We start from the raw sequence: 57671 nt of genomic DNA on the forward strand, positions 1-57671 counted from the left end.
TCCACCAAATGGTGCACTACGCGCTCCAGTTCTTGTTCCATGCCATCCGGCAAATCTGGTCGTGGTTGCAAAAAATCTTCAAAATCTGCGGCGGAGAACACCAGCATTTCACCCGCACCATTCGCTCTGTAGAAATCCGTCCCTTGCCCCGGTTTCAGCATATCGGTCCACTTTTCAAAGTCTTCCAACTCATGCTGTGGGCGTTGGGTAAATAAGTTATAGGCGATACGCACCGTCATCTGTTTCTGGCTATGTAGCTGGTCGATTATCTGATAATCCTCCGGGTAATTCTGGAATCCACCGCCAGCATCAATGGCGCTGGTGATACCCAAACGATTAAGCTCGCGCATAAACTGGCGCGTCGAGTTGACCTGCATTTCCAGCGGTAATTTCGGCCCTTTCGCCAGTGTCGAATACAGGATCATCGCATTCGGCTTCGCGATAAGCATGCCAGTAGGATTACCGTTCCGGTCACGAACTATTTCGCCGCCCGGTGGGTTGGGTGTCTCTTTGGTATAGCCCACCGCTTTGAGTGCGGCCTGGTTTAACAACGCCCGGTCATAAAGATGCAGTACAAAAACGGGGGTTTCCGGTGCAGCGTCATTGAGTTCTTCAAGCGTTGGCATGCGCCGTTCGGCAAACTGGAACTCTGTCCAACCTCCCACAACGCGCACCCATTGCGGTGACGGTGTGCGTATTGCCTGCTCTTTTAGCATACGTAGTGCATCCGCAAGCGATGGCACGCCTTCCCAACGCAATTCCAGGTTGTAATTCAACCCACCGCGAATCAGGTGCAAATGGGAGTCGTTAAGGCCCGGAATGACCGTATGGCCCTTGAGATCGATCCGTTGCGTTTCATCGCTCGCAAAGGTCATCACCCACGGTTCCTGGCCCACGGCAATAATCTTGCCGTCTTTGATAGCCACCGCCTCAGCGAGAGGTATTTCGCGGTCGAGAGTATGAAACTGACCGTTGGTGAGAATTAGTGAAGCAGATTGCGACATAACCCATTCTCCTCAGTGAAACGTTACTTTTTCAGCCAGCCTGCAAAGATGCGCGTCATTATTGGCATCCATAGCCAGACCACGAGTGCTACGACCAGCGCATCATTGATGAGATGTAATAAAAGCGAGCCGTGCAGCGAAGGAAAAAGCAGGCCGGTGATACGTGGAACGACGTTGGTACTCGGGAAAATCACCGCCAGCGTTATCAGGAATTGCTTCCATTGTGCAGGCCGTTTGAGCGTTGGGGTTTCAGGGGTGAACCAAAAAGCGTTTTCAGTACGAACTTCCAGATGATCATCAAGGCGAAGGGCGGGTTTTATCTCATCAACCAGTGCCTCTCGCTCAGCCGATTTCGTCCAGGCCGTAAGATTTTCCAGCGTGTTGAAACGAATAACTATGTTGTACACATCGCTTCCGGCGGTTGGGCGAATGACATGTACCCCAAGATGCCCCGGATAACGCGCCGCAGCAGGCATAATTTTCGCCAACCATTGCTCATAACGCGCAGCCTGGCCTGATTTAAGGGCGTGGGTAATCACCAGCGTGACAGTGTTGTTGTCAGCCATGAGCGAGTCCTGATTGAAAGAAAATAGAAGGCAGGAAAGATCCTGCGGCAATTCATCAGGCTTTGCGCTCTGGGGCACCATGAACCATGGTGTACGCGTAATCCACGCCCATGCCATACGCGCCGCTATGCTCTCGCACCAGATCCATCACTGCGTCGTAGGTATCTTTACGCGCCCAATCGCGTTGGTATTCAAGCAGCACTTGTTGCCAGGTCACGGGAACCGCCCCCGCCTGTACCATGCGGTCAATTGAGCGTTCATGCGCATCAACAGAAGTGCCGCCCGAGGTATCCGTCACCACATACACTTCGAACCCTTCCTCCAGCGCCATTAGCGCAGGAAATGTCAGGCATACTTCGGTCCACAATGCTGAAATAACCAGTTTCTTGCGACCTGTGGCTTTCACCGCCGCGACAAATGCCGCATCTTCCCAGGAGTTCATTGAAGTGCGCTCGATGGGGGTAATTTCAGGATGAACCGCCAGCAGTTCAGGCCAGATATAACCACTGAAGCTTTTAGTTTCTACCGAGGTAAAAATGGTGGGGACGTTAAAAATTTTGCCCGCTTTAGCTAACGCTACCGTGTTGTTTTTCAACGTTTGCCGGTCAATATTAGCGACCCCGAAAGACATCTGCGGTTGGTGGTCGATGAAAATCAGCGTGGAATTAGTCGGGTCGATCAGTTCACGTATAGACATAGTGTTTCCTCAGATTCAGTTGGCCCAAAGGGCATGAGCGCTGGAAATATCTAGCCTGATAGGTATTTGTGAATGGGGGGAGAGATAAGAATAGCACCAGTTTCCCCCCTCGCCTGGCGAAAAGGGAAACCGGTTACAGAGTCAGAGGTTATACCAGAGGGAAACCGAAACACCAGGTAGTGACAGCTGGTGATTATCCAGATGGGCTTCACCTTCGAGTCGTGTCCAGGTTCTGCCGCTTAACAACGGATTCCACGGCAGCGTCACATCGCGTTGCTCACCCCGGTTAATCGCCACCAGCACGCGTTCATTTTGATAAACGCGAGCAAACACCACCACATCTCCATTGGCGTAAATCACCTGACAACCACCGTGGCGCAAGGCTCGGCTTTTGTGGCGTAACTTGCCAAGGCGTTGATACAGCGCCAACAACTGGTGATCTTGTTGATCCGGATCCCATGGGAAAGGTTTGCGGCAGAATGGATCGTTATTGCCATCCAGTCCCACTTCATCACCGTAGTAAACGCACGGCACACCAGGCCAGCAATACAGCCACACGACAGCCAAAGGTAAGCGGTCCACATCTTTACCAAGAATTGACTTGAACCGCGCGGTGTCATGGCTGTCGAGCTGGTTAAACATGCGCAGTTGTTGCTGATGAGAAAGCCCCGCACGATATTCATCCATCCACGTCATACAGGTTTGTGCATCGATATGCTGTGGATCGTAGGAAATATCCGTGTTGGCAAGGAATCCCCACAGCGGGAAGGTGAACCCCCGATAGTTCATCGCCGCATCTTCTGCATCCGTCTGCAGCCATTGGCGGGCATCGCCAAAATGTTCCCCCAATATATACGCATCAGGCTTGGTTTCTTTCGCCGCTCTGGTGATGCCGGAGACATGCCGTAGATTGTTTTTCGCTCCGCCCGCTTCACCCAGCATATGCACGACATCCAGCCGCCAGCCGTCTATCCCCCAAGGCTCACGTAGCCAGTAACGCACCACACTTTCTTCACCCTGGTAAATCTCGTCCACCAACGCAGAAGAATGGTAATCCAGTTTTGGTAGGCTGGAGTAACCGAGCCAATCGAGGGCATGCCCGTCCTGGTTATAGCTGTAAAAATCGCGCCACGGGGATTGCGGATTGTGGCTTGCACCGCTGCCGTGAGTTTGTTGACGGTCAAACCATTGGTGAGTATCACCGCTGTGGTTGAACACACCATCAAGCATCAGGCGCATACCCAGCCGCTGGGTATTTTTGCGCAAACGCAAAAAGGCGTGATCGCCACCAAACTGCACGTCTACGCGGCGATAATCCTGGGTATCGTATTTATGAACACTCGGAGCGGTAAAAATAGGATTGAGGTACAGCGCGGTCACGCCCAACATCTTCAGATACGGGAGATTTTCGCTGATACCGTCAAGATCGCCGCCATAGAAGGTTGATCCTCCCGCATCTGCGATGAGAGGCTCATTCCAGTCACGCAGTATGATGTCGCGTTTTGCAGCGTGGTGATAATAGATCTGATCCTGTTCTGGCGTGCGTTGTTCGCTGCGGGCAAAACGATCGGGGAAAATCTGATAGAAGATCTGATCCTGCACCCATTGTGGACCGTCATCAGGCAGATCGACCGCAAACTGCTCAAGGCGTGCAGGAGGAATCGAACTCAATCCTTGCGGCGTTAACCAACGCTGTTTATCCAGCCATAGCAATTTAAAACTATAGCGGCGACGCGGCTGCCCTTCAGATAAATCAATCACTCCGCGCCAGGCGACGATGCCATCACAAAGTGCTGCCTTCTGCCGAGTCATCTGCACCGAGGTTTCCTCGTTATCTTTTTCATAACGCAGAACCACACGATGCGGTAAATCATCGCCAGAAACCCATAAAGTGATGTACAGCTTGTCTTTACGTGTCTGAATAAAAGGGGGCACCGGAAGGTGCCAGGCATTCAACATAATCGCATCCCCAGATAATAAATTGACGCCACCTTGCCACAGCGCAAGCGTGTATCACTCATCATTACTATTTTAATTGGGGGAGGAAAGCGGGGGTGGAGAAACAGCGCCAGTTGCTTAATAAGTTAGCGAAACCTATAGTGAAAACACTCCCGCCGATGCGCCCTGATAAAAGGAGATCGTCATGACTCTCGCCCGAACCCTTTCCCTGCTTTTGCTCGTACTATGCTCCACTAACGCTTTGGCCAGTTCAGCTTATGAATCTCTACAATTTGGAAAGTATAAACAACAGATTACCGCAGACTTAAAAAAGACCTGCCATCCGCAAAAGAAAATGAGTGATGATGACTGGGCAAATAAAATCCTCTCCAATGAGGAGAACAAACGTTACATCCGCGATGCGAGGATTGCGCTTGAACGTAATAATGAGAAAAACTACTGGGATGCAATTAGTAAAGTAGAGTGCCCGGAGATGTAAACAGTAGGGTGGATCTCGCTGACGCTAATCCACCCTACTACTACCTTTAATCGACAACGTTAAAGACGTTATCTACGAGTTTGTGGCGAGTATTTGACGACGTTTAAACATCCAGCCTACCAGCAGCAATACTATCCACACGCAGCCAACATAAAGCGAGATGCGGGTGTCTGGATGCCAGCCGATTAGCCCAATGATAAATACCAGGAATACCAGGCCCACAATTGTGGTTGCCACGCCGCCCGGCACCGGGAATTTCAGCGCCTTAGTTTCATCAGGAGAAAGCTTGCGGCGGAACGCAATCTGCGACAGCAGGATCATTATCCAAACCCACACAGTGGCAAACGTAGCCAGCGAAGCAATCACCAGGAAGACGTTTTCTGGAATCAGGTAGTTGAGCACAACCGCCAGTAACAGTGCGCAGCACATGACCAGCACGGTGACCCAGGGAATGCCATTGCGTGAAGTTTTGGCGAACACTTTCGGGGCGCTGCCCTGCTCTGCCATGCCGTGCAACATTCGGCCTACACCGAATACGTCACTGTTAATTGCGGAAAGCGAAGCGGTGATCACCACAAAGTTAAGAATACCTGCCGCAGCCGTAATCCCCATATGCTGGAAAGTCAGCACGAACGGGCTACCTTCCGTCCCCACCTGGTTCCACGGGTAAATAGACATGATGACAAACAGCGTACCGACATAGAACACCAGGATACGCAACGGAACAGAGTTGATAGCGCGTGGGATCGACTTCTGTGGGTCTTTCGCTTCACCCGCAGTAATACCAATGATTTCAATGCCGCCATAGGCAAACATGACCATCTGCAACGACATAATCATGCCTATCCAGCCATTGCTGAAGAAGCCGCCATTGCTCCACAAGTTATGGATGCCCGTCGGCTGACCACCGTTTCCAATGCCCCAAACGATGATGCCGATACCGGCTGCAATCATGATGATGATGGTAGCGACTTTGAAGAAGGAGAACCAAAACTCCAGCTCACCAAACACTTTTACGCTCATCAGGTTTATGGCGCAGATAATCAGAACCACGCTCAATACCCAGACCCAATGCGGCACGGCCGGGAACCACAGTCCCATATAGATGCCAAAGGCGGTGACATCGGCAATCGCGACAATCAGGATTTCAAAACAGTAGGTCCAACCTGTGATGTATCCTGCCAGCGGGCCAAGGTTATCTTGCGCATAGCGTGAGAATGAACTGGCGGAAGGGTTATGAACCGACATCTCCCCCAGCGCACGCATAATGATGTAAGCAGCAACGCCACCGATGATGTAGGCCAACAAGACGCTGGGCCCTGCCATTTTGATTGCGTCTGCCGAGCCATAAAACAGCCCGGTGCCAATCGCCGAACCCAACGCCATAAAGCGTATGTGCCGGGTACTCAAGCCGCGCTTGAGTTTATTAGCGTTTTCCATTGATTCCATACCTGCTTAACAATAAAAAAAACCACGGAGCGAAGCCCCGTGGTTGTACAAAATTATAATTTTTAGTGGGCTGCTTGAGCCACTTGTCGCCCTGCTGCGCGGTCCCATATGATGGCAATCACCACCATGATTAACGTTGGGAGCAACCATGCCAGGCCCTGGTCGGACAATGGCAGGCGTGAAGTCCACGCGGGTAAAATGTCACTGATTGCTGATGCTTTGATCCCATCGAGGATGCCAAACAATGTACTAATGAGCATCGCCGGTGCAATCACACGCGTCGAGTTATGCCACCACGGACGGGTGAAGCTCAGCACCACCAGCGCAATACACGGTGGGTAAATCGCCGTCAGCACCGGAATCGAAACCTGAATCAGATGGCTCAACCCGAGGTTAGAAACCACCATCGAGAACAAGCCAAGGATAAACACCAGCGAACGGTAAGACAGCGGCAAATACTGGCTGAAGAACTCAGCACACGCACAAGTCAGGCCAATTGCCGTTACCATGCAGGCGAGGAAAATCAACGCGGCCAGGAAGAAACTGCCTGCACCACCGAAGGTGTGTGCCACGTAAGCATGCAGAATGGCAGCACCGTTGGCATTTTGGTCAGCCACAAGAGTTGCACTGTCTGAACCCAGGCGGAACAGCGCCAGATAAATCAGCGTTAAGCCAATACCTGCAATCAGACCAGCCCAAATGGTATAACGCGTCAGCAGACGGGATTCAGTGACACCACGCGAGCGTGCAGCGTTAACAATGACAATGCCGAAGACCAGTGACGCAAGGGTATCCATGGTCAGATAGCCATTCACAAAACCGTTAGAAAACGCGGCATTCTGATACGCCTCAGTCGCCGTGCTGATCCCACCCGCAGGCCACAACATAGCACCCGCAGCCAACGCCAACAGCGCGACAATTTTCACCGGAGCCAACACATGGCCTACGGTATCCAGCAGTTTGCCTGGATAAAGTGAAATGGCGATAACAATAGCGAAGTAAACCACGCTGTAGATAAACAGTGGCAGTTCACCCGTGCCGACCAGTGGCGCAATCCCCACTTCGAAGGAAACGGTAGCCGTACGCGGTGTCGCAAACAGCGGGCCAACAGCCAGGTAGCAAATCGTCGCCAACAGCACACCGGCACGACGGCCAATCGGTGAGCTCAGGCTATCAATGCCACCGCCTACACGAGCAATGGCGACGATAGTCAGAACCGGGAGACCGACTGCGGTCACCAGGAAGCCTAGTGACGCTATCCAGACGTGTTCACCCGCCTGTAACCCCACCATGGGTGGAAAAATGATATTGCCTGCACCGACAAACAACGCAAAGGTCATAAAGCCCAGCGCGAGGATGTCTCGAGATTTCAAATGATGGGTCATAAATATTTGCAGCCTGTGGATGTGTGGTGTTGAAAGTATTCAAATTTTTATGCCACTAACTCGGCATAAAAGCGGTGATCGGTGGAGACGACAGCGAAAAATCCTTTCCGGGATCGGTGGCGAAGAATAGTTGTTTGAATTACCACTCAAATCCAGTCGGTCTACTAATCACAGGGGCGCAATTAAAACGCTTATAGCGTATGAAGGCAAGAAGGGATCCTAAAACCAGATTGATCTCCTTAAATTAGACTTAAAGTCAGTATATTTGTTTATCCGTTAGAAAGTAGTATGGTTTATTGTGTGGTTAAATTATAACCGATTAAGCGTTTTTGATTTACAAGTGAACAAAAAAAACACAGGCCAGTATACTGGCCTGTGTTTTTTTTGACACAGAAGCATTCAGCTACTCTGTCTGCACTTCTTTTTCGCTAACGATTAACCGCTCAGGCAGCACAAAGGAAAATGTCGAACCTTTGCCCGGCTGGCTTTCGATATTCAGACGCGCATCGTGATGGCTTAAAGCATGTTTCACTATTGCCAGTCCCAACCCACTACCGCCGGTTTGCCGCGAACGCGCCTTATCCACGCGATAGAAGCGCTCGGTGAGGCGTGGAATATGTTCCGCTGAAATACCCGGCCCGCTGTCCGTCACGCTAAAGCACGCGCCGCCTGCCACCCGCTTCCAGCCCACTGTAATGTGCGTCCCTTCCGGCGTATGGTTTACCGCGTTATACACCAGGTTTGAAATCGCGCTACGCAGCTGTTCATCGTTACCGAACACTTTTAGCGAGGGATCAATATCGAATTGCAGTGTCTGTCTTTGCTGGCTGAGAGTTTGCGCTTCTCTCTCTACCACCCGCAACATCAGTGGCACATCAATCTTTTCATTGAGTACCATGGCCGGAGCCGCTTCGATTTTTGACAGCGTCAAAAGTTGTTTCACTAACCCTTCCATGCGCGAAGTTTGCTCGCGCATGGTGCCAAGCGCTTTCTCACGCAGCGGCCCTTCAAGCGCTTGATCCTGCATCATCTCCAGATAACCTTGCAGCACCGTTAACGGTGTACGAAGTTCATGGCTTACGTTGGCAAAGAAGTTACGTCGCGCCCCTTCTAGTTGGTGCATCTGAGTGACATCGCGCGCGACCAGCAGCCACTGTTCGTCGCTGTAAGGCATAACACGAAATTCAAGATGACGACCATTGTTGAGCACCAGCGTCAATGGCCGGGAGAAATCTTTTTGCGTCAAATAGCGGGTAAATTCCGGATAACGCAGCAGGTTTAGGATGTTCTGCCCATTATCATCCGGCCAGCGTAGCCCCAGCAGTTGTTGAGCCAGTCCGTTACACCAAAAAATTGTCCCTTCTTCCGTCGTCAGTACGACGGCATCTGGCAATGATTCCGCACCGCTACGAAAGCGTTTGATCAAATTGCCTAGCTCTTTGCGACGCTTTTTATTGCGTAACTGCATTTGGTGAAGGCCGTATAACAACGGATCCCAACTTCCGCGACCGGGAGGAGGCGTCATGCTGCGATCCACCCACAGCCACCACGACAAACGCAGCAAATTCCAGAAATGCCAAACCAGCAGTCCAGTGACTGCCAGTAATAAAAACCAAGGTAAATAGCCAAAAATCAGGCCCAAAATGATGGCGGGTATACAACAGAGCACCAGCTCCATCACCAGCCTTTTCCATGACAACCGTTCCAGCACGCGTCACTCTCCTGCTAAGGGGTTAAAAGCGGGTTGAGAACCGATAACCCGTACCGCGTACTGTTTGTACCATTCTGTCATGTCCACTGTGTTCGAGCGCTTTGCGTAACCGCCGGATATGGACGTCCACAGTTCGGTCTTCGACATAAACATTGGTGCCCCATACATGATTAAGCAACTGTTCACGGCTATAGACCCGTTCCGGGTGCGTCATAAAGAAGTGTAACAACTTAAATTCCGTCGGGCCCATATCCAAAGGATTTTCACCGGTCATCACGCGATGTGACGACGGGTCAAGGCTTAGCCCGTGCATTTCAATCACCTCTTCCACCGCCATTGGGGAGATTCGGCGCATGACAGCTTTAATACGAGCTACCAACTCCTTGGGTGAAAACGGTTTGGTAATGTAGTCATCGGCCCCGACTTCAAGGCCACGCACGCGATCTTCTTCTTCACCGCGCGCCGTCAGCATCATCACGGGGATTTCACGCGTCAATGCCTCACGTTTCAAATGCTTGATAAACTGAATACCTGAGCCGCCTGGTAACATCCAGTCCAGTAAAATCAGGTCCGGGAAAGGTTCAATAAGCAGATTCACTGCACTGTCATAATCTTCCGCTTCTACAGGCTGAAAACCGTTTTGCTCGAGCACAAAACTCACCATCTCACGGATTGGAGCTTCATCTTCTACGACTAAAATACGCTTCGCCATGATTCGCCCTGCTAAAGGAAGATACCCAAAGGTGTAATTGTTGTTTCAATGCGGCGCCATTATGCGTCAGATTTATGACAGATTTATGAAATACATGACTGTTTGATGACTCATCATTTTGATTTATGACACAGACAGATATGACGTTTTTCGCCTCACCCCTTTATAATCGAGACTTCGCTTTTAAGCCACTGGATAGGTTATGCGCATTATTCACACATCAGACTGGCATCTTGGTCAAAATTTTTATACCAAAAGCCGCGGTCCAGAGCACCAGGCATTTCTTGAATGGTTGCTCAATACCGCAGTCGTTCATGATGTGGATGCGATTATTGTCGCAGGGGATATTTTCGATACTGGCTCGCCGCCGAGCTACGCCCGTGAACTGTATAACCGATTTGTGGTGCAGCTTCAGGCAACCGGATGTTCCCTGGTGGTTCTGGCGGGGAATCACGATTCTGTTGCAACACTTAACGAATCGCGAGAATTAATGGCGTGCCTTAACACTTATGTCATCGCCAGCGCCCGTCACGATGCCAGCCAACAAGCTATGGTGCTCAATAAGAAAGATGGCAAGCCGGGGGCAATTCTGTGCCCCATCCCCTTTCTGCGTCCACGCGATATTCAAAACAGCCAGGCGGGTTTATCCGGCCACGAAAAGCAGCGTTCATTAATGGAGTCCATTAGCGAACATTATCAGCAGTGTTTCCGCGCGGCGTGTGATTTACGTGCGGATGCGAAGCTGCCGATTATCGCCACCGGGCATTTAACCACGGTGGGTGTGACGAAAACGGATGCGGTGCGCGACATTTATATTGGCACGCTAGACGCCTTCCCGGCGCAGCATTTCCCGCATGCGGATTACATCGCCCTGGGACATATTCATCGCGCACAATTAATTGGTGGCACCGAACATATCCGCTACAGCGGCTCGCCAATACCGTTGAGTTTTGACGAAACCGGTAAGGTCAAAAGCGTTTATCTGGTTGAGTTTGCAGAAGGTAAATTGAGTGAGGTTACCCCACTTCCGGTCCCTGTTAGCCAGCCTTTAGCGGTGATCAAAGGTTCATTGGGCGAAATTGAACAGCAGCTTGCTCAATGGCGCGATGCCCCCGCAGACCCCAAAGTCTGGTTGGACATCGAAATCGCCACCGACGAATATCTGCATGATATGCAGCGCCATATTCAGCAACTGACTGAAACACTGCCAGTTGAAGTCGTTTTGCTGCGCCGTAGCCGTGAGCAGCGCGAGCGTGTCATTGCTCAACAACACAAAGAAACACTGAGCGAACTGACGGTAGAAGATGTTTTTGAGCGCCGTCTGGTTCAGGAAGAGACGACAGAGGAACGCGCACAGCGTTTACGCACTCTATTTGCCCAAACCGTGGCAAGTCTGCATGACGCGGAGGAACAGGCATGAAAATCCTCAGCCTGCGGTTAAAAAATCTAAACTCCCTGAAAGGGGAATGGAAAATTGATTTCACCCGCGAGCCTTTCGCCAGCAATGGTTTGTTCGCAATAACCGGGCCGACAGGGGCCGGAAAAACAACACTGCTGGATGCTATCTGCCTCGCGCTTTATCACAAAACTCCGCGTCTCAACACGGTCTCACAATCACAAAATGATCTCATGACCCGCGACACTGCCGAATGTCTGGCGGAAGTGGAGTTTGAAGTCAAAGGCACAGCCTACCGCGCATTCTGGAGCCAAAATCGGGCGCGCAACGCAGCAAACGGTAATCTTCAAGCTCCACGCGTTGAGCTTGCGGAAGTGGCAAGCGGCAAAATCATCGCTGATAAAGTAAAAGATAAGCTCGATGTCACCGCCAAATTAACCGGTCTCGATTACGACCGCTTTACCCGCTCAATGATGCTCTCGCAGGGCCAGTTTGCGGCGTTTTTAAATGCCGATGCCAATGACCGCGCGTCCTTGCTTGAAGAGCTTACCGGAACGGAGATTTACGGCGCTGTTTCTGCGGCGGTATTTGAAAATCATAAAAATGTACGCAGCCAACTTGAGAACTTACAAGCGCAGGCGGCAGGTGTTGCGCTGTTAAGCGATGAGCAGCACCAGCAGCTTTCTGCCAGTTTGCAATTACTTACTCTTGAAGAAAAAAATCGTCTTACGGAGCAGCAAACGCTTCAGCTCCATCAGAAGTGGCTGAGTCAACTCAACCAGTTGACTCAACACCACGCGCATTCAGAAGCAGCGTTGAATACGGCCGCTCGCGCTATTGAGGAAGCGGCACCGCAACTCGAAAAGCTGATGCGAGCTCAACCTGCAGAAAAATTGCGCCCTGACTGGCAGCGCCTGCAAGAACTGAAAACTACGCTGAAAAATACCCGCATTCAGACGGAAGAAGTGAATACTCGCTTACGTCAGGCGACAGTGCGCCGCCAGCAGACGCGACTAGCTGCCGCAAGCCAGGCTGCAAAATTGGCGCATGAAAGTACCGAACTGCAACAATGGCTGAAAACACACGACAGCTATCGCTTGTGGGGTGCTGAACTCACAGGCTGGCGCATGGCCTTCAGCCAACAGCAAAATGAGGCAAAAAAGCTTCAAGACTTTCAGCGTGACATCGAAGCCCTTCAGAAAAAGCTCGAATTACTGCCAGCAGTTGAGCTTGCACTCAGTGCAGATGAAGTGAGCACGCACTTACAAGAAACGATTTCAGCACGCCCTTTGCGCCAGCAGCTTGCGACCATACAACCGCAACTTTCCTCATTGCTAAAACGCAAAACACAGCAGCAACAGGATATTACCGCGCTTGAAAAGCAGATAACCCAGTGCGATGCGGAGCTGGCACTTAAACGCCAGCAATACAAAGAACGACGCCAGCACGAAAGTGACCTGGAAAAAGTGTGCGAGCTGGAAAGCCGTATTGTCAGCCTCGAAGCAGAACGCGCCCGTCTGCAACCTGAGCAACCTTGCCCGTTGTGCGGTTCGACGCAACATCCGGCGGTTGCTGACTACCAGGCCATCCAACCAGGGGAAAATCAGCAGCGGCTGGCGGTACTTAAGCGCGAAGTGGCAAGCCTTGCGGAAGCCGGTTTTGCAATGAAAGGCCAACTCGATACGCTGCGTTCACAGCGTGAAAGCATGTTGGCTGCCATTAATACGCTCACTGAAGAAGAAGCCGCTCTGCGTTTGCGCTGGCAGCAATTGTGCTCCCGCCTTCAACTGTCACTGACGCCAGAAGATGACCTCCAGCGGTGGTTGGAAAGCGAAGAACATCGTGAGCAACAACTGCATCAACTTAGCCAACGGATCTTACTGGAAGAACAGCTCACTCAATTGCGGCTTCAGCACCAAAAACTTGCCGCAGAGATAGCGTCCCTACGCGAAACACTGAACGCTGCGCTGGAAAGTGTAGGCCTTCAATATCCGGCCAATGGCGAAGAAAGCAGTTGGCTGGCGGAACGCCAACAGGAATCACAGCGTTGGCAGCAGCACAATGAGCAACTCCCACGCTTGCAACAGCAACTCGACGCACTGGGAAGCCTGCTTAATGCGATGGTTGATGATGGCACTACACCCGCTCCGCTTTCCGAAAGCGAACAAATTTCAGCGCTGCAAAACTGGCATACCCTGCACAATGACTGCATTGCTCTGGAGAGCCAGTGGAAGACACTGCAACAGCAACTGCAACAGGAAGAAAGCCGCGTAGAGCAGGCAAGCGCGCAGTTCCTGACAGCACTGACCACCAGCCCGTTCGCGGATACGGAGTCATTCCAGGCCGCACTACTGGATGAAACAGAACGCCAGCAGCTTGAATTGAAAAAACAACATCTTGAGCAACAGCATCAGCAACAAACCACACTGTATCAGCAGGCTGTAAAGGCGCTGACTGAGCATCAAGCCGCTCGCCCTGCAACGCTTGCTGAAGATGTAGAACTGAGTTCGCTGGAAGAACAACTGACGGTATGCCATCAGCAACTGCGCGAGAACACCACGCAGCAGGGGCAAATTCAGCAACAGCTACGCCACGATGCGGAAAACCGCCAGCGCCAGCAAGGGCTGATGCAGTCCATCGTCGAGTGCCAACAGCAAGTGGAAGACTGGGGCTATCTGAATGCATTAATTGGTTCGAAGGAAGGCGATAAATTCCGTAAGTTTGCCCAGGGCCTGACGCTCGATAATCTGGTGTGGCTGGCGAACAACCAACTCAACCGTTTACACGGGCGTTATTTGCTGCAACGCAAAGATAGCGAAGCGCTGGAGCTGCAAGTCGTGGATACATGGCAGGCTGACGCGGTGCGCGATACACGCACGCTTTCAGGTGGTGAGAGTTTCCTGGTGAGCCTCGCGCTGGCACTGGCGCTGTCGGACCTGGTGAGCCATAAAACGCGCATCGATTCGCTGTTTCTTGATGAAGGTTTTGGCACGCTGGATGCGGAGACACTGGATACCGCGCTGGATGCACTGGACACCCTGAATGCCAGCGGCAAAACCATCGGCGTGATAAGCCATGTCGAAGCGATGAAAGAGCGGATTCCGGTACAGATTAAAGTGAAGAAGATTAACGGGTTGGGCGTGAGTCGGTTAGCGAAGGAATTCGCTGTCGAGTAATGCGGCCCTCACCCCAGCCCTCTCCCCCAGGAGAGGGAGGAAAGCAAACCTGGACTATCCCCTCTCCCTCAGGGAGAGGGTCAGGGTGAGGGGAAATTACTTCTCAAGCGGCCACAACCACGCCGCACCACGCACGCCGCTGGAATCGCCGTGCACCGCTTTGCGAATTGGGGTTTCAAACTCGCCACCAAACACCCACGGTTTCACCAGCTGCGGCACCGTTTTATAAAGACGTTCGTTGTTGCTCATCCCGCCACCCAACACGATAACATCCGGATCCAGAATGTTGACGATATGGGCCAGCGATTTAGCAAGACGCATTTCATAGCGCGCGATCGCCAGTTCGGCTACCGGATCTTGTCGATCGACAAGATGCATGATCTCATTACCTTTCAACGGTTTTCCGCTCAGGCGATAGTAGTCAGTGCCAAAGCCAGTACCGGAAATAAACGTTTCGATACAACCTTGTTTACCGCAGTAGCAAGGCACTTCTTCACGAAAACGGAGTTCATCTTCGTCCATCCACGGCAATGGGTTATGCCCCCACTCGCCCGCCGTCCCGTTGCCGCCAATCAGACTGCGACCATTGATGGCCACACCCGCGCCGCACCCAGTGCCAATAATGACTGCGAAGACCATTGCCGCCCCGGCAGCAGCACCGTCGATGGCTTCTGAAACAGCCAGGCAGTTCGCATCGTTGGCTAAACGTACTTCACGCTGTAGCGCATCACACAGGTCCTTATCGAAAGGCTGCCCGTTGAGCCAGGTGGAGTTGGCATTCTTCACCACTCGGGTATACGGCGAAATCGAACCAGGAATACCAATCCCAACGGTTCCCTTCTCACCTGTTGCCTCTTCAGCCAGGCGCACCAGCTCAACGATGGTACCGATTGTTTGCTGATAATCATTTTTTGGCGTCGGCAAGCGATGGCGAAAAAGTTGTTTGCCATCGTTCGCCAGAGCGATCACTTCTGTTTTTGTTCCACCTAAGTCGATACCAATGCGCACAGCGATACCCTCATTTAATTAGTGTTATCAATAGAATAGAAGTGTGTGGCCGTAAAGGCAATGAAACAGAGCGCCTGATTCGCTATCATGCCCGCTGCGTTTAACTGACAGTCCGGGAAATAATCATGCTGTGGTTCAAAAATTTAATGGTTTACCGTTTAAGCCGTGACATCACGCTTTCAGCGGATGAGATGGAAAAACAGTTGGCCGCGTTTACTTTCACCCCTTGTGGCAGCCAGGATATGGCCAAGACTGGCTGGGTGTCACCAATGGGCTCGCACAGCGATGCATTAACCCATGTCGCCAACGGGCAAATTCTAATTTGTGCCCGTAAAGAAGAAAAAATCCTCCCGGCTCCAGTGATTAAACAAGAACTGGAAGCAAAGATCAGCAAGCTAGAAGCCGATCAGGCTCGCAAGCTGAAAAAGACCGAGAAAGATTCTCTGAAAGATGAAGTGCTGCACTCTTTGCTGCCGCGTGCGTTCAGTCGTTTCAATCAAACGATGATGTGGATCGATACCGTTAACGGTTTGATCATGGTGGACTGCGCCAGCGCCAAAAAAGCGGAAGATACGTTGGCATTGCTGCGTAAAAGCCTCGGTTCACTGCCGGTTGTCCCGCTTGCTCTGGAAACCCCCATCGAGCTGACGCTGACTGAATGGGTACGTTCAGGCGACGTTCCTCCAAGTTTTGCGCTGATGGATGAAGCTGAACTCAAGGCCATTCTCGAAGGTGGCGGCGTGATTCGTTGTAAGCAGCAGGATCTGGTGTGCGACGAAATTGCCGCCCATATCGAAGCAGATAAAGTCGTGACGAAACTGGCTCTCGACTGGCAAGAACGAATTCAATTTCTGGTCGCCGATGATGGTTCGATTAAACGTCTGAAGTTTGCTGATACGCTGCGTGAGCAGAATGATGACATCGACCGTGAAGATTTCGGTCAGCGTTTTGATGCCGATTTTATTCTGATGACGGGTGAATTGGCGGCGTTGATTAAGAATCTGGTTGAAGCGTTAGGTGGCGAAGCTCAGCGCTAAGCCTTTCCCCTCTTCCCACGAGGAAGAGGGGAATAAACTATTTATTTGTCCGTAAGATAACGGCAAAGATAAGACGTTGGTTCGGCAACTTGTAAATGGAATTCGCTGTGTCCTGGAACATGGAACACGGTGCCCGCAGCATAGGTTTTCCACTCGGTTTCACCCGGCAGCAAAACGTGTAATGCCCCACTAACCACTGTCATTTCTTCTGGTTGGGCAGTACTGAAAGCGTATTCACCTTCAACCATTACCCCAACACTCGCGCGGCCAGTGCTGCTGCTGGTAAACCCAATAGATTTCACTTTACCGGAAAAGTACTCATTACTTTGAAGCATGACCTGGCCCTTTTTAAAATAGTTGAAAAAACAATATAGAGGGGAACGGAAGAACCTGTCACGCAAATTATTGCCCGCCGTTACGCGAGTAATTCTGACGCTAAACGAGCAATCAGCACGTTCGATAACAATACCGGGACATCTAACGATTTTTGCAACAAATCGCGGTGTGTTTGGTGAAAGCCAAGACAGTCGAGAAGCAATACACCTGCGCCGTCCTTAACCAGTTTTTCCCCAGCTTCGATTAAATCCTGCTCGGTTCCATGAATCGGATTCGCCAGCTCGTACAAGGGTTCGCTTTGCAATAACTGCCATTTCTTATGCTGAAATTTCAACATTTCCGGGACGGGGATAATGATACCCACCTGATGCCCATCGACAATCGAAGCCACCAGCGGCGGGATTATACGTTCCGGCTCCAGCAAAATACCTTTACGCACGGTAAGGTTAGAAAAACGGTGCGAGCACATCAGCAAAATGACATCGAAACCCTGGTTATCCAGCACTTCAATCACATCCTGCAAGGCGCGTTCCACCTTTTGTTTTCCTAAATCAACTAAAACGTTCCCCGATAGAAGCGTCATGAGAGGTTCTTCGCCAGGGGAAAGGGCATATTCTGTCATCACTTCTTCATGTGAGAGATTACCCAACAGACTGAATAGTTTTATTTTTTCTTCAGGAATATGGTCTGTAAGTAGCGGCAGCATTTCACTGACCGGGACAACACCGATGGTAATAATTGCCAATGTTTGTTTCATGCTTCGTTCCGCCCTTGTCCCATATCAGCCCCTCACTGCTGCGCTGGTATCTTTCCTGTGAATGATACTCTGCTGAAGGTCGATTAATAATTAAGCACAAAGCGTAGCAGCATAATTGCAGAGTACCTGTCGCAATGTTCAACGAAACGTCAATGACATTAATACAACTTCACGATAATGAATTATTAACAAATGGATGAAGTGAAAGATGTGATTAATCACCAGATCAATGAATTAACTTTAAAGATGAGGGGGCGATTATGGCATCCATGCCGGGATCTTACGTTTTTTGCGGATCTTCGTAGCGCAGTTTTGCATCCAGCGCTTCTTGTTCGGTCTCGTGCTCACTGATCAGCGTATCAGGATGGGGATGGTCAGCACGAAGTTGATACCAGGTCACTGTTTGGTCCGTGGCCCCTTTTTCAACAGCAACAATACGCGCTTCCCGAGGATATGGAGGATTGCTCGCCATCACACTTCCTTTGGAGATGAATGAGCATTAAGTATAGACAACAATCAGCAGGCCCGAGCCGTATTCAGTACCGCCAGAACCGCTTCTACGATTTCTGCCGGAGGACGCGTGGCATCCACAACATGGTGTGCAGCCTGGTTATAGAGCGCTTCACGTGCGGCGAGGACCTCGACGATTTCGTCCGTAATAGGTCTGCCCGTAAGCGTAGGGCGCTGGCCTTCTTCAGGGAAAGCTTCTAAACGGGATGCCAGAATTTGCGCCGGTGCTCGCAAATAGATAACCACTCCGTTCTCACGCATAAACTGACGATTACTGTCGGCCAGAACCATGCCACCACCCGTGGCAATAACCGTTCCTGGTGCCGTAACACTTTGCAGCGCCATGGACTCACGACGGCGAAAACCTTCCCAGCCCTCTTGTGCCACGATGTCAGCGACGCTCATTTTAGTGCTGGTTAAAAGGTAGTGGTCGGTATCAACAAAGTTACAGCCCAATGCCTGCGCTAGTGCAACACCCACGGTTGTTTTGCCACAACCTCGTGCGCCGACTAAATAAATAGGTTGAGTCATCAGTGGCTAATCCTCAGCAGTCCGCCAGAGTGGGTAAAAATCTGTAACGTTTCTCGTTACGCGAAACATAATATCAGCAAGCTAGTACGCGGAATAGATTTACATTATTTTTAGGCGCTTTTTGAACGACTGGCGACGAGCAACCATTTTTCCAGTTCATTGGCAAACAGCTGACGGTCGCGCTGGCTAAGGCTATCTGGCCCGCCAGTTTGTACACCACTGGCTCTTAATGTGTCCATAAAATCGCGCATGGTCAGGCGTTCCCGGATGGTGGCTGGCGTGTACAACTCACCCCGAGGATTCAAGGCAATCGCGCCCTTTTCCAGCACGTCGGCGGCCAGAGGAATATCTGCGGTCACGACTAAATCGCCCTTTTCACAACGGCGCACAATTTCGTTGTCCGCGACATCAAAACCCGTTGCCACCTGCAAGGTACGAATAAAGCGCGATGGCGGGACTTTCAGCCCCTGGTTAGCAACCAGGGTCACCATAATTTGTGCGCGTTCTGCTGCACGAAATAACACTTCTTTAATCACTTTTGGACACGCATCAGCATCCACCCAGATTTGCATGACAACTCCTGATTGTCGGGGCTAATGGGGGCGATCTTGCCGTGCTTTTCCAGAATCGCAAACTTTATCTTTCACGGCTACGAAGGAAGGCTGTTTTGCTTTAGCGTAGCGCGAGTATCAGAATGCACGTTAAGCTATGCTCATCACACAACTCAAAAGATGGAGTGAGACTATGGATAAGAAGATTGGTTTTATTGGTTGCGGCAACATGGGAACAGCCATCCTTGGTGGTCTGATAGCCAGTGGACAGGTACTTCCAGGTAATATCTGGGTCTACACCCCTTCACCCGATAAAGTTCAAGCCTTGCACGAGCAATACGGTGTTAACGCAGCAGAAAGTGCGCAGGATGTGGCACAAATTGCGGATATCGTGTTCGGCGCGGTGAAACCGAATGTCATGTTAAAAGTGCTCAGTGAAGTCAGTTCCAGCTTGAATAAAGACTCGGTGGTGATTTCCATTGCTGCGGGTATTACTCTGGATTCTCTGGCCAAAGCGCTCGGCCACGATCGCAAAATCATTCGCGCAATGCCAAATACACCAGCGTTAGTCAATGCTGGGATGACGTCCATCACGCCAAACGCGCTGGCCACACCCGAAGATATTGCAGATGCGGTTAACATCTTCCGCAGCTTTGGGCTTGCCGAAGTGGTCTCTGAATCCATGATTCATCCCGTTGTGGGAGTTAGCGGTTCAGCGCCTGCTTATGTGTTTATGTTTATCGAAGCCATGGCTGATGCTGCTGTTCTGGGCGGAATGCCGCGCAAACAGGCATATCAATTTGCTGCACAAGCCGTCATGGGCTCAGCCAAAATGGTACTGGAAACCGGCAAACACCCAGGTGAGCTGAAAGATATGGTGTGTTCACCAGGCGGTACAACTATTGAAGCGGTGAAAGTGCTGGAAGAAAAAGGATTCAGAGCCGCAGTGATGGAAGCCATGGTGAAATGTATGGCGAAGTCCGAGCACTTAGGTAAATCATAATTTTGTGCCCCTCTCCTGTTTTCAGGAGAGGGTTTTAAGCGGCGATATCAGCCACTTCTGTACGGCTGCGCCCAAGTTTTTTAGCTTTATACAACGCCACATCAGCCGCTTTTAACCATTCGCGATAGCTCACCATATTGCGATCAAATTCCGCTACACCAACACTGATACGCAGTGAGAAATGCGGTGCATGAGGTAAACGGAACTCATCAAGATAGTCTCGTACACGAGCCATTGCCTGTATCGCACTCTCTTGCGACGTGCCGGACATGATCACGCCAAATTCGTCACCACCGAAGCGCCCTACTACATCAGTGATACGCAATGTAAGCTGCAAATGTTCGGTAATGGCAAGAATAGCTTCATCCCCCACATCATGGCCGAAGGTATCATTAATCGATTTAAAGTGGTCGATATCAATCAAAAGCAAGGTTGCATTTCGCTGGTAGCGTTGGCAGTTATCATATTCCCCGTGCAGCAGATGTTCCCAGTGACGGCGGTTATATACCCCCGTCATGCCATCGCGTGTGCTCAAGTGCATAAAGCGACGTTTATGCTCGGACAGTTTTAGTGCAGTACGGTAACTGACCAGTCCAAAGTAAGTGGGATAAATCAATAAAAACGGTAAGCAAACCCATACCTGAGAAGGCATGGTCTGTAGATTCAGCGGGATAAGAAACAGGCCAAGCGTCAACAGGCAGCTCAGCACAATAAAACCTAAGCCGTTAAAGAACAATTTCAGCCCGCCACAACCGACATTGTTCATGCATATCATCGCAAGTATTAATGCTGAGGGAAGCGCATTCAAACCCATTACCCCAATCCAAACGCCGCCCATCAAAGAATCAATCATTAAATTACGGGTTTCTGCCTGAGCAGGGTCTGGCGCATGATCGGCTGTTTGCCATGCTAAATGCGGCCAGATAAAAGCGTTCGCAACCAGGAGTAACCACCACCATCCTGATATCGGCTGCATAACCAGCACCGAAGCGACACAGAAAAAGCCCGTCCCTAACCCAATAGTTCTCGGTATATAAATGCGACGGGCAAATCGCCGTCCTGAGCGATGCCGGTCTTCATCGAGGTAAGTCGAGCTATCCATAAATCCCCCAGGAAGCCATTTACCAGAGTTATGATCATCATTCATGATATTTAGGAATATTCTGAAACATTTGCCGTAATTATAGAAAGCGTACTTTGGGGGGAAGTATGATTTTTCGGGTGAGTCAGCGAAGCGACTCACCCATTTAGCTTACTGAGGCTGTTTTTTCAGGCAATTACTCATGAAGGTTTTACGCGCATCACCGGATAATGTTTGTTTCCCGGCTTCAGCATTACACTCTTTCATTTTCTGCTGTTGCGGAGTCAGGCTTTTATCTGCGGGGGTTGACTCGCTATTTTTCAAGCAGTTACTCATATAGGTTTTACGTTCATCCCCTTTAAGGGTTTTCGCGGTAGCTTGTTGATTACACGTCGTCATACGCTGTTGCTGCGGTGTCTGCGCTTTGTCTGCCGCCACCGCAGAACCCATAACACCGACCAATAAAGCCATCATTAATACTGTTTTCATAGCACCATCCTTTTTAAGGTAGTACTTTAATTTTGGTATGTTTATGGCGAAAAGGCGAACTGTCAGATGGAGATATTCTACCGCTTCGCTATTTATTGGAACCTTTTCAGAGGAGTAATGAGAATAAATAGATTATAGCTGAGATAAAAAATGTATATGGCAGAACATTAATTACCCTCACTAATTATTAAGAAGGGTAATAATAAAATGCAGACCACAATAGTAATACAAAAATTTAAACGCAAGGGCGGTTCAAGAGCCTCGTTAAGTTTTTCTTCAACAGGTGAGCGTCATGAGATGTAATCGTATCACTGGGTCTGACATTGGATAAAGCGTCTTCAATGCTGGTCGTTATTGCCTGTAATTGGCTGCACTCCATTTTGTGGAGAATTGCGGTTACGACTATTTCAAGGGCTTCTATCTGTGCAACAAACTCTTTTGACTCTTCTTCTTTTTCGGCGAGTCTGGTCAGTAACTCAGAAATGAGATTTCTCATCTTAATTGCCCCAAAGGATTTGAAGCATGAAGTTATCATTCTGGTTTCATGTTGCCTAGAGGGGATCACGACTATTTTTATATGTCTTAGCGAATTTGTGTCAGAGTGCAAAATATCTTAACCCTGCTAACTTAAAAATAGCACTGCGAAGTTATTTCAGATCTAAAATTAACAGCATACTTTATAGCTGATGTAATTTTGGTTAGTTTTTGCCCCCATTAAAAGGAGTAATACGCAGCACAAACATTAAAGATTACGGCAGCATCTGATCTCGCATGGCATCTTGCTGCTTTTTACGCCGTAACATAATGGCCAACTGCCACACGTTGAGTAGGACGACCAACGCCGTAGCAATGAACACCCAGCGATAACCCGCCACGGCTGACACGCCAGCACCGATTAAGGGGCCAACCACATTCCCCAGATACATAAACGATTGGTTGTATCCAAAAATTCGCCCGGTCACCTGGTCACTGGAATACTTCACAAGCATCGTTTGAACCGCTGGTAGCATTGCGCCATCGGCAAAACCCAATAAAAAACGTAATACGGCTAACTGCCCTGGTGAAGTCACCCACGACATAGCAAAAAATAATATTACCGAAAAAATCAGCGTCGCCATTAATACTCGGCCGGTGCCTATTCTGTCACCCAGCTTACCTAATCGTGGCGCTGAAATAAGAGCTGAGATCCCCGGAACAGCCGCTATAAAGCCACTGATAAAAGCAATATTGTTACTTTCTGGGGAAAGATGTTTTATAAACAGAGCAAGTATTGGCCCCACCGAACCATTACAGAGCTGAATCACCATAGTGGTGACAAATAAACTGATCATCAATTTAGGATAAGGAAGAGAAGCAAACACCGCTTTGCCTGATAAACGATCGGCTTTACTTATTTTAGGCCGCGCACCTTCTTTTATCAGGAAGAGTGTCACTAAAAAACTGACCATTAATAACGCGGCTGTGACGTAAAAAACCACCCGCAATCCGAGGGTATCTGCCATATACCCGCCCAGAAGTGGACCGACAATAACCCCACTGATTTGTGCGGTTGAAAGTGTACTTAAAGCCCAGCCGCTGCGTTCCCGAGGGACTTGAGAGGCCACTAACGCCATCGCATTGGGAATATAGCCAGAGGTGAGCCCCATGACGGCGCGTAGAATAAAGAGCTGCCAAACGTTAGTGGCAAACGCCTGTAATAAAATGGCGACCGCCATCCCGAGCGATGCCCGCAACAGCATCAATTTCCGGCCTTTCCTGTCGGCCAGGCTACCCCACATTGGCGAGACAATAGCAGAAACCAGAAACGTCACACTGAAGGTCAGCCCAGACCACATTGACAATGCCTGATGAGAAGTAACGCCGAGCTGTTCAACATAGAGCGGCAAAAACGGCAGAATTTGACTGATGGCTAATCCGGTAAAAAAGCACCCGAACCATACCGAGATTAAATTGACCTTCCAGGATTCCATACCGTGCACGCTTTATAAGTGAAGTAAATAAGCGGAATACTTTGAACCATATCATAAAATTTTAATTTAATGACATCTGTCGTTGCGGCGCATCCCGAGATGAAATTGGCGAAACTAAAACCGCTGATACTCCGCACCTCATTGATTACGGAATAATCATTATAGATGTGGCACGATTTTAAGCTGCAGGAAGCACATGAATCCTCGCAATGAGCGTGGTATGTTGTCCGCCTTTGTACAGTTTAAGGATGGGTTTAGGCATGGCAAAACTGCGGGTGGGTATCGTGTTTGGTGGCAAGTCAGCAGAACACGAAGTGTCGCTGCAGTCGGCGAAAAATATTGTCGACGCCATAGATAAATCAAAGTTTGAAGTGGTGTTACTGGGGATTGATAAACAGGGCCAGTGGCACGTCAATGATGCATCCAACTATCTGTTAAACGCAGAAAATCCGGCATTGATCGCCCTGAATCGCTCAGGGACAAATGTCGCCGTGGTGCCAGGCCAAACAGAAAACCAGCTGATTGAATCCTCCTCCGCACAGTTTTTAGCGCCAGTAGATGTTATTTTCCCAATCGTTCACGGCACGTTAGGCGAAGATGGCTCCCTGCAAGGGATGCTGCGCATGGCTAACTTACCGTTTGTCGGTTCCGGCGTGTTGGGTTCCGCTGTGAGCATGGATAAAGATGTGACAAAACGCCTGCTGCGCGATGCCGGGCTGAATATCGCACCGTTTATTACTCTTAACCGTGCAAACCGTCATAACATCAGCTTTGCTGAAGCTGAAGCAAAACTGGGCGTACCCTTGTTTATTAAGCCTGCCAACCAGGGCTCATCTGTTGGTGTTAGCAAAGTCAGCACCGCTGAACAGTACGAAACGGCTGTGGCATTAGCCTTCGAGTTTGATCATAAAGTTGTGGTAGAAACGGGCATCAAAGGCCGTGAGATTGAATGTGCGGTTTTGGGTAATGATGCACCACAAGCGAGCACCTGCGGTGAAGTGGTCGTAAACAGTGATTTCTACTCTTACGACACCAAATATATCGATGATAAAGGTGCGCAAGTTGTGGTGCCTGCCGCGATTGCCGCTGATATCAACGATAAAATCCGTGAAATTGCAGTACGTGCGTATCAGACGCTGGAATGCAGTGGAATGGCGCGGGTGGATGTGTTCCTGACCGCTGATAATGAAGTTATTATCAATGAGATCAATACGCTGCCTGGTTTCACCAATATCAGCATGTATCCAAAACTCTGGCAGGCAAGCGGCTTAGACTATCAAACACTGATTACAAGATTGATTGAGCTGGCTCTTGAGCGCCACCAGCAAGATAGCGCCCTGAAAAGTTCGATAACGGCTTAAGCTCTACTCTTTCGCCGCCGCCGGTTCTTCTGGTTCCGGGCGGCGGCGAATGATAAATCCCGCCAGCCAGAAACAAATAATCCAGGTCACTAACCCGACCGCATAGTTTTGCCAGCCTTCGGTTTTAAATCCCAGCAAGCCAATGACACCATTCAAAATAAAGATCAGGCCAATCGCTACGGCGTAATAGTGCCAGTCACGGCGCATTTTCAAAGACAATGTTTTCGCAGACATGGTGCAATCCGTCAGGGCTAAAAGAGGACTCATTGTGGCATAGCGCGCGACGTTAAACCGCACGTTAATGCGAGACAAACAGGATAATGTTACGGAAATTTCACCTAAGTTACGAATATGTGATCTCAGACATATATTCACAAACCAGGACTATTCTGCCCCAATAATTACCAACAATCTGATATTGACAAACAGTACGACCTGCCAAACTCAACGCAATTGAAGTATCAGGCAGATGCCTGGATCGTTTTACTGTTTCATGGGGAGGGCGTGATGACTGATATAAGTTTGTCGAAACAGGTTGTTCCGGTCATAACCACGGTTTCAACAACGAAAGTAGAAAGAGCTACCCGGAGTAATCTGGCATACGCCGCGTTCATTTTATTCTGCTTTTGGGTTGGCACCCAAATCCTGAGTTTGATGGTTCACGCCCCTGGCGTACTTGAACATCTCGCCCAAGGTAACGATGCCACACGCCCGCGTATCGAAATGGGATTTGCAATTAGCACTGTTTTTGGCCTGGTGCCGTTTCTTGCGGGATGCATGCTACTCGGTATGGCTTGCCTGGTGATGAGGTTCCACCACCGTCATCATTTTTAGCCCTGGCTCATTAAAAATATCTTTGCCGATGGTCGCAAATATTAGCGAATTCGCTCCATCTACGGTAATGCCTCCTCGACCACCGGTAGTTTTACCCGATGTTAATAAGCATCGTGTAAACTTTACTACTGCCCTTACTATCCAGAGTACCGTCACCTCCCCCCCCAACCGCAGCCGTTTCGAAACCAGACGCAATATTATGAACCCCACAATCTCAAAAATTACTTTTTAATTGCTAAAGCGACGCCTAAATTAATTGAAGTACAGTATATAATGAAAGCTTCAACAAATGAAAATCGATCAATGCCAATTAGCTATTGCTAACATCGCATACTTACAAAGATTAAAACTATTATTTAGATACAGCAAAGTATCATTCAACCAAAATGAAATAAAGCCTGTTTGTATGCAAATAAATAGCCATAAATAGACAAATAATTAGCCAAAAATAAATAACACAATGTGCACCCTTACACCTAATAAATGCAACGCCATGATTTTATTGCAAAAAAAAATAACACAGCAAGTCTAGTTCATTGATGGCTTACTTATCGATAATCAGCCCAAGGATTGACTCAGCTTTTTGAAATTAAATATCAAAAGTGCTGACACTAGAAAGCTCTCGCATCGGGAATATGTGTAATTGTCCGGAAAAACATGCAAGGTATAACACAATCCTCGCTTATTTCAGCAGAACTGTTATATTCAAAATCCTGACGCACTCGATCTCTAATCATGACTCGAATAAAATCTCATTGTCCCAAAGGTGTTTGAAACTTCATTCTGATTACACCTCATCATGAAAATTTATCATGTATATATATACATATAGCAAAGTTCTTTTTTACACATAAAATTTCTTTTTAATAACTCCATATTCTGCCATAATAATATTTTGTTTAACAAACATTATTATATTTATGCACTATTAGTTTTTTAACTTACAAAACTATTTTAACATTGTTCTTTTTAGCCTTATCACATACAGTGATTGGTCACTAACAATGAATTGGGCAGGCAAAGAATACTGCATGGATCATTCTTACATTGAGTAAGTTATCTCGAAGGATTTTTGATTATGTTTACCAATATGTTAGTTGTTAGCGATCAGGTACAGGAAGCACATAAAAAAATAGGTATAGAAATTGATAACAGCCCTCAAAAACTGAGAATCATCTCATCAAAAAAGCAAGAAATCTCATTTTATAACAATAAAGAAAAATCGGTTTTCCATTTAATCTCTGGTGAAATAGAACTGCGAAGCACTAACAGTAATTTAATTGTCCTCAATGTTTACGCCCCAGCAATCATTGGACTTTCAAGCATATTCACATCAAATGATTTATTTTATATAAATACGGTTACAGACGTAGAACTCATCTCAATACCAATGTCAGAATTAATAGATATAGCCAACAAAAAAAACCTTTGGATATATATTTCAACTATAATGTCACACTATTTAGATATTTGCTATCTGAGAGATTCAATATTATATCAAGATAGCGTTTATAATGTTATAAAAAATCATCTTGAAATCCTCTGGCGATTTAAAAGGGATAAGCTTGATGAAATATCAGTATTTGATTTCATCCTAAACAGAACACCAGTCTCTCGAAGTTCTCTTAACAAAGTACTTAAAGACCTTGTGTCTGGCGGCTATATTAAAATGAACAGAGGGAAATTAGTTGAAATGAACAAATTACCATCAGGATACTAATCATTGATGCAATTCACAACAAATACAGCCACTTAAAGTTAAAATCTTTATGTTGCTTTTGTTTGATTCAAATCCACCATATTTAATATTATCTATAGTCATTGCGAAACGCTTCATTAAAAACAGCGGGGCCAGTGCCTAAACAACTGCTTCGACTCTATAAACAACGCCTTCACTGCCTCATTCCCAAAATAGACACAGGAAAGTGTTTTATTATACTTTTATGAAATTAAAAACAGGGACAAACTGGAGTTGCAATAGTTAGCATTGACAGGAAGAGAGTGATAGTCATGAAAATAATAATAAACGATTCAAACTTATATCTTAACAAAGGAATAAAAAACCTATTAAGTCAGTGCTATAATAGTAACATTGAGTTCATGTTGAATGAGTCAGATGAAAATTTAAAAACAGCTGACGTTATCTTTTTTCGATTTAATCCAGGTGACGAAAATATATGTCACGCAAATTACTTCATAAAAAGAAAAAACAGTGTTTTAATCGGCATAACTGATAAAGAACCTTCTATATCAAAATTGCCAAAATGTATAATAAACATTACTTTCCTGACAAAAAATGACACGGTAACCACTCTGCGAAAGAAGTTATCTCTTGCGTTCAAGAATAAAGAAAAAAACCGCAACACAAATAAAAACAATGAAAACCCATGTGAAGGTTGCTCAATAAAGAAAATCACAACTGCAGAATTTATGATATTGAATCTTCTATATGATATGTCAATCAGGCAGATAGCTGAAGAGTTGGACATACCGTATAAAACAGCTTTTTCTCGCAAGTACAATATGATGTTGAAGTTTAATTTAAAAAATAAAATTGACTTACTCATGTTTATACAAAAGTTCTCACAAAAGGAGAATTTCCTTTTATCGCCAAATGACAATTTATATTATTTAATCAAGAAATGATGTTATCCGTAGTGAGATGATTTAGACCATCTCACTACGGATTGTCGGTTACTTGCGAGTTGTGATCGCTTAGCAAACGATAATTACGGAGGGAATTGGCTACAATTTCATACACGCAGCTCGTCGCTCATCTACCCGTTTTGCAAACCACGCTGTCGTTAGATTTCGGGTGATTTTCGGGCTTTCCAGTGTGATGCCAGGCAGCATTTCTCGCGGTAACTTCTTACCGGCTTTCTTCTCCGCTAGCGCATAAACCTGCTGATATAAATCGGTTTTCTCAAAGTCGATACTGTCACCTTTTTGCAAAGCGCGATGAATTTGGCTTTCACTCATCCCGAGTTGGTTTGTCAACTTCCTGACCGCCAGTTCGGTGCTGCCAGCTTTATCGGTGTTATACAAAATTAAGTCTCCATCCAGCGCCAGTTTTACGCCGGTTGCCTTGCTGACCGCACTCTGAAATGCAGCATTACGACTGGCATACCATCCGGCGTTGAAATCTGCAAAACGATAGACTGGTTGAGTGTAATTCGCCGGATAGTTCAGTAAATGGTAGGTGCCGAACCATAAACCACCTCGCCGTGTGAACACTTCCTGCCGCACGGTTCCCTCCATTTTCCATGGATAACCCGCAGTGTGCTGTTCAGCAAAAGCGATACTCACTTGCATCGGGCCGCCAGTATGAACCGGGTTCAGATTGCCAAACAACTTTTGCCCCATTGGCACCATATCGATGAAATCATCAAAAATCGCGCTCAACTGCCCTTCCGTTTTCACGTTATCCAGACGTTCGCTGTAACTCTTACCGTTCGGCGATTTGATTAACAACGCGGTATGAACCAAAAAAACCGGAATATGCATTTTTTCAGCGCGACGGTCGATCTCCTTCCAGGCAATTTTACTCAGATTTGGCACTGCCGGATCGGCAACCAGATTGGATTCTTGCTGCGCGACAGCCAGGACAGAGCAGATATTTTCTTCGCTTGGTGCAATCTTCTGGCTCTTAAAGGCAGTCGCTAACTCTTTCGCCAGGTTGTTGCGGTCTTTTACGTTGGCAGGGATTTTCTGCTTTACCACCGTTTCGACGTCTACCGGTTTTGATGTTTCTGATACTGAAGGTGCAGTTTTAGTGGTACACCCCGCCAAAACGAAAAGTGCGCCCAGGCTAAGTGCGAAAAATCCATGCTGTCTGTTTAAAGTGGCTGTGGTCATAACGTTCCGTTGTGATTGTTTTTGTAAGACTTGCAAACAATAACAGTTCTGAGCCCGGGCGTTTATCGGAGATTGGCTTAGAGTTAAGTACAAACTCGCGTACTGACATAAAGTGCGGTCTTCTTGACGCAAACTTGACAGTTGCTTGCCTGGTCAGTAATTTCACATGTAATTATTGACCAGGCAAGTATCATGAAAAACAATCCGGGTATTATCGATAACAAATTCCATCTCGGTTTGCTCATTCACCTCGCAAACCAGTTTAAAGATCAGCTTATCAGCCAATACTTCTCTGGCATGGATATCACTGCGCCGCAATTTAAAGTGCTGATTAATATTTATAAAGGTGTGACTAGCCCAGCGGAAATAAGCAAAGCCCTGGTCATGGACGCAGGTGCAATGAGCCGTATGGTTGACCGCATGGTCAAGCGCGAGCTCATCGTTCGTCACCCGAATCCGCAAGATAAACGCCAGGTGATTCTGGCTTTGACTGACAAAGGTCTGTTGATTTGTGACCGCTTTCAGAATGAAGCGCTCGCCTCAATTATCGGCTCTCTCACCGCACGCCTGACGCAAGATGAATCTCAACAACTGGTCGCATTAATTACCAAAATGCTACCGGACGACATCACTGCGCCGCATCGTTAACACCGTATAAAGGCCAAAAGATGGAAACGACTCCAGAAGAACACGTTCAGCGATCCAGTAAGCGCAAACGTAATTTTATTATTTTTATCCTGATTCTTGTGTTGGCGGCCGCTGGCTGTCTCGCATGGTATTTTTTATACGCTCGCTTTTATGAGTCCACAGATGATGCCTATGTGAACGGCAACCAGGTCGCGCTAACTCCGCAAATCAGCGGAACAGTCACTCAGGTCACCGCTGATGAAGGGGATTTTGTCGAAAAAGGTCAGCCACTGGTGTTACTTGACCCCAGCGATACCAGAATTGCGCTTCAACAAGCAGAAGCCAGCCTTGCAAATACTGTGCGCCAAGTTCGCGGGTTATACAGCACAGCGGATAATTACCGTGCACAGGTCGCCACTAAACAGGTCGCCCTGCAAACTGCTCAAAATGACTACGCCCGCCGCCAGAAAATATTCTCGACAGGTGCGATTGCGGCTGAAGATCTTTCGCATTACCGCGATGCAGTCACCAGCGCACAAAGTGACTTAGCCGCCGCGCAACAGGCATTACATACCAACCTGGCGATGGTTGATGACACCGTGATTGATAGTCATCCGGAAATCAAAACCGCCGTAGCAACGCTTCGGCAGCGTTACCTGGATAACTCGCGCACGACCATTGTTGCGCCAGTGAGTGGCTATGTCGCTAAACGCGCCGTGCAGTTGGGGATGCGTGTGGACTCAGGAACGACATTGCTGGCAATTGTGCCGCTCAATGAAGTGTGGGTTGATGCCAACTTCAAAGAAAGCCAGATGAACACTATGCGTCTGGGACAGAAAGTGACGCTCAACGCCGACCTCTACGGCGACGATGTCGAATACCATGGAACCATTGAAAGCCTGGGTATCGGTACCGGCAGCGCGTTTTCTTTGCTCCCTGCCCAGAATGCCAGTGGTAACTGGATAAAAATCGTTCAGCGCTTACCCGTTCGTATCACGCTCGATCCACACGATATGCAGAAACATCCGCTGCGTATCGGTTTGTCGATGAATGCACGAGTGGATATTCGCAACGAGGATGGTCACCTGCTGCCACAAAAAACGGTTAGCTCGCCTCGCTTCACCACCGATGTCTATCAAGACTCTCTGGAAGAGGCTGACAAACTGGTAGCGAAAATCCTTCATGACAACAGCAATGCGGTAGCTTTACGCCCCCATTAAGAGAGACGTTATGCAAGATAAGGCGGCGTATACGCCCCCCAGTCTGCTGCTTGCGACGCTCGCGCTGTCGTTAGCAACTTTCATGCAAGTGCTGGACTCGACTATTGCAAACGTCGCATTGCCGACGATTGCCGGCAACCTTGGGGTCAGCGCTGATCAAGGCACATGGGTTATCACCTCATTTGCGGTGTGTAACGCGATTGCATTACCGCTCACCGGTTGGTTTACCCGGCGCTTTGGGCAGCTAAAATTGTTTATCGGCTCGGTGGTGATGTTCACCCTCACCTCTTTCCTGTGCGGTTTCGCACACAGCATGACGGAGTTGATTATCTTCCGCGCCATGCAGGGCTTTTTCGCCGGGCCTATGTTCCCGATGTGCCAGACACTGCTGCTGGTCATTTTCCCGCCCATGAAACGCGGTATGGCATTGGCGTTGCTGTCTATGGTGACAGTGGTTGCTCCGATAGTTGGGCCAATTACCGGTGGCTGGATCACCGATAACTACTCCTGGCCGTGGATTTTTTATATCAACGTGCCAATCGGTATTTTCGCCTCGATTGCAGTTTGGACACAAATGCGTGGGCGCGAAGAAACGACCACCACAGCTCCCATCGACTACATCGGCATCGGTTTGCTGGTGATTGGCGTTGGGCTGCTGCAAGTGGTGCTGGATAAAGGCAACGATCTTGATTGGTTTGCCTCGCCAGAAATTATCATCATGTCGGTGATTTCTGCGATTGGCCTGATAGCTTTTGTTATTTGGGAATTGGGCGAGCGACATCCGATTGTGAATTTGCGTCTGTTTAAAGAGCGCAACTTTGCGATTGGTACCACAGCATTGATGCTGGGATACGCAGCCTTCTTCGCCATCAATATTATCCTGCCGCAATGGCTGCAAACGCAGATGGGCTACACGGCAATTTGGGCCGGGCTTGCTGCTGCACCGATGGGCTTCCTGCCACTGTTACTTACGCCGATTGTCGGCCGTTATGCCAGCAAAGTGGATTTACGAATCCTGGCGTCGATGTCATTCCTGATTATGGGCGCATCCTGCTTGTTCCGTGCGCAGTTCAATACCAATGTTGATTTCCGCACTATCGCTGAAGTACAGATGTTTATGGGCATTGGCGTGGCATTCTTCTTTATGCCTTTAACAACGATTGTATTGTCGAATCTTCAGGGTGCCGAAGTGGCGGAAGGTTCAGGCTTAGCCACCTTCTTCCGCGTACTGGGGGGCTCATTTGCCTCGTCGCTGACCACCTGGATTTGGTCACGTCGGGAAGTTTTCCATCATGCTAATCTGACCGAGAGCGTATCGATTTATAATCCGTCAGCGGTTGATTATCTGGATAAGATGGGTGGCGCAACGCAACAGCATCTGGCGTTTGTTGATAAAACCATAGAGCAGCAGGCCTACATGATGTCGACCATTGACTACTTCTGGATTCTGGGATGGGGGTTTATGGGGCTGATTGTGATTATCTGGTTCGCTCGTCCACCGTTTATTCGCTCGGGTGCACCTAGTGCTCCAGCGGCAGGGCACTAAAACAATCTGGCGGGGAGCCCCGCCAGATTTTACTGTTTAGGCTGATTCCCCTGCCGCTTCGACAGGAATATCCTGCAACGTACGCTCAAAGCTGCGAAGACGTTTGTAGATAGACATCAGCTCAACAAGTGTTGTCCATGAGCTAATCAAATACTGGAACGAACCGCGTACCTGGCCAAATACGTTAGTGATTTGCGTCATCAGACCCAAGGTAATGGTCCCCGCAACAATTGACGGGAAGAGCAGGAACAAACCAAATACGTTATCCACTTGCAGGTAGAGAATACGTGCAATATTGAAATACATGTAATGGAAGTACAGGCGGAAATAGTTTCTGCGCACGCCGTCAAACAGCTCTTTAACCGTTGGTGGGGAGGCACGAGACGGGTCATCTTCACCATAAACCAGCTCTTTACGATAAGCCGCTTCTACACGCTGATTTTTAAACTCGAGCCCGGGCAGTTTAATCCCAACAACCGCCAGTAAGCCGGTCCCCAGTAATGACCAGATAATCGCGGCGATCACCAGTCCATATGGGATGTGCCCGACAATAGGCAAATCAGGAACATGTGCGGATAGAGTCACCAACACAGGCAGGAAGGCGATTAACGTCATAATGGCATTAATAAAGCTGACGCCCATATCTTCAAGCGTTGAGGCAAAACGCATGGTGTCTTCTTGCACACGCTGCGCAGCACCTTCGATGTTGCGCAACATTTGCCAGTTGTCCATATAGTATTCGTTCATTGCGGTGCGCCACCGGAATACATAATGGCTGACAAAGAAATTGTTCATCACGCCAACAATCACTGCAATCAGTGCAATGCCCAGGAATATTCCAACCTCATGATAGAACTGCTCAATGGTAACTTTATGAGGGGAGCTAAGCGCCGTCTGAATTAAATCGTAGAACGGGGCATACCACGCATTCACCGCGACCCCGACTTCCACCAGGAACCAGGTCACGAAGATGATGAGTGAAGAGCCCAGAATGGACCAGTATTGCCAACGGTGCGGGCTGTAGATAAACCAGAAAAGCGCAAACGCACCGACGCAAAAGGCATAGTAGGCATAAAACACCAGATAGCCCAAAGACCAGAATCGGGCGGCACTGATGGGTACTTCGCCCTTCACCCCAGCAAGATGTTCAAGCCAATTACCACCACCAGCCTGCCAGAAAACAACGGCGATCATTGCCCAAAGAAAAGCCGACAGGAAAAACGCTGTCGGGCGTGGGAAAAACGATTTAAACATTACAACACTCCTGAAAACACACTTTTATTGTTATAACCATCCCGACTAAATAAGGCTCACTCAATGTTGTATCAAGAGATGTAAGGTTTACTGCTTTACCACTGCTCCAGGATCTCCGCGGTGGACTTAACCAACAGAGTATTTCCAGGGATCGTAAAGTTACGCCAGACATCGTTGTAATGCTCGATCAACACTTCAGCAAGCGCCGCCGGGCGATTTGCTGTTGTATGCGCGTCTGCTGCGACAGTCATGGCATAACCGCGGCTCGTTCCATTTTTAATAGTAGCGTCCACGCAGTAATCCGTTGCACAACCGCAAACCACAAATTCGTTTATCTGGTGGCGATCGAGGACTTCAGCAAGTTCAGTACGGTAAAACGCATCGCACGCTGTTTTCGTCACGTAAAGCGCGTCAAAGGGTTGTATTAACTCAGGTAAAAGCTCAAACGCCGCAGTTCCCTGCTCCAACCCCTGTTCCGTATGTTGGATGAAAATGACTTTATCGGCGGCGTTGATCAATTGGTTAATGCGTGTCGTGCAGATGTCCCGGTTAATACGTGGGGCTTCAAATACCCCATTTTGCATATCAATAACCATCAGTACGCGCTGGGCAGGCATGATTAAGCTCTCACTAAACGAGGAATGCAGGAGCGTAACACATACCTGTTTTGGCTTTAAACCGTATAAAGTTTAGGCTCACCCGGCGGACGGGTTTTGAATCGACGATGCAGCCATAAGTATTGCTCTGGCGCCCGCATGATTTCACGTTCGATCTTACGATTCACGTACTCAGCGGCGGCCTGTTCGTCATCCAGTGGATAATCAGTAAACTCAGGTTCAATAACGAGTTGATAACCCGAGCCATCTTTCTTACGGATGAGCACAATAGTCAGAATCGCTGGTTTTGCCAAACGAGCAATCGTGTAAGTTCCGTTGGTTGTCGCAGCCTTCTGCACAGCAAAGAACGGAGCGAAGGAACTGCCTTTAGGACCGTAATCCTGATCGGGTGCAAACCAGACAGCTTCGCCTGCTTTAAGAGCCTTCACCATACCTTTCAAATTACGACGATCCAGCATGGCTTTATTGGAGCGAGAACGCCCCCGCGTTTGAACAAACTCCATCGCTTTGTTGTTGTGCGGACGGTACATTGCCATCATCGGACGGCAAAGCCCCATCACGCGACCTCCCAATTCCAGCGACATAAAATGAACGCCGATAGCCATCACGCCTTGACCTTTTTCACAAGCCGCAGTGATATGTTCAAGCCCATTGACTTCGAACCACTTACGTACTCGTGCATCCGGCCAGAACCAGGCCATTCCTGTTTCAATTAAGCCCATACCGAGCGACGAGAAATTTTGCACCACGATGGCATCAACCTGCGCATCGGTATAGTGCGGGAAACACAGTTTAAGGTTCTGGCGAGCAATGGATACTCGGCGTTTGAGAAAACGCATGGATGCACGACCAATGAAGTCGCCCATTTTCAGTAGTACGGGGTAAGGCAATTGCACCCAGAGCCACAAAATACCCAGACCAAACCAGGTTAGCCAATAACGGGGATGGAGAAGTTCAGTTTGAAAGCGCGGTTTACTAGACATTATCAGCTTCTGTATGCGTAATTAGTGTGTATCGCAAAAGAAGTCACTCATTAGCGGTACAGCGTAAGCTCGAACTATGGCGCCACACGGCGGTAATAGTTGCAGCAGGGAGATCAAAGTGACTCTGATAATACGCATTTTCTGATCAAGCCATGTATAGATGTTGTCAGTTTTTTTACGTATTTCGCTTCATTGCGTATAGATTATGAGTTACACACACATTGTCGTTTAAAAAACAGACGTTTTAAATCAAATTTCGACGATTAGCCAGTAGAGAATGTTTCATTTGCCTGCACCTGAAGAGCCTGTGAAAGCACGAAGTTAAAAGTGTGATTTCTAACGGATAAATTTTAGTCTTTTCAGCTATCGAAAATCAATTTCTGGACTAATACTTATTGGGATTTCCCTACACTCTTCAGGAACCTGGCACAATGAAAAAACTAGCTTTAGCCTTACTGTCCAGCACTCTTCTATTCGCAAGCGTCGGCGCCTTTGCCGAGAATCCAGCGACCAGCACATCGGGTTTGCAAGCAGAGAAGGAGCAGCTCAATAATCCCGGTCATATTATTGATGACTGCCGTGCAGCAGGAAACGAAAACAAAAAAGGCTGCGAATCAGGACACGAGATGCGCTCTGAGCATAAAAGTGATGATAAAATGCTCAAGCAAGGCGGCACAACTGACGACGTAACGCAAAAAGACGTACAGAAAACAAATTAATGCGGATTGCACCGCAGTCGTAAACTGTGGTGCATTACTAAGCGAAAATACTCTTGAAATGCCACGTTACGCTTTTTCTCATCACAATCCTCATTTTCCCGTTTGCGTAGCGCCTTAGAGTAGTATAAATACGATCAATATCGCTTCACTTCGTTTAATGGGTTACCCGCGTTGAAAATTCGTCTCCCGCGTCTCGCGGCGCTTGTCATTGCCGCGCTGCCAATTTTAAGTTTTGCACAAACATCTCCCGATCCTGTTTTTGCTTCGGAAATAGCAGATCGTTATGCCAATCATATTTATTACGGCAGCGGTGCTACAGGCATGGCAATGGTGGTGATAGATGGTAACCAACGCGTGTTCCGAAGTTTTGGTGAGACTCGACCAGGCAACAACGTTCGCCCGCAACTTGATTCTGTTATCCGCATTGCATCACTGACCAAGCTCATGACCAGTGAAATGCTGGTGAAAATGTTGGATCAGGGAAAGGTTCAGCTCCATGATCCATTAAGCAAATATGCCCCTGCCGGAGCCAGAGTCCCTACTTTCAATGGCAAACCTATTACTCTGGTGAATCTGGCAACGCACACCAGTTCATTACCTCGTGAACAACCTGGCGGTGCCGCACATCGAACAGTGTTTACCTGGCCGACCCGTGACCAACGCTGGAATTGGCTCGCCAATGCGAGTTTAAAAAGCGCACCGGGTACAATCGCCTCTTATTCAAATCTCGCATTTGACCTTCTCGCCGATGCGCTGGGGCGTGCTGCAGGCAAACCTTATCCTCAGTTGTTCGAAGAACAAATCACCCGTCCATTGGGTATGAAGGACACTACATTTACGCCTTCACCTGACCAATGCAAACGCCTGATGGTGGCAGAGAAAGGTGCCAGCCCTTGTGATAATACGCTCGCGGCAATTGGCAGTGGTGGCGTTTATTCGACACCTGATGACATGATGCGCTGGATGCAGCAGTTCCTGAGTTCCGATTTCCATCGCCGTAATACCCAAGCCGACAGAATGCAGACGCTTATCTATCAACGTGCACAACTCACCAAGGTTATTGGTATGGATGTACCAGGAAAAGCTGATGCCTTAGGACTGGGCTGGGTATATATGGCACCAAAAAATGGTCGACCGGGCATCGTGCAAAAAACCGGAGGGGGTGGTGGATTCATCACGTATATGGCGATGGTTCCGCAAAGTAATGTCGGGGTTTTTGTCGTTGTAACCCGCTCACCATTAACTCGTTTCGTGAATATGAGTGATGGGGTAAATGATTTAGTTTCGGAATTAAGCGGGTTTACCTCTCAAGCTAGCCCTTCATCTTGATAATTGAGCAGGTCGATTTGTCGACCTGCTTTTTTCAATAACTGACGGGTAGACGATTTATCGAAACCAGCTTACCTTTATCCATCTCAATATAATTACCTTTACGTAGAGCAGACAATACTTCAGCAACTACTGAGCGGGATATTTTAGTTCTTTTTTGCACGAAATTAATAACACCTGTACGCGCACGCAAATCAGAACTCCATGAATCCATGGTGAGCAAAGTGGCCCGAATCTGAGAATAAGTTGTCGTGCCAATAAAACGAGCATCACGATGCTCAAGATTACGCAACAGATAAGTTGCCCAGTGAAAAGCGGGTTGCCAAAGCTTGTATTTTTCAATAATTTCAAAAGCAAGATTTGCAGGAAGAGTAAAACCCTGACATTCAGTTTGAGTCGTTATTCGATATTTAATCTGAGTTGTATGAAACATATTGGCCAGGCCAATCAATGTTGGAGCTGAAACCAGTTCCATCAAAAGGTTATCCATTTCTCGATGCAGTATGATACTGCCTTCACTAAAAAACCAAACTAATGGTTGGGTATCCTCTTTAAACATGCTCAATTCATTGTCTGCTGGCAGAGTAAATTTTTTACCCACATCCACCAATCTGCTGCGAATGGCTTCGAGTTGAGCCAATGGTTTTATATACATAAAGATATTCCTTTATCTTAATGGCCAGTAAAATGCCTATCCCAATCTGGAATAGGCATCCATTATAAAAAACGCATTCAAACTAGAAATAATATTGATGGATCATCAGATTTTTTCTAACAAACCACAATGCTATACATTATTACCAAGTATATTTCACACCGACGTTAGCTGACCAATCCTGATCGACATCACCGCCACCGAGGTAGTTGGTATCAACATAACCACCGAAGTTTTTGGTAAAGCTAACCTGAGTACCCAGACCTACACGAACCGCAGAACCTTCTACACCATTGTCGATGCTATCACCGTTAACATCGGCACTGTTGCCATTGGAATCGTCGTAGACATAAGCCAGTTTGAAGTAAGGAGTCACAGCCTGGTCACCATAGCTAAAGGTATAACCAGTATCCACCCCTAATTCATAACGCATGCTGTCGTAAGACTGGCTACCAACTTTCATATTGTTACTCAGTTGGTAATTATCACCGTCCTGGAACAGGCCTGAAATAGAAGCATATGGAGTCACATAGCCTTGCTGGTTGAGTTGAATGTCATAACCCAACTTCATACCAAAGCCCCAAGCATCGGAAGAAACATCACCATCAACCGCATCACCGTTACTCATGGTTGCAGTCAAATCATTACTATAGTGGCTATAGCTCAGGTTTGAATCCAGGAAAATATTATTCTGGAAGCGAGCAGACGAATAAATACGAGCAGACTGGCTGTCCTGATCTACGTTACCACTGTTATCGCTGATGCTACCTTTGGCAAAGCCTGCTGCTGCACCAACAGTCCACTTAGCATTATTACCGTCAATCTGTTTATCCAGACCAACCATAATACCGTTAACGTCCTGATCGTAATTCAGCACACCGTTATCGCCAGAGAAGCCACCACCGGTATAAGTTACCCACGCACCACCAGTATCACCTGCAGTATGGCGACCATTTGCCAGGCGAGTTGCCAGAGCATCTTGTTCCAGATTCCAGATGTTGGTGTTAGCAGATGGAATGCTTAACGCCATGTTTGCGTAATCGGTCAGACGATCTTGTTTCAGAATAACAGTATTGCCTTGCTGCTCTGCTTTATAGGTGTAAGCACCCAGGTCAGCTTTGTTAGCAGCAGAGAAAGTAGCGGTGCTGTTTTGGTCGTTAACATAGACCAACTCGTTACGATTATAGTCAGCAACGGAACCAGTACCAGTCGCGTTATCAATACGTACTTTATAGTTACCAGTAGCAGCAGCTACTTTGTCGCCTAAGTTATCAACTTCGCTCTGACCTGCTTCAGTCTGGTCTGCATCGTAAGCATCGCCATTGCCATTAATGGTCAAGTGACCATCAGAATTCATGGCAATAACACCGTAGCCGTAGTTAGACTGAGAAGTATCGTTGGTGCGGTCGTTGCTCAGGTCGGCATCCAGCACATAACGGTTGCTGTGAATGTCAAATGTACCTGCGTGGATGTTACCACCAGTATCAGTGGTACTGGTCACATTCAGTACGTCAGTCTGGAACGCGCTAATATTCGACTGATCAGTCTTCACATCAAACAGACCATTATTAGTCACACTAATGGTGTTTGCATACAAAGCTGCATTCTTCACTGTCCAGCCAGCAGATACATCGTCAGCCAAAGATACAGTACTGTTATCAATAGTCAGCGAGTCAGTTGCGACATGACCATCTTCACCAATGTTCAGTGAAGAAGCCCCAGTCAGAGTAATAGAGTCAGAAACCAGAGAAGAATCAGCAACGTTTACCTGAGAACCACTGTTAATACTCAAAGTATCAATCAGAGACTTTTTGGTCGTATCCCATTCTGAACCACCATTCAGCGTTACGTTGAATAGGCCGCTCTGATATACTGCATTACTAGCAATATGCCCCTCATCATATGCAGTATCTGGGTTATCGATACCGTCAATTTTGTATGGCCACAAGCTGTTAGCTGTTATATCGAGAAGTGTGGAAGTTTCTTCAACCCCTTCTACGAATGTGTTAGTACCATCAACAACAACCTGATGTGCAGATATTGCTGCACCTACCCACTTGCTACCATTATTCAAGGTAACATCCATACGGTCAGTACCGTCCCAGCCGTTGGTATCGACATTGCCATCGGTATCACGATAAGAGTCCGCACCAGCCGGGAAGAAATTCTCATCAAAATTACTTGAGAAAACAACATCCCCCATCAGTGTGGAATTGTTGAGAGTAACAGTTGTCTGCATGGCGTTGTCAGCATTAGGAGTAGCAATTGCTGCGATCGCTATATCATCTTGGGTATAATCGCCAGAATAATCACTTGCGTTACCAGTGTTACCAAACCAACCAGAGGTACCCTCATCAGTCCATGATCCAGAGGTCACGGTAGAATCGGTCACAGTAATGGTGTTATTAAATACTTCACCACTGTTTACACCAGTACTCACAGTATTGTTGTCAATATCTTCCCACTCATAACCCTGAGTCAGCGTAATTCCCGCAACGTGTGAATTATTTTTAATGACCAGATCAACTTCCTGATCCAAAGTGATAGCTGTACCGTCATCGAATACATTTACAACATGTGAATCTGCTGCGCCATTGTAAGTACCGTTGTAGGTATAATGTTCGTAGTTATCATCAATCGTTGAATTATCAACGGTCAGAGCCAGACGGTCGTAAATATAACCAGTCGTACGATCATCAGCACAATCGACGGTCATACATTCGGAAGTTACCATACCGTGAATGGTACTGTTTTTGATTGTCAGGCTATTGTCATTGGTGTTGGTGGAAAGACCATTATCCAGGTAGTACGTGGAAACAACACCATTTACTGTTGAGTTGTTGATTACTGGATAAATATCGCCATTGTAAAAGCTATCAGTACCATAGTTATTCCAGCCAGCGTATCCACGATAGTAAACACTATCGTCATGAGTAGAGTCGTTATAGTGCACGAAAGTATTGTACGTCGTACCTGAGACATCATTACTTGCAGCATTTACCTGACCGGCAATTGCCATAGTACAAGCCAATGCTAGTTGAGATACAACGAGTTTCTTTTTCCAAGAATGCATTTTTCATCCCTCCCAAGGGATTTAATCTTATGTTGGTCCATCAATAATCAATGCAGTAAGCGGCAATCACTAATTACATAACCGTATTAGTGGAAGGATTATTATGTACCCAAAGCAAATCGTTCAATTAATTTCTTGGGTAAGTATGAAAACAGACAAACACTCAAAAAGAGTTGGCGCGCACGGAAAAATACAACCTGCTGCATATCAATAGTATTTATTATAAATACAATGACACATATAAATAATGAATTGCTTCAAACAACCTATTCATTAACTAAAACAAATAATCAAATGAACAACATTTGGTTAAGTGAAAGCTCATTAGAGTAGCGATTTATGCCTACAGAAAGTATTTTTATTTGGAAAGAATGGAGTGCTTTTTAAAACTCTGCACTTAATAAATGCTCTGTCAGGGAGAGATGAAAATATAAATAGTTATAAATAAAAAGGTAATACATAAAATCGTTTAGCGCCTCGACTTGTATGTATTACCTCAGAAAGTACCTTACGATCGGACAGTATCGTCGCCGAATCCAATCCATTTGTAAGTTGTTAATGCTTCCAGCCCCATTGGGCCACGGGCATGAAGCTTTTGCGTACTTACCGCCACTTCCGCACCCAGCCCAAACTGCCCACCATCGGTGAAACGCGTTGAAGCATTCACATAGACGGCAGAAGAATCGACTTCATTCACAAAGCGGTTCGCATTACGTAACGTACGAGTCAATATCGCATCAGAATGTTGTGTTCCATGTTCACGAATATGATCAATGGCGTCATCAATATCATCGACAACTTTCACATTCAGATGAAGTGACAACCACTCATCGTCGTAATCTTCTGCTTTTACTGGTAATACTTCCGCTGGGCCGTTTTGCAATAGAGCCATGGACTGTTCATCAGCATGCAATGTCACGCCAGATTCTGCCATTTGTTGACTTAGCGAAGGCAAGAAACTCACAGCAATTCCTTGATGGACCAGCAAGGTTTCTACGGTATTACAGGTGCTAGGGCGCTGAGTTTTGGCGTTAACAATGATTTTCAGAGCAGGCTCAAATTCAGCGCTTTCATCTACAAAAATATGACATACACCAATACCACCGGTAATGACCGGGATGGTTGATTGTTCACGGCAAAGTTTATGCAGACCTGCACCACCACGCGGAATTAGCATGTCTATGTATTTGTCCATGCGTAGCAGTTCATTTACCAGCGCACGGTCGGGGCTTTCAATCGCCTGAACCGCTGCGGCAGGTAAACCACATTCAGTCAGCGCTTGTTGAATGACCTTCACCGTTGCAGCATTGGTGCGCCAGGTTTCTTTCCCACCACGCAGAATCGCTGCATTGCCTGTTTTCAGGCATAGTGAGGCCACATCAACCGTAACATTAGGACGAGCTTCATAAATTACGCCAACAACACCTAACGGAACACGACGACGCTCGATACGCAACCCACTGTCCAGTATCCCGCCATCAATGATTTGACCAACAGGATCGGTCAAATTACAAACCTGGCGAACATCACTTGCAATACTACTCAGGCGTGAGGTGGTCAGCTGTAAACGGTCTAACATCGCTTCGCTTAGACCGTTGGCCTTTGCTTCAGCCAGGTCTTTTTCATTAGCTTCTAAAATTGCTGCAGCCTGAGCTTCCAGATTATCTGCGATACATTCCAGCGCACGGTTTTTTTCTCGGCTGGAAAGCAGTGCCATCTGATAAGAGGCGGCTTTAGCTGCTTTGCCCATTTTTTCCAGCATTGCCAGCTCCTTAGTTAACAATCATATCGTCACGATGAACGGCTACCGGGCCATATTCGTAGCCAAGAATTTCACCGATCTGTTGAGAGTGATGACCAGCAATACGACGCAAAGCGTCGCTATTGTATCGACACACACCATGGGCAATATCGCGCCCTTCAAGGCTGCGAATGCGGATAACCTCGCCACGAGAAAAGTTTCCAGTGACGTTTTTGATGCCCTTTGGCAACAGGGAGCTCCCGCGTTCGAGGATAGCTGCAAGCGCGCCATCATCAACCGTAATTTCACCCGCAGGAGGTGCACCAAATATCCAACGCTTGCGGTTTTCTAATGGCGACTGTTGAGCATGGAAACGGGTCCCCACTGGAGTCCCCGCCATAACATCACCAATCACCCCAGGTTTGCTACCGGCCGCAATCACAACATCGATACCCGCGCGACAGGCAACATCAGCAGCCTGCAATTTCGTACCCATACCGCCCGTTCCAAGCCCTGAAACGCTATCACCTGCTATCGCTCGAAGTGCGTCATCAATGCCGTGAACTTCTTTAATGAGCTCAGCTTCAGGGTTATTACGTGGGTCAGCAGTAAACAACCCTTGTTGGTCTGTCAGCAGTAATAGTTTGTCGGCACCAGCCAAAATAGCTGCCAGCGCAGAAAGATTGTCATTATCACCAACTTTGATTTCTGCAGTCGCAACAGCATCGTTTTCATTGATTATCGGTACGATGTTGTTATCAAGCAGCGCTCGCAAAGTGTCTCGCGCGTTCAGGAAACGCTCGCGATCTTCCATATCGGCACGGGTCAGTAGCATCTGCCCAACATGAATGCCATAAATAGAAAAAAGTTGTTCCCAAAGCTGGATCAATCGGCTTTGACCAACCGCTGCCAGTAATTGCTTGGATGCAATCGTTGCGGGCAGTTCGGGGTAACCTAAATGCTCGCGCCCCGCAGCAATCGCCCCGGAGGTCACAATAACAATGCGATGCCCGCAGGCATGAAGTTGTGCGCACTGGCGCACCAGCTCAACAATATGAGCTCTATTCAGGCGGCGCGAGCCACCGGTTAATACGCTAGTGCCTAGTTTTACCACTAGCGTCTGGCTGTCACTCATGATTCTCTGCCGTTTCAACGAAATTGGAAAAATTAAAATGCCAGATGACGTTGTAGCAGGAGTGGCGCAGCTTGCCAACAGGCTCGGAAGGAAAACTGACTTCCAGATGTAAAACAACCAGCAAACGTAGCGGTAAATTTTGACAGTTTTATGACAGATATAAATAATTACGTTTATTTAAACTTTCTCTTACTTTGTCATAAATGTTTCATCTTCGAACGATAAAACTCTCTGCGTTTTTTAACGGGATATCGCCCGATTAAATTTTTAGCGCGTAGACACTATTGGGATGAAAAATGAATAAAAGCACATTAGCAGTAATGGTATTGGGTTTTCTGGCGTCATCAACTTCTTCGCAGGCAGCGGAAATTTATAATAAAGATGGCAATAAACTCGACCTCTACGGAAAAGTAAAAGCTGAACACTATCTGAGTGATAATAATTCTGTAGATGGTGATCAGTCTTATGTTCGTCTGGGCTTTAAAGGCCAGACACAAATTAACGATCAGTTAACGGGGTTTGGTCAGTGGGAATATCAAGTTGCTGCTAACAAAGTTGAAGGTGATGTTAATACCACCAAAACTCGTCTGGCATTTGCTGGGTTAAAAGCGGGTGATATCGGTTCTTTCGATTATGGCCGTAACTATGGTGTGCTCTATAACATCGCATCTTATACAGATATGATGCCTGAGTTTGGTGACGACTCTTACACTAAAACCGATAACTTCATGACTGGCCGTGCCAACGGTGTGGCAACCTATCGTAATAACACTTTCTTTGGCCTGGTTGATGGCCTGAAACTCGCCTTGCAATATCAGGGCAAAAACGAGAACGACGGACGTGCAACTAGCAAGCAAAATGGTGACGGATTCGGTACTTCACTGTCATATGACATTGCGGACACGGGTCTGACTATCGGTGCTGGTTATGCGAATTCCAATCGCACTTTGGCACAAAAAAACCTGGCGGTGGGTACGGGTGATAATGCCGAGGCCTGGACAACGGGCTTGAAATACGATGATCACAATGTTTATCTGGCAGCAATGTATGCTGAAACGCGTAATATGACACCAATTTCTGGTACTGCATCTATTAATGGTGTTAACAGAAGCATCAGCGGTTTTGCAAATAAAAACCAAGCCTTCGAAGTTATTGCACAATATCAGTTTGACTTTGGTCTGCGTCCATCTCTGGGCTATGTCCAGTCAAAAGGCAAGGATATTGAAGGTGTAGGCGATGCGGATCTGGTGAAATATATTGATGTGGCTGCCACTTATTATTTCAATAAAAATATGTCAGCTTTTGTTGATTACAAAATTAACCAATTGAGCGATGACAATGCACTTAATCTGAACAACGATGATGTTGTCGCATTAGGTTTGGTTTATCAGTTCTAAGAGTCTGACAAAAAAGCCCCACTATTAAGTGGGGCTTTTTTTATGCTGATAATTTTACCGGTTTTTCCGCAAAATCTTGTGCTGGTACTAGTTCAAGACCCAGTGTGCTTAATAACTCACGCAAACGCTCGTGGAAACCACGCAGTGTTTGCTCAAGTCTTTCATCCACTTCTTTGTCTTTTGTTGCCGTCGCAGTCCATTTACCGTCTTTGTCGAACAAACCAAACTGGTAAGTATAGGTAAATTGTTTTTCCTGAGCTTCCAACTCCATCCACCAGCCCCAAAATTCACGCTTCTCAGGTGCAGGCTTTACGTTGACGCACACAGCCAGGCAATCGAAGAAGAAACGGTTATCTTCACATTGCTCTTCCCGGATATATGGGCCAAGCGAGGCAAATTTTTTAATCAATCTACTTTTCGGGTGTCCACTTGGTAACGTCATTCCGATCTCCTGTTGTGAAGCATCTGTTTTACCAAACCAACAAAATTTAGCAAATCATTAACGTAATCTCTGCTTGATCCATCCAGTAATTTCTTTCAGCGCTTTGTCAAAGTTGCGATACACCGGGTTAAATGGGATCGCTAACAACTTACCATCCGCAGATGACGAAGTGATTAACCGTGAATCTTCTTCCGGGCTAAACGGATCGTTCGCCCAGTAACCCGATAACATAGGAGTCGGGCAATGGCGTCCTAATAGTCCCTGAGTTTTTAGCGAGTAACGGTTCAGCTCTACGCGTAACGCATTGTCAGATGCATCGTGCATTCCCAAACGGCTCGCCAGCACATCAATATACATCTCCGGCACCTGAGCCTGGCGTGATGCGTCACTCAATAAACTATGAACAACCGGGCCAAGGCATGCAACGGCCTTCAAACGAGGTGCCTCAATATACCCCAAACGCACCGCGACATTTGCCCCAAAACGGAAACCAAACGCCGCCACGCGGGTGTGGTCTATCCAGGGAATATTGGGCAGCGCTTTCAAAACATGCTGGTGTAACAGACTCGAATCCTGAGTCAGTTTCCATTTTGAAGAAAATCCGACGGATGGCATATCGATGGTTAACATCGCGATACCTTCGGGCGCAAAATACTTCTCGAATAAAGTGTAATAATCGCTTTGCAACGCATCCAGACCGCCGCAAATCAGTACCGTTGGGAATGGACCTTCCCCTCCTTTTGGCACATGAAGGAATCCTGTTATCGCACCGCCACCAGGAATAGTAAATTCCAGTTCACGCAAGCCGCCGGAAAGACGTGGGGCTGCTTCTTCGTAGGCTCGATTTGCCAAAACTTGCGCCTGTTCCGCAAGTTGGTCACCTTTCAGGTGGGGATAGGCAGCAATACTGTAAAGATTGGCAGCCTGTAACCAATATTTGCCGCTAAGAACTTTATCGGTTTCCTGGTTGGCGCGTTGCTGCCAAAGCATTGCCTGCTTCGACCATTCAAAAATCCAGTTTCCACTGCGGTAACCAACAACCGTATCAAACAGATCGGCATTAGTGCGCTCAGCAGGATTAACCGCAATGCGAGCCTGCACTTCAAGAATTTCACGTGGATCGACACCCCGCCAAACCCACAACAGGCGGTTAATCATGCGATACCAGTGAGGAACAGATTTACCGTCCAGAGCAGACTGGATAACGGGGGCAGTTTGATGTTGAGCGCGACGAACTAAAGTCGATGTCTCGGGATGCTTAAATCGGGGTTTAAATAGCGTTTCGCTAAGGTTGGCCTGTACCATCGCCTTCTGCCTCCATATAAACGTCAGGAATGCAGCTATTGTACTCTGTCGGCAACCAAATAACACAAACGCCCGGCATTGCCAGGCGTTAATAAGTGCAAATATCGAAATGTATAACCTAAATCATTTGAGTTGCAGCAAGGCGGCAAGGGAGTGAATCCCCAGGAGCTTACTCACGTAAGTGACTGGGGTGAATGAGTGCAGCCAACACCGCTGTGGCTCAAAGGATGACGGTTATTAACGGCCAGCTAAAGGTGGTACAAACACCACGCCCATATCCCACGGCTGTTCAATCCAGGTATCCTGAGGGATATCGATAACGTAATCGTCAACCAAAGGCTGACCTGCAGGCTTGGCGAAGATAGTGACAAAATGCGCTTTTGGATACATTTCACGGATGGCCACTGCGGTACCGCCAGTATCGACCAGATCATCAATAACGATGAAACCTTCACCATCACCTTCAGCACGTTTCAGCACAGTGAGTTCGCGCTGGTTGTCGTGGTCATAGCTGGAGATACAAACGGTATCAACATGACGAATCCCCAATTCACGTGCCAGCAGTGCGCCAGGAACCAGGCCGCCACGGCTAACGGCAATAATGCCTTTCCACTGTTCAGCAGGAAGCAGACGGCTTGCCAGCTTACGCGCGTGAATCTGCAACATGTCCCAGGTGACGATGTATTTTTCGCTCATGTGAAATTATCCCAGCCAGTTATTAACGGCTTAAAAATGTTCAAAGGGGTTTTGGTTGCGCGAGATTATAGAGATCTGGCGCACTAAAAACCAGTGCTGTGGGCTCGCCCCTTTCGTTTTTACGTGCTTTAGATCGTCATAGCGTGAGTTAAAGTGGTATTCTCAAGCCAGCACACAATGCTTACTTGTGTTGTATTTCATTTAGATCAATCCTGGTCTCTGCTAACCAAAATAGTCGGCAGAGTCGATGTCAAGGAGACTTATCGTGTCTGAATTGTCTCAATTATCTCCGCAACCGCTGTGGGATATTTTTGCCAAAATCTGTTCTATACCGCACCCTTCTTATCATGAAGAACAACTTGCGGAACATATTCTGTCCTGGGCAAAAGAAAAAGGCCTTCATGTAGAGCGCGACCAGGTCGGCAATATCCTGATCCGTAAACCTGCAACTGCGGGCATGGAAAACCGTAAAGCGGTGGTCCTGCAGGCTCACCTTGATATGGTGCCGCAGAAAAATAACGACACTGTCCATGATTTCACCAAAGATCCGATTCAACCGTACATTGACGGTGAGTGGATCAAAGCGCGCGGAACTACGCTGGGCGCAGATAACGGTATTGGTATGGCGTCCGCTCTGGCGGTACTGGCAGATGATTCGGTATCTCATGGCCCATTAGAAGTTCTGCTTACCATGACCGAAGAAGCCGGTATGGACGGTGCTTTTGGTCTGCAAGCGGGCTGGTTGCAAGCTGATATTCTGATCAACACCGACTCTGAAGAAGAAGGTGAGATCTATATGGGTTGTGCTGGTGGAATTGATTTTATCTCCACTCTGCCACTGCAACGCGAAGCGATTCCTGCCGGTTACGAAACCTTTAAGCTGACCATCAAAGGTCTGAAAGGTGGTCACTCAGGTGGTGAAATCCATTTGGGTCTGGGCAACGCAAACAAATTGCTGGCTCGTTTCCTGTTCGCTCACGCAGCAGAACTGGATGCTCGTTTGATGGATCTGAACGGCGGTACGTTGCGCAACGCTATTCCACGTGAAGGCTTTGCGACCCTGGCAGTACCTGCAGATAAAGCAGCGCAGCTGAAATCTTTGGCTAATGAGTTCTTGTCGATTCTGAAAAATGAGCTGGCAGCGGTCGAGAAAAACCTCACTGTTCTGGTTGAATCTGTCACCACAGATAAGAAAGCACTGACGGCAAAAAGCCGCGACACTTTCCTGGGCCTGTTGAATGCAACTCCTAACGGTGTTATCCGCAATTCCGATGCAGTAAAAGGCGTTGTGGAAACCTCACTGAACGTAGGTGTGGTCACAATGACTGACGAAAGCGCAGAAATCATCTGCCTGATTCGTTCATTGATTGATAGCGGCAAAGATTATGTCGTTGGCATGCTACATGCGCTGGGTCAGCTTGCGGGTGCACAAACTGTTGCCAAAGGCAGTTACCCTGGCTGGCAGCCAGATGCGAACTCACCTGTTATGCATTTGGTTCGTGAAACCTACCAGAAGCTGTTCAATAAGACTCCGAACATCATGGTCATCCATGCGGGTCTGGAATGTGGACTGTTTAAGAAACCTTATCCAGACATGGACATGGTTTCCATTGGGCCAACCATTACGGGCCCACACTCCCCAGATGAACAAGTTCATATCGAAAGCGTAGGTCAATACTGGATCTTGCTGACTGAGTTACTGAAAGCTATTCCTGCTAAGTAAGCCAGTATGTTCCTGTCTAAACCCTCTCAATGAGAGGGTTTTTTTATAGCCCCAGCACCAGTTGCCGCTCCATCTGCGGGTCCAGCAAAGTCACATGTAAACCCACTAACCTTACCCCTCGCCCACCCCGGCGCTCTTCCCATGTTTTCCTCGCAGTTGAGATTAAATCGGCTTTATTTAGCTGCGGCCAGACATGTTCCTGGGTGGTCTGCTGGAAATCATTAAATTTGAGTTTGATACCCTGTCGGGCAATCAATAAATCCGGTTTAACCTTTTTCAAACGTCGTTCAAGTTCAGGGTAAAGCTGTTCAATGATGGCCTCGCATTCATGCCACTCATGAATATCTTCTGCCAGCGTTTTCTCAACACCAACCGATTTACGTTGCCGTTCGTTATTAATTGCACGTTCATCTATTCCCTGGCTTCGCTCCCACAACACGCGCCCGAATTTTCCAAACCGTTTAAGTAACGAGGCGAGATCGGTGCTCTGCACATCAGCACAGGTACGTAATCCCAAACTCTCCAGTTTTCCCGCAGTGACTTTGCCGACGCCTGGAATTTTGCCAAGTGGCAAGGTTTGCAAAAATGCAGGAATTTCCTCTGGAGTTATCACGTATTGCCCGTTGGGTTTATTAAGGTCAGAAGCGATTTTGGCGAGGAATTTTACCGGGGCGATACCCGCAGAAGCAGTGAGATTAAGTTCATCCGAAATAGCCTGGCGAATTTCTTTTGCCATAAGCGTTGCAGAGCCCAGGCAGTTCAGACTATCGGTGACATCCAGATAAGCCTCATCCAGTGACAGCGGCTCGATAAGTGGGGTATAGCGGCTAAAAATTTCACGGATATGATTTGAAGCTTCTTTGTATGCGTCAAAGCGCCCTGGCAAAAGAGTCAGGTGCGGGCATAGTTTGAGAGCCATAGCCGTTGACATCGCGCTGTGCACACCATATTTCCGAGCGGGATAATTTGCAGTGCTAATGACGCCGCGGCGTTGTGCACTACCGCCGATTGCCAGCGGCACATCCCGCAATGCAGGGTTATCACGCATCTCTACAGCTGCAAAAAAGCAGTCCATATCAACATGAATGATTTTACGCATACCTATTCGCACCAGTTACATCACTGGATAAGTATACAGTTAAAATGATAATTGAGGAAAGTCTGTATGAAAAGATAACCTCCCGATTGTCGGGAGGTTATAGAGGATCACAAGATGCGGTTTTGCTGAAGTTTTGCCTGCCGCTCAGCTTTCGCGATGCGCTTCTTACGGGCATCACAAGGTTCAGGACAGTTGCAGACTTTCTCCATGCCTAGTGCGGCAATGCCACCACAGCTACCCTGAAGCGTTTTACGCTTCACGATAACTCCCAGTGACATTCCAAATATCACCAGAAGAAATATAACGAAGGTGGCTAAAAACAGTGTCAGCATAATGGTTCCCGTCAGCCGCCAAAGTCGTCGAGCATGATATTTTCATCCTCTACGCCAAGATCTTTAAGCATTTTAATCACTGCGGCATTCATCATCGGCGGCCCACACATATAGAACTCACAGTCTTCTGGTGCCGGGTGGCTGCGAAGATAGTTTTCCAGTAATACGTTGTGGATGAAACCGGTGTAACCCGTCCAGTTATCCTCTGGCTGTGGATCAGAAAGCGCCACATTGAACGTGAAATTCGGGTTTTCCTGCGCCAGTTTTTCAAACTCTTCTTCGTAGAACATCTCGCGCAGTGAACGAGCTCCATACCAGAAACTGATTTTACGCGTGCTATGAAGGCGTTTAAGCTGGTCAAAGATATGTGAACGCATTGGGGCCATACCTGCACCACCGCCAATGAACACCATTTCAGCGTCCGTATCTTTGGCAAAGAATTCACCAAACGGCCCGGAAATCGTCACTTTATCACCCGCTTTCAACGACCAGATATAGGAGGACATTATCCCCGGTGGTGCATCTGGCACATTCGGCGGCGGCGTAGCAATACGCACGTTCAGCATGATAATGCCTTTCTCATCCGGGTAGTTCGCCATGGAGTAAGCGCGAACACAGGGCTCTTTCACCACAGATTTGAAGCGGAAAAGATTAAACTTATCCCAGTCACCGCGATATTTCTGTGGAACATCAAAGTCCTGGTAATTAACTTCGTGAGGCGGGCTTTCAATCTGGATATACCCCCCCGCACGGAACGGCACCACGTCACCATCAGGAATGCGCAGTTTGAGTTCTTTTATGAAAGTCGCCTTGTTATCGTTAGAGATAACTTCACACTCCCACTTTTTAACGCCAAAGATCTCTTCCGGAAGCTCGATTTTCATGTCTTGCTTAACAGCAACCTGACAGGCAAGACGGCAGCCTTCTTTCGCTTCACGCTTAGTGATGTGCGAAAGCTCGGTTGGCAGAATATCTCCACCACCCTCTTTAATTGTCACGCGGCATTGCCCGCAAGAACCACCGCCACCACAAGCAGAAGAGATAAAAATCCCCTGGCTTGAGAGTGTATTAAGCAGTTTGTCACCCGCCGGAGCATGAAACTGTTTGTCTGCTTCGTTGTTAATTTCGATCAGCACATCACCGGAGTTCACAAGCTTTGACTTGGCAAACAAAATCAACAGAGCCAGGGCCAAAACAATGAGCGTGAACATCACCACGCCAAGAATAATTTCCATACGTTTTCGCCCTTACAGCTGCACACCGGAGAATGACATAAAGCCCAGCGCCATCAATCCAGTGGTGATAAAGGTAATTCCTAAGCCGCGCAATCCTGCGGGCACATTGGCATATTTCATCTTCTCGCGGATACCGGCCATCGCGACAATCGCCAGCATCCAGCCCACACCAGAGCCAACTCCATAAACAATGGATTCACCGAAGCTATAGTCACGCTGCACCATAAACGACACGCCACCAAAAATGGCGCAGTTAACGGTGATAAGCGGCAGGAAAATACCCAGCGCGTTATAGAGAGCCGGGAAGAAACGATCAAGGATCATTTCGAGGATCTGCACCAACGCGGCTATCACGCCAATGAAGGTAATGAAGTTCAGGAAGCTCAGATCAACACCTTCTACCAACGCGCCATCACGAAGAATTAGGTTATAAACCAGGTTATTCGCAGGGACCGCAATCCCTAAAACGACGGTTACCGCTACACCTAAACCGAATGCAGTAGAGACTTTCTTGGAGACCGCAAGGAAGGTACACATACCAAGGAAGAACGCGAGCGCCATGTTCTCAATAAACACTGCGCGCACAAACAGACTAATCATATGTTCCATAGTCAGTTAGTCCTTTTCCTGCTGCGCAGGCTTGAGCGTACGCAGGGCCCAGATAAGCAGGCCGATAATAAAGAATGCACTCGGCGCGAGAAGGAACAGCCCGTTCGGCTGATACCAGCCACCGTTCTGCACCGTTTCAAGCACCGTGATACCAAACAATTTACCACTGCCAATAAGCTCACGCAGGAAGCCAACCAGCAGCAGAATCACGCCATATCCCAGGCCATTACCGATACCATCCATAAAGCTTGCCAACGGTGGCGACTTCATGGCGTACGCTTCAGCGCGCCCCATGACGATACAGTTGGTGATGATCAGGCCGACAAAGACCGAAAGTTGTTTGGAAATTTCGTAGGCGTAAGCGCGGAGGATCTGATCCACGACGATCACGAGCGATGCAATGATCGCCATCTGCACGATGATTCGCACACTGTTTGGGATCAGGTTACGGATCATCGAGATGAACATGCTGGAAAACGCCGTCACCACGGTGACCGCAAGCGTCATGACAAACGCGGTTTCCAGCTTTGTGGTTACCGCCAGCGCCGAGCAGACGCCGAGTATTTGCAAGGCAATGGGGTTGTTATCTATCAACGGGCTAACCAGTACCCGTTTGACCTCTTTCATGTCTGAAAAATCAGCCATTGTTGAGCGCTCCTTCACGTACATTTTTCAGGAAAGGGCCAAAACCAAGTTCACCCATCCAGAAATCAAAAGTGTGTTGTACTCCGTTAGCCGTCAGCGTGGCACCCGATAAACCGTCAACCCCGAACTCATCACCCTGACGTGCGCCACCCTTCACAATGCGCAGTGCAGGCTGGCCTTTATCATCAAGGACTTTCTTGCCGATAAACTGCTCACGCCAGACTGGGTTTTCAATTTCACCACCCAACCCTGGCGTTTCGCCATGATCGTAGTAAGTGATACCTTTTACCGTACGACCATCAGTTTGCAGAGAAACAAAGGCATACATCATCGACCACAAGCCTTTGCCATAAACAGGCAAGACGACTTCCTGCACTTTGTTTTGCTCATCGCGAACCAGATAAATTTCGACGATATTGCTGCGATACTTTATCCCGGCGCGATCTTCACTTGTCGAGAGCGTCACGCTCTGGTCGGGGTCACGCAATGCCGCTGCCTGGTCGAATTTAGAGGCGTCTTTATCGAGTAACTCACCACTTTTAAGATCCAGCAAACGCGGTGTAATGCGTGTTTCATAGATTGCTTTGACATCTTCGCCGGTCATTTTTGGTGTTGCTAAGCCCGCAACATCCAGAATGTTACGCTGTTTATCGAGCGCTTTTTGCTCCTGCTGACGCGCTTTAAGCCCTACAGCTGAGCCTGCCACCACGACGGAGCAGACCAGGCAAAGCACCAGCACCACCAGCAGCGTTCTGCCGATGCTATCGTTACTTTTTACTTCAGCCACGCGACTTCCTCCGCTTGATATTGGCTTGCACAACCAGGTAATCGAACAACGGTGCAAAGAGGTTGGCGAACAGAATCGCCAGCATCATCCCTTCTGGATAGGCTGGGTTTACAACACGAATCAGTACACACATCACGCCGATGAGCGCCCCATACCACCACTTACCTTTGTTAGTAAACGAAGCGGAAACTGGGTCTGTCGCCATAAACATCATGCCAAAGGCAAAACCTCCAAGCACCAGATGCCAGTACCATGGCATAGCGAACAGCGGGTTGGTTGCAGAACCAATGAAGTTAAACAGGGTTGCTGTGGCAATCATACCGAGCATCACGCCAGCAACGATGCGCCAGGAAGCCACGCGACCAAACAGGATAATCGCCCCCCCAATCAGGATCATCAGTGTTGATACTTCACCAATAGAGCCGGGAATGTTGCCGAGGAATGCATCCATCCAGGTGACAGGCTGCCCGGTTGCGACATTCATCAGGGCTTCACTACCACCATTCGCCCACTGAGAAAGAGGTGTTGCACCGGAGAAACCATCTGCCGCAGTCCACACTAAATCGCCCGAAATCTGCGCTGGATAGGCGAAGAACAAGAAGGCACGACCAGCTAATGCGGGGTTCAGGAAGTTACGACCTGTTCCACCGAATATCTCTTTGGCGATAACCACACCGAAACTGATACCGAGTGCCGCTTGCCATAGCGGTAATGTTGGAGGAACCACCAACGCAAACAGAATAGAAGTGACAAAAAAGCCTTCGTTAACTTCATGCTTACGGATGATTGCGAACAAGACTTCCCAAAAACCCCCCACCAAAAACACAGTGATGTAGATTGGCAGGAAGAAGACCGCGCCAAGCGTCATCATGCTCAGCCAGCCAGCATCAGGCGTAAAGTTAACCCCAAGCCATTGTGCGACGACATAGTGCCAGTCAGATGAAATCACCTGTTGGAGTTGTTCCGCTCCGTACATTTTGTTCAGTGCGGGAATCGTTTGTAACCCAACGTTGTACATGCCCCAGAACATGGCTGGAAATACTGCAAACCATACCAGGATCATCATGCGCTTCAGATCGATAGCATCACGAACATGGGAGGCCCCAGGCGTAACGATGCCCGGTGTATAGAACAATGTCGCCGTAGCTTCAAAGAGTGGGTAGTATTTTTCTAGCTTTCCGCCTTGCGTGAAGTGCGGCTCTAGTTTTTCAAATAAATGCTTCAAACCCATGACTTATCCTTCCTGCTCGATGCGGGTTAACACTTCGCGTAGCACTGGACCGTATTCGTATTTCCCAGGGCAAACATAAGTACAAAGCGCTAAATCTTCTTCATCCAGCTCCAGACACCCTAACGCCTGAGCGCTGTCCGTATCCCCCGCCAATAAATCGCGCAATAACATCGTTGGCAGAATATCCATCGGCATAACACGTTCATAGTTGCCGATCGGTACCATTGAACGCTCGCCACCATTGGTATCTGTTGAGAAATTGAATAATTTTCGCTTCAGGAAGTGGCCGATAGTCGTACGGGTAATAGAGTATTTGTCTGCACCCGGCATGACCCAACCAAACAGTTCCTTTTCACGCCCTTCTTTCAGAACGGTAACCTGCAAGTGGAAACGACCAAGCCAGGCGCGCGGGCCAGCAGCTATCGTGCCACTTAATACCGAACCAGAAACAATGCGGTTTTCGCCTTCTTCCAATTCACCCGCCGTCAATACGTCGATTGAAGCGCCCAGGCGAGTGCGGATCAGACGTGGCTTTTTAACTTGCGGACCTGCCAATGCAATGACACGTTCAGTCCACAACTCGCCTTCCACGAACAATTTGCCGATGGCAATCACATCCTGGTAATTCAGGTGCCAGACCATTTTTTGCAGGCTAACTGGCTCGAGGAAATGAATGTGTGTACCCACTAACCCAGCTGGGTGAGGGCCAGCAAATTCATTAAAAGTCACTTGCCCAGCGGGGTGACCACCGAGCTTACCGCCACCAGCCTGACAGACATGGACTTTGCCATCAGTCAGTCTGGATAACAGCGTTAAACCGGCATCAAACATTTCGCGATGAGCGCGAATAATAGGTTGCGGGTCAGCCGCCAGTGGATTGGTGTCAATCGCGGTGACAAAAATGGCTGCAGGAATTGTTGATGGTTGTGGTGCTTTGCTGAATGGACGAGTCCGAAGCGCAGTCCACAAACCAGAAGCTAACAATTGTGCCTGAACGGTTTCACGCGGCAGTTTGGCAAGGTTTTCTGCTGCAAAGCGTTCGAAAACGACTTGTTCATCACCTTGAACCTCAATAACCAGAGATTGCAGCACTCGACGCTCGCCACGGTTAATCGCTTTTACCGTCCCACTAGCAGGAGCAGTAAAGAGAACGCCAGGGTTCTTTTTATCTTCGAAGAGTGGCTGGCCTTTCAATACCTTATCGCCCTCTTGCACAAGCATTGAAGGACGCATGCCGACATACTCTTCACCGAGCAGGGCCACTAAGGGTATCGCTGGGCCGTCATGAATTTGCTGTTCCGGTAAACCGGCGATAGGCAAATCCAGACCTTTTTTGATTTTTATCATAAGGTTATCACGTTTAAAATTGGCTTAAACATACCGACAAAAACTGTAGCCGACAACTGAGGGGTCGA

Annotated in this window: 54 protein-coding genes (1 of these 54 running past the window's edge); 16 read left to right on the forward strand and 38 right to left on the reverse strand. The window is 48.0% G+C overall.

Annotated features, from left to right (window positions below; translation table 11 throughout):
• The 4 genes from OH773_RS17050 to malZ form a co-directional block, all read right to left on the reverse strand.
• A protein-coding gene (locus tag OH773_RS17050) for an amidohydrolase (protein WP_270140302.1) crosses the window boundary here: on the reverse strand, positions 1–1004 show its 5' portion. Its footprint begins 865 nt before the window's first position; the window shows 1004 of its 1869 coding nt (coding positions 1–1004); the start codon lies at positions 1002–1004; its stop codon lies beyond the left edge, outside the window.
• A gap of 23 nt (positions 1005–1027) precedes the next feature.
• On the reverse strand, positions 1028–1570 hold the full coding sequence (locus OH773_RS17055; protein ID WP_270140304.1) for an antibiotic biosynthesis monooxygenase: 543 nt from the start codon (positions 1568–1570) through the stop codon (positions 1028–1030).
• Between the two features lie 55 nt (positions 1571–1625).
• Positions 1626–2267 carry a hydrolase gene (locus tag OH773_RS17060; protein WP_183271356.1) on the reverse strand — a complete coding sequence of 214 codons (642 nt, stop codon included), beginning with the start codon at positions 2265–2267 and terminating at the stop codon, positions 1626–1628.
• A 141-nt stretch (positions 2268–2408) separates the two neighbouring features.
• On the reverse strand, positions 2409–4226 hold the full coding sequence (malZ, locus tag OH773_RS17065; RefSeq protein ID WP_270140307.1) for a maltodextrin glucosidase: 1818 nt from the start codon (positions 4224–4226) through the stop codon (positions 2409–2411).
• Positions 4227–4410: 184 nt separating this feature from the next.
• Between malZ and OH773_RS17070 the strand changes: the two genes are divergently transcribed.
• The gene (locus OH773_RS17070) at positions 4411–4704 is read left to right on the forward strand and encodes a YicS family protein (RefSeq protein ID WP_270140309.1); all 294 of its coding nucleotides are present in this window, start codon (positions 4411–4413) and stop codon (positions 4702–4704) included.
• 72 nt (positions 4705–4776) lie between these two features.
• Here the strand turns inward: OH773_RS17070 and proY are convergent, their stop codons facing one another.
• From proY to phoB, 4 genes are all read right to left on the reverse strand, one after another.
• Positions 4777–6144 carry a proline-specific permease ProY gene (gene proY, locus OH773_RS17075; RefSeq protein ID WP_183271359.1) on the reverse strand — a complete coding sequence of 456 codons (1368 nt, stop codon included), beginning with the start codon at positions 6142–6144 and terminating at the stop codon, positions 4777–4779.
• Positions 6145–6215: 71 nt separating this feature from the next.
• Positions 6216–7538 carry a branched-chain amino acid transporter carrier protein BrnQ gene (brnQ, locus tag OH773_RS17080; RefSeq protein WP_270140311.1) on the reverse strand — a complete coding sequence of 441 codons (1323 nt, stop codon included), beginning with the start codon at positions 7536–7538 and terminating at the stop codon, positions 6216–6218.
• Positions 7539–7941: 403 nt separating this feature from the next.
• Positions 7942–9249, reverse strand: a complete 1308-nt coding sequence (phoR, locus tag OH773_RS17085) for a phosphate regulon sensor histidine kinase PhoR (RefSeq protein ID WP_270140313.1) — start codon at positions 9247–9249, stop codon at positions 7942–7944.
• Positions 9250–9271: 22 nt separating this feature from the next.
• On the reverse strand, positions 9272–9961 hold the full coding sequence (gene phoB, locus OH773_RS17090; RefSeq protein ID WP_064549213.1) for a phosphate response regulator transcription factor PhoB: 690 nt from the start codon (positions 9959–9961) through the stop codon (positions 9272–9274).
• 202 nt (positions 9962–10163) lie between these two features.
• Here phoB and sbcD point away from each other — a divergent pair, with 202 nt between their 5' ends.
• Both sbcD and sbcC read left to right on the forward strand, forming a co-directional pair.
• On the forward strand, positions 10164–11381 hold the full coding sequence (sbcD, locus tag OH773_RS17095; RefSeq protein WP_270140316.1) for an exonuclease subunit SbcD: 1218 nt from the start codon (positions 10164–10166) through the stop codon (positions 11379–11381).
• Positions 11378–14533, forward strand: a complete 3156-nt coding sequence (gene sbcC / locus OH773_RS17100) for an exonuclease subunit SbcC (protein ID WP_270140318.1) — start codon at positions 11378–11380, stop codon at positions 14531–14533. Before sbcD ends, sbcC begins: the two co-directional genes overlap by 4 nt.
• Before the next feature lie 96 nt (positions 14534–14629).
• Here sbcC and mak read toward each other — a convergent pair whose 3' ends face one another.
• Positions 14630–15541 carry a fructokinase gene (mak, locus tag OH773_RS17105; protein ID WP_270140320.1) on the reverse strand — a complete coding sequence of 304 codons (912 nt, stop codon included), beginning with the start codon at positions 15539–15541 and terminating at the stop codon, positions 14630–14632.
• Positions 15542–15666: 125 nt separating this feature from the next.
• Between mak and rdgC the strand changes: the two genes are divergently transcribed.
• Positions 15667–16578: a recombination-associated protein RdgC gene (rdgC, locus tag OH773_RS17110; protein ID WP_270140322.1), complete on the forward strand. Its 912-nt coding sequence runs from the start codon at positions 15667–15669 to the stop codon at positions 16576–16578.
• A 41-nt stretch (positions 16579–16619) separates the two neighbouring features.
• Here the strand turns inward: rdgC and ppnP are convergent, their stop codons facing one another.
• From ppnP to OH773_RS17135, 5 genes are all read right to left on the reverse strand, one after another.
• On the reverse strand, positions 16620–16913 hold the full coding sequence (gene ppnP, locus OH773_RS17115) for a pyrimidine/purine nucleoside phosphorylase (RefSeq protein ID WP_270140324.1): 294 nt from the start codon (positions 16911–16913) through the stop codon (positions 16620–16622).
• An 80-nt stretch (positions 16914–16993) separates the two neighbouring features.
• Positions 16994–17671, reverse strand: a complete 678-nt coding sequence (locus tag OH773_RS17120; protein ID WP_270140326.1) for an AroM family protein — start codon at positions 17669–17671, stop codon at positions 16994–16996.
• A gap of 280 nt (positions 17672–17951) precedes the next feature.
• Entirely contained in the window at positions 17952–18143 is a 192-nt protein-coding gene (locus OH773_RS17125; protein WP_270140328.1) for a YaiA family protein, read from the reverse strand.
• 44 nt (positions 18144–18187) lie between these two features.
• Positions 18188–18712: a shikimate kinase AroL gene (gene aroL, locus OH773_RS17130; protein ID WP_183271369.1), complete on the reverse strand. Its 525-nt coding sequence runs from the start codon at positions 18710–18712 to the stop codon at positions 18188–18190.
• Between the two features lie 110 nt (positions 18713–18822).
• Positions 18823–19284 (reverse strand): YaiI/YqxD family protein, encoded by a 462-nt coding sequence (locus OH773_RS17135; protein WP_183271370.1) that lies wholly within the window; start codon positions 19282–19284, stop codon positions 18823–18825.
• Positions 19285–19456: 172 nt separating this feature from the next.
• Between OH773_RS17135 and proC the strand changes: the two genes are divergently transcribed.
• A complete protein-coding gene (proC, locus tag OH773_RS17140) occupies positions 19457–20266 on the forward strand; it encodes a pyrroline-5-carboxylate reductase (RefSeq protein WP_183271371.1) in 810 nt (269 codons plus the stop codon).
• Positions 20267–20300: 34 nt separating this feature from the next.
• Here proC and adrA read toward each other — a convergent pair whose 3' ends face one another.
• The 4 genes from adrA to OH773_RS17160 all read right to left on the reverse strand — a co-directional run bounded on the left by adrA (position 20301) and on the right by OH773_RS17160 (position 23806).
• Positions 20301–21428: a diguanylate cyclase AdrA gene (adrA, locus tag OH773_RS17145; protein WP_442865691.1), complete on the reverse strand. Its 1128-nt coding sequence runs from the start codon at positions 21426–21428 to the stop codon at positions 20301–20303.
• A gap of 90 nt (positions 21429–21518) precedes the next feature.
• Positions 21519–21836, reverse strand: a complete 318-nt coding sequence (locus OH773_RS17150; protein WP_270140333.1) for a PsiF family protein — start codon at positions 21834–21836, stop codon at positions 21519–21521.
• A 235-nt stretch (positions 21837–22071) separates the two neighbouring features.
• Positions 22072–22332, reverse strand: a complete 261-nt coding sequence (gene iraP / locus OH773_RS17155) for an anti-adapter protein IraP (RefSeq protein ID WP_183271374.1) — start codon at positions 22330–22332, stop codon at positions 22072–22074.
• 253 nt (positions 22333–22585) lie between these two features.
• Complete coding sequence (locus OH773_RS17160; protein WP_270140335.1) at positions 22586–23806, reverse strand: multidrug efflux MFS transporter; 1221 nt, start codon at positions 23804–23806, stop codon at positions 22586–22588.
• Between the two features lie 260 nt (positions 23807–24066).
• On the opposite strand from OH773_RS17160, the gene ddlA reads away from it, so the two are divergent.
• A complete protein-coding gene (gene ddlA, locus OH773_RS17165; protein WP_270140337.1) occupies positions 24067–25167 on the forward strand; it encodes a D-alanine--D-alanine ligase in 1101 nt (366 codons plus the stop codon).
• 3 nt (positions 25168–25170) lie between these two features.
• Here ddlA and OH773_RS17170 read toward each other — a convergent pair whose 3' ends face one another.
• Positions 25171–25401, reverse strand: coding sequence for a DUF2754 family protein (locus OH773_RS17170; RefSeq protein WP_270140339.1), 231 nt, complete (start codon positions 25399–25401; stop codon positions 25171–25173).
• 273 nt (positions 25402–25674) lie between these two features.
• Here OH773_RS17170 and OH773_RS17175 point away from each other — a divergent pair, with 273 nt between their 5' ends.
• The 3 genes from OH773_RS17175 (at position 25675) to OH773_RS17185 (ending at position 28647) form a co-directional block, all read left to right on the forward strand.
• A complete protein-coding gene (locus OH773_RS17175; protein ID WP_270140341.1) occupies positions 25675–26001 on the forward strand; it encodes a DUF2755 family protein in 327 nt (108 codons plus the stop codon).
• A gap of 1078 nt (positions 26002–27079) precedes the next feature.
• Positions 27080–27721: a helix-turn-helix domain-containing protein gene (locus tag OH773_RS17180; RefSeq protein WP_270140343.1), complete on the forward strand. Its 642-nt coding sequence runs from the start codon at positions 27080–27082 to the stop codon at positions 27719–27721.
• Between the two features lie 290 nt (positions 27722–28011).
• Positions 28012–28647, forward strand: coding sequence for a LuxR C-terminal-related transcriptional regulator (locus OH773_RS17185; RefSeq protein ID WP_270140345.1), 636 nt, complete (start codon positions 28012–28014; stop codon positions 28645–28647).
• 99 nt (positions 28648–28746) lie between these two features.
• Here OH773_RS17185 and OH773_RS17190 read toward each other — a convergent pair whose 3' ends face one another.
• Positions 28747–29856, reverse strand: coding sequence for a DUF1615 domain-containing protein (locus OH773_RS17190; RefSeq protein WP_270140347.1), 1110 nt, complete (start codon positions 29854–29856; stop codon positions 28747–28749).
• Positions 29857–30048: 192 nt separating this feature from the next.
• Between OH773_RS17190 and OH773_RS17195 the strand changes: the two genes are divergently transcribed.
• The 3 genes from OH773_RS17195 to OH773_RS17205 are packed head-to-tail and all read left to right on the forward strand — an operon-like array spanning position 30049 to position 33249.
• Positions 30049–30504: a MarR family transcriptional regulator gene (locus OH773_RS17195; protein WP_183271382.1), complete on the forward strand. Its 456-nt coding sequence runs from the start codon at positions 30049–30051 to the stop codon at positions 30502–30504.
• 20 nt (positions 30505–30524) lie between these two features.
• Positions 30525–31703 (forward strand): efflux RND transporter periplasmic adaptor subunit, encoded by a 1179-nt coding sequence (locus OH773_RS17200; RefSeq protein WP_270140351.1) that lies wholly within the window; start codon positions 30525–30527, stop codon positions 31701–31703.
• A 10-nt stretch (positions 31704–31713) separates the two neighbouring features.
• Positions 31714–33249, forward strand: coding sequence for a DHA2 family efflux MFS transporter permease subunit (locus OH773_RS17205; RefSeq protein ID WP_270140353.1), 1536 nt, complete (start codon positions 31714–31716; stop codon positions 33247–33249).
• 36 nt (positions 33250–33285) lie between these two features.
• Here OH773_RS17205 and sbmA read toward each other — a convergent pair whose 3' ends face one another.
• From sbmA to lpxP, 3 genes are all read right to left on the reverse strand, one after another.
• On the reverse strand, positions 33286–34503 hold the full coding sequence (gene sbmA / locus OH773_RS17210; RefSeq protein ID WP_270140355.1) for a peptide antibiotic transporter SbmA: 1218 nt from the start codon (positions 34501–34503) through the stop codon (positions 33286–33288).
• A gap of 95 nt (positions 34504–34598) precedes the next feature.
• Positions 34599–35120: an isochorismatase family protein gene (locus tag OH773_RS17215; protein ID WP_270140357.1), complete on the reverse strand. Its 522-nt coding sequence runs from the start codon at positions 35118–35120 to the stop codon at positions 34599–34601.
• Between the two features lie 56 nt (positions 35121–35176).
• The gene (gene lpxP / locus OH773_RS17220) at positions 35177–36103 is read right to left on the reverse strand and encodes a kdo(2)-lipid IV(A) palmitoleoyltransferase (protein WP_270140359.1); all 927 of its coding nucleotides are present in this window, start codon (positions 36101–36103) and stop codon (positions 35177–35179) included.
• A gap of 431 nt (positions 36104–36534) precedes the next feature.
• Between lpxP and OH773_RS17225 the strand changes: the two genes are divergently transcribed.
• Entirely contained in the window at positions 36535–36822 is a 288-nt protein-coding gene (locus OH773_RS17225; protein WP_270140361.1) for a hypothetical protein, read from the forward strand.
• Between the two features lie 177 nt (positions 36823–36999).
• Positions 37000–38151 (forward strand): D-alanyl-D-alanine-carboxypeptidase/endopeptidase AmpH, encoded by a 1152-nt coding sequence (gene ampH, locus OH773_RS17230; RefSeq protein WP_255459270.1) that lies wholly within the window; start codon positions 37000–37002, stop codon positions 38149–38151.
• Between the two features lie 34 nt (positions 38152–38185).
• Here ampH and OH773_RS17235 read toward each other — a convergent pair whose 3' ends face one another.
• The 4 genes from OH773_RS17235 to proB form a co-directional block, all read right to left on the reverse strand.
• On the reverse strand, positions 38186–38806 hold the full coding sequence (locus OH773_RS17235) for a helix-turn-helix domain-containing protein (RefSeq protein WP_270140363.1): 621 nt from the start codon (positions 38804–38806) through the stop codon (positions 38186–38188).
• Between the two features lie 142 nt (positions 38807–38948).
• Positions 38949–41879, reverse strand: coding sequence for an autotransporter adhesin EhaB (gene ehaB / locus OH773_RS17240; protein ID WP_270140365.1), 2931 nt, complete (start codon positions 41877–41879; stop codon positions 38949–38951).
• A gap of 508 nt (positions 41880–42387) precedes the next feature.
• On the reverse strand, positions 42388–43641 hold the full coding sequence (proA, locus tag OH773_RS17245) for a glutamate-5-semialdehyde dehydrogenase (RefSeq protein ID WP_270140367.1): 1254 nt from the start codon (positions 43639–43641) through the stop codon (positions 42388–42390).
• A gap of 10 nt (positions 43642–43651) precedes the next feature.
• Positions 43652–44755, reverse strand: coding sequence for a glutamate 5-kinase (proB, locus tag OH773_RS17250; protein ID WP_183271393.1), 1104 nt, complete (start codon positions 44753–44755; stop codon positions 43652–43654).
• Between the two features lie 296 nt (positions 44756–45051).
• On the opposite strand from proB, the gene OH773_RS17255 reads away from it, so the two are divergent.
• Positions 45052–46152, forward strand: coding sequence for a porin (locus OH773_RS17255; RefSeq protein ID WP_270140370.1), 1101 nt, complete (start codon positions 45052–45054; stop codon positions 46150–46152).
• A gap of 40 nt (positions 46153–46192) precedes the next feature.
• On the opposite strand, the gene crl is transcribed toward OH773_RS17255, so the two are convergent.
• From crl to gpt, 3 genes are all read right to left on the reverse strand, one after another.
• Complete coding sequence (crl, locus tag OH773_RS17260; protein WP_270140372.1) at positions 46193–46594, reverse strand: sigma factor-binding protein Crl; 402 nt, start codon at positions 46592–46594, stop codon at positions 46193–46195.
• A 57-nt stretch (positions 46595–46651) separates the two neighbouring features.
• Positions 46652–47899 carry an esterase FrsA gene (gene frsA, locus OH773_RS17265; protein ID WP_270140374.1) on the reverse strand — a complete coding sequence of 416 codons (1248 nt, stop codon included), beginning with the start codon at positions 47897–47899 and terminating at the stop codon, positions 46652–46654.
• Positions 47900–48136: 237 nt separating this feature from the next.
• Complete coding sequence (gene gpt, locus OH773_RS17270) at positions 48137–48595, reverse strand: xanthine phosphoribosyltransferase (protein WP_034457839.1); 459 nt, start codon at positions 48593–48595, stop codon at positions 48137–48139.
• A 265-nt stretch (positions 48596–48860) separates the two neighbouring features.
• On the opposite strand from gpt, the gene pepD reads away from it, so the two are divergent.
• A complete protein-coding gene (pepD, locus tag OH773_RS17275; protein WP_270140377.1) occupies positions 48861–50318 on the forward strand; it encodes a cytosol nonspecific dipeptidase in 1458 nt (485 codons plus the stop codon).
• A gap of 43 nt (positions 50319–50361) precedes the next feature.
• On the opposite strand, the gene dinB is transcribed toward pepD, so the two are convergent.
• The 8 genes from dinB to OH773_RS17315 form a co-directional block, all read right to left on the reverse strand.
• Positions 50362–51417, reverse strand: a complete 1056-nt coding sequence (gene dinB, locus OH773_RS17280) for a DNA polymerase IV (protein ID WP_270140380.1) — start codon at positions 51415–51417, stop codon at positions 50362–50364.
• A gap of 107 nt (positions 51418–51524) precedes the next feature.
• On the reverse strand, positions 51525–51749 hold the full coding sequence (gene nqrM / locus OH773_RS17285; protein WP_183271399.1) for a (Na+)-NQR maturation NqrM: 225 nt from the start codon (positions 51747–51749) through the stop codon (positions 51525–51527).
• Between the two features lie 11 nt (positions 51750–51760).
• Complete coding sequence (nqrF, locus tag OH773_RS17290) at positions 51761–52984, reverse strand: NADH:ubiquinone reductase (Na(+)-transporting) subunit F (protein ID WP_270140384.1); 1224 nt, start codon at positions 52982–52984, stop codon at positions 51761–51763.
• A gap of 12 nt (positions 52985–52996) precedes the next feature.
• Positions 52997–53593: an NADH:ubiquinone reductase (Na(+)-transporting) subunit E gene (gene nqrE, locus OH773_RS17295; RefSeq protein ID WP_183271401.1), complete on the reverse strand. Its 597-nt coding sequence runs from the start codon at positions 53591–53593 to the stop codon at positions 52997–52999.
• Between the two features lie 6 nt (positions 53594–53599).
• A complete protein-coding gene (locus tag OH773_RS17300; RefSeq protein WP_270140387.1) occupies positions 53600–54238 on the reverse strand; it encodes an NADH:ubiquinone reductase (Na(+)-transporting) subunit D in 639 nt (212 codons plus the stop codon).
• Positions 54231–55025: a Na(+)-translocating NADH-quinone reductase subunit C gene (locus OH773_RS17305; protein ID WP_270140389.1), complete on the reverse strand. Its 795-nt coding sequence runs from the start codon at positions 55023–55025 to the stop codon at positions 54231–54233. Before OH773_RS17305 ends, OH773_RS17300 begins: the two co-directional genes overlap by 8 nt.
• Positions 55018–56256, reverse strand: a complete 1239-nt coding sequence (locus OH773_RS17310) for an NADH:ubiquinone reductase (Na(+)-transporting) subunit B (RefSeq protein WP_183271404.1) — start codon at positions 56254–56256, stop codon at positions 55018–55020. Before OH773_RS17310 ends, OH773_RS17305 begins: the two co-directional genes overlap by 8 nt.
• A gap of 3 nt (positions 56257–56259) precedes the next feature.
• Positions 56260–57603: a Na(+)-translocating NADH-quinone reductase subunit A gene (locus OH773_RS17315; RefSeq protein ID WP_270140392.1), complete on the reverse strand. Its 1344-nt coding sequence runs from the start codon at positions 57601–57603 to the stop codon at positions 56260–56262.
• Positions 57604–57671 lie beyond the last annotated feature (68 nt).

This window comes from Buttiauxella sp. WJP83, from assembly GCF_027594725.1.
Classification (GTDB): domain Bacteria; phylum Pseudomonadota; class Gammaproteobacteria; order Enterobacterales; family Enterobacteriaceae; genus Buttiauxella; species Buttiauxella selenatireducens.

Bases quoted from the DNA above. Each gene is read 5' to 3' on its own strand.
- gpt (WP_034457839.1), bottom strand. From the start codon at position 48,595: ATGAGCGAAAAATACATCGTCACCTGGGACATGTTGCAGATTCACGCG.
- OH773_RS17225 (WP_270140361.1), top strand. From the start codon at position 36,535: ATGAAAAAACTAGCTTTAGCCTTACTGTCCAGCACTCTTCTATTCGCA.
- dinB (WP_270140380.1), bottom strand. From the start codon at position 51,417: ATGCGTAAAATCATTCATGTTGATATGGACTGCTTTTTTGCAGCTGTA.
- iraP (WP_183271374.1), bottom strand. From the start codon at position 22,332: ATGAGAAATCTCATTTCTGAGTTACTGACCAGACTCGCCGAAAAAGAA.
- OH773_RS17060 (WP_183271356.1), bottom strand. From the start codon at position 2,267: ATGTCTATACGTGAACTGATCGACCCGACTAATTCCACGCTGATTTTC.
- OH773_RS17120 (WP_270140326.1), bottom strand. From the start codon at position 17,671: ATGAAACAAACATTGGCAATTATTACCATCGGTGTTGTCCCGGTCAGT.
- rdgC (WP_270140322.1), top strand. From the start codon at position 15,667: ATGCTGTGGTTCAAAAATTTAATGGTTTACCGTTTAAGCCGTGACATC.
- OH773_RS17070 (WP_270140309.1), top strand. From the start codon at position 4,411: ATGACTCTCGCCCGAACCCTTTCCCTGCTTTTGCTCGTACTATGCTCC.
- sbcD (WP_270140316.1), top strand. From the start codon at position 10,164: ATGCGCATTATTCACACATCAGACTGGCATCTTGGTCAAAATTTTTAT.
- lpxP (WP_270140359.1), bottom strand. From the start codon at position 36,103: ATGTCTAGTAAACCGCGCTTTCAAACTGAACTTCTCCATCCCCGTTAT.
- OH773_RS17175 (WP_270140341.1), top strand. From the start codon at position 25,675: ATGACTGATATAAGTTTGTCGAAACAGGTTGTTCCGGTCATAACCACG.
- proB (WP_183271393.1), bottom strand. From the start codon at position 44,755: ATGAGTGACAGCCAGACGCTAGTGGTAAAACTAGGCACTAGCGTATTA.
- ehaB (WP_270140365.1), bottom strand. From the start codon at position 41,879: ATGCATTCTTGGAAAAAGAAACTCGTTGTATCTCAACTAGCATTGGCT.
- nqrM (WP_183271399.1), bottom strand. From the start codon at position 51,749: ATGCTGACACTGTTTTTAGCCACCTTCGTTATATTTCTTCTGGTGATA.
- OH773_RS17310 (WP_183271404.1), bottom strand. From the start codon at position 56,256: ATGGGTTTGAAGCATTTATTTGAAAAACTAGAGCCGCACTTCACGCAA.
- proY (WP_183271359.1), bottom strand. From the start codon at position 6,144: ATGGAAAACGCTAATAAACTCAAGCGCGGCTTGAGTACCCGGCACATA.
- brnQ (WP_270140311.1), bottom strand. From the start codon at position 7,538: ATGACCCATCATTTGAAATCTCGAGACATCCTCGCGCTGGGCTTTATG.
- OH773_RS17300 (WP_270140387.1), bottom strand. From the start codon at position 54,238: ATGGCTGATTTTTCAGACATGAAAGAGGTCAAACGGGTACTGGTTAGC.
- OH773_RS17200 (WP_270140351.1), top strand. From the start codon at position 30,525: ATGGAAACGACTCCAGAAGAACACGTTCAGCGATCCAGTAAGCGCAAA.
- proA (WP_270140367.1), bottom strand. From the start codon at position 43,641: ATGCTGGAAAAAATGGGCAAAGCAGCTAAAGCCGCCTCTTATCAGATG.
- OH773_RS17180 (WP_270140343.1), top strand. From the start codon at position 27,080: ATGTTTACCAATATGTTAGTTGTTAGCGATCAGGTACAGGAAGCACAT.
- ppnP (WP_270140324.1), bottom strand. From the start codon at position 16,913: ATGCTTCAAAGTAATGAGTACTTTTCCGGTAAAGTGAAATCTATTGGG.
- OH773_RS17215 (WP_270140357.1), bottom strand. From the start codon at position 35,120: ATGCCTGCCCAGCGCGTACTGATGGTTATTGATATGCAAAATGGGGTA.
- OH773_RS17135 (WP_183271370.1), bottom strand. From the start codon at position 19,284: ATGCAAATCTGGGTGGATGCTGATGCGTGTCCAAAAGTGATTAAAGAA.
- proC (WP_183271371.1), top strand. From the start codon at position 19,457: ATGGATAAGAAGATTGGTTTTATTGGTTGCGGCAACATGGGAACAGCC.
- ddlA (WP_270140337.1), top strand. From the start codon at position 24,067: ATGGCAAAACTGCGGGTGGGTATCGTGTTTGGTGGCAAGTCAGCAGAA.
- phoB (WP_064549213.1), bottom strand. From the start codon at position 9,961: ATGGCGAAGCGTATTTTAGTCGTAGAAGATGAAGCTCCAATCCGTGAG.
- OH773_RS17255 (WP_270140370.1), top strand. From the start codon at position 45,052: ATGAATAAAAGCACATTAGCAGTAATGGTATTGGGTTTTCTGGCGTCA.
- malZ (WP_270140307.1), bottom strand. From the start codon at position 4,226: ATGTTGAATGCCTGGCACCTTCCGGTGCCCCCTTTTATTCAGACACGT.
- OH773_RS17195 (WP_183271382.1), top strand. From the start codon at position 30,049: ATGAAAAACAATCCGGGTATTATCGATAACAAATTCCATCTCGGTTTG.
- crl (WP_270140372.1), bottom strand. From the start codon at position 46,594: ATGACGTTACCAAGTGGACACCCGAAAAGTAGATTGATTAAAAAATTT.
- OH773_RS17315 (WP_270140392.1), bottom strand. From the start codon at position 57,603: ATGATAAAAATCAAAAAAGGTCTGGATTTGCCTATCGCCGGTTTACCG.
- nqrF (WP_270140384.1), bottom strand. From the start codon at position 52,984: ATGGAAATTATTCTTGGCGTGGTGATGTTCACGCTCATTGTTTTGGCC.
- OH773_RS17235 (WP_270140363.1), bottom strand. From the start codon at position 38,806: ATGTATATAAAACCATTGGCTCAACTCGAAGCCATTCGCAGCAGATTG.
- OH773_RS17205 (WP_270140353.1), top strand. From the start codon at position 31,714: ATGCAAGATAAGGCGGCGTATACGCCCCCCAGTCTGCTGCTTGCGACG.
- nqrE (WP_183271401.1), bottom strand. From the start codon at position 53,593: ATGGAACATATGATTAGTCTGTTTGTGCGCGCAGTGTTTATTGAGAAC.
- aroL (WP_183271369.1), bottom strand. From the start codon at position 18,712: ATGACTCAACCTATTTATTTAGTCGGCGCACGAGGTTGTGGCAAAACA.
- frsA (WP_270140374.1), bottom strand. From the start codon at position 47,899: ATGGTACAGGCCAACCTTAGCGAAACGCTATTTAAACCCCGATTTAAG.
- OH773_RS17170 (WP_270140339.1), bottom strand. From the start codon at position 25,401: ATGTCTGCGAAAACATTGTCTTTGAAAATGCGCCGTGACTGGCACTAT.
- OH773_RS17185 (WP_270140345.1), top strand. From the start codon at position 28,012: ATGAAAATAATAATAAACGATTCAAACTTATATCTTAACAAAGGAATA.
- OH773_RS17150 (WP_270140333.1), bottom strand. From the start codon at position 21,836: ATGAAAACAGTATTAATGATGGCTTTATTGGTCGGTGTTATGGGTTCT.
- OH773_RS17160 (WP_270140335.1), bottom strand. From the start codon at position 23,806: ATGGAATCCTGGAAGGTCAATTTAATCTCGGTATGGTTCGGGTGCTTT.
- sbcC (WP_270140318.1), top strand. From the start codon at position 11,378: ATGAAAATCCTCAGCCTGCGGTTAAAAAATCTAAACTCCCTGAAAGGG.
- OH773_RS17190 (WP_270140347.1), bottom strand. From the start codon at position 29,856: ATGACCACAGCCACTTTAAACAGACAGCATGGATTTTTCGCACTTAGC.
- OH773_RS17125 (WP_270140328.1), bottom strand. From the start codon at position 18,143: ATGGCGAGCAATCCTCCATATCCTCGGGAAGCGCGTATTGTTGCTGTT.
- sbmA (WP_270140355.1), bottom strand. From the start codon at position 34,503: ATGTTTAAATCGTTTTTCCCACGCCCGACAGCGTTTTTCCTGTCGGCT.
- OH773_RS17055 (WP_270140304.1), bottom strand. From the start codon at position 1,570: ATGGCTGACAACAACACTGTCACGCTGGTGATTACCCACGCCCTTAAA.